Annotated in this window: 59 protein-coding genes and 1 riboswitch (1 of these 60 running past the window's edge); of the genes, 21 read left to right on the top strand and 38 right to left on the bottom strand. The window is 38.0% G+C overall.

Annotation, left to right across the window (positions count from 1 at the left end; genetic code table 11):
• Positions 1 to 686: 686 nt before the first annotated feature.
• The 3 genes from AC07YC_RS09015 to AC07YC_RS09025 all read right to left on the bottom strand — a co-directional run bounded on the left by AC07YC_RS09015 (position 687) and on the right by AC07YC_RS09025 (position 6,353).
• A complete protein-coding gene (locus AC07YC_RS09015; protein WP_494919104.1) occupies positions 687 to 4,613 on the bottom strand; it encodes a DNRLRE domain-containing protein in 3,927 nt (1,308 codons plus the stop codon).
• Between the two features lie 89 nt (positions 4,614 to 4,702).
• The gene (locus AC07YC_RS09020; RefSeq protein WP_494919105.1) at positions 4,703 to 5,527 is read right to left on the bottom strand and encodes a hypothetical protein; all 825 of its coding nucleotides are present in this window, start codon (positions 5,525 to 5,527) and stop codon (positions 4,703 to 4,705) included.
• Positions 5,528 to 6,041: 514 nt separating this feature from the next.
• Positions 6,042 to 6,353 (bottom strand): protein NO VEIN domain-containing protein, encoded by a 312-nt coding sequence (locus AC07YC_RS09025; RefSeq protein WP_494919281.1) that lies wholly within the window; start codon positions 6,351 to 6,353, stop codon positions 6,042 to 6,044.
• Between the two features lie 213 nt (positions 6,354 to 6,566).
• Between AC07YC_RS09025 and AC07YC_RS09030 the strand changes: the two genes are divergently transcribed.
• The 3 genes from AC07YC_RS09030 (at position 6,567) to AC07YC_RS09040 (ending at position 8,197) form a co-directional block, all read left to right on the top strand.
• Positions 6,567 to 6,791 carry a hypothetical protein gene (locus AC07YC_RS09030; protein ID WP_494919107.1) on the top strand — a complete coding sequence of 75 codons (225 nt, stop codon included), beginning with the start codon at positions 6,567 to 6,569 and terminating at the stop codon, positions 6,789 to 6,791.
• A 97-nt stretch (positions 6,792 to 6,888) separates the two neighbouring features.
• Positions 6,889 to 7,038 carry a YjcZ family sporulation protein gene (locus AC07YC_RS09035; RefSeq protein WP_494919283.1) on the top strand — a complete coding sequence of 50 codons (150 nt, stop codon included), beginning with the start codon at positions 6,889 to 6,891 and terminating at the stop codon, positions 7,036 to 7,038.
• Positions 7,039 to 7,720: 682 nt separating this feature from the next.
• Entirely contained in the window at positions 7,721 to 8,197 is a 477-nt protein-coding gene (locus tag AC07YC_RS09040) for a GNAT family N-acetyltransferase (RefSeq protein WP_336635012.1), read from the top strand.
• 103 nt (positions 8,198 to 8,300) lie between these two features.
• On the opposite strand, the gene AC07YC_RS09045 is transcribed toward AC07YC_RS09040, so the two are convergent.
• Positions 8,301 to 8,642 (bottom strand): YolD-like family protein, encoded by a 342-nt coding sequence (locus AC07YC_RS09045; protein ID WP_494919108.1) that lies wholly within the window; start codon positions 8,640 to 8,642, stop codon positions 8,301 to 8,303.
• Between the two features lie 291 nt (positions 8,643 to 8,933).
• On the opposite strand from AC07YC_RS09045, the gene AC07YC_RS09050 reads away from it, so the two are divergent.
• Together AC07YC_RS09050 and AC07YC_RS09055 are read left to right on the top strand one after the other, a co-directional pair.
• Positions 8,934 to 9,608 carry a cupin domain-containing protein gene (locus tag AC07YC_RS09050; protein WP_494919285.1) on the top strand — a complete coding sequence of 225 codons (675 nt, stop codon included), beginning with the start codon at positions 8,934 to 8,936 and terminating at the stop codon, positions 9,606 to 9,608.
• Positions 9,609 to 9,715: 107 nt separating this feature from the next.
• Positions 9,716 to 10,192: a DUF3231 family protein gene (locus tag AC07YC_RS09055; RefSeq protein WP_494919109.1), complete on the top strand. Its 477-nt coding sequence runs from the start codon at positions 9,716 to 9,718 to the stop codon at positions 10,190 to 10,192.
• 155 nt (positions 10,193 to 10,347) lie between these two features.
• On the opposite strand, the gene AC07YC_RS09060 is transcribed toward AC07YC_RS09055, so the two are convergent.
• The 6 genes from AC07YC_RS09060 to AC07YC_RS09085 all read right to left on the bottom strand — a co-directional run bounded on the left by AC07YC_RS09060 (position 10,348) and on the right by AC07YC_RS09085 (position 17,588).
• Positions 10,348 to 12,954: a cation-translocating P-type ATPase gene (locus AC07YC_RS09060; protein ID WP_494919110.1), complete on the bottom strand. Its 2,607-nt coding sequence runs from the start codon at positions 12,952 to 12,954 to the stop codon at positions 10,348 to 10,350.
• Between the two features lie 249 nt (positions 12,955 to 13,203).
• Positions 13,204 to 13,491, bottom strand: a complete 288-nt coding sequence (locus AC07YC_RS09065; RefSeq protein ID WP_008178492.1) for a hypothetical protein — start codon at positions 13,489 to 13,491, stop codon at positions 13,204 to 13,206.
• A gap of 86 nt (positions 13,492 to 13,577) precedes the next feature.
• A complete protein-coding gene (locus tag AC07YC_RS09070; RefSeq protein ID WP_494919111.1) occupies positions 13,578 to 14,771 on the bottom strand; it encodes an MFS transporter in 1,194 nt (397 codons plus the stop codon).
• Positions 14,772 to 14,977: 206 nt separating this feature from the next.
• Positions 14,978 to 15,077: riboswitch (purine riboswitch) on the bottom strand.
• A gap of 404 nt (positions 15,078 to 15,481) precedes the next feature.
• A complete protein-coding gene (gene lepB, locus AC07YC_RS09075) occupies positions 15,482 to 16,042 on the bottom strand; it encodes a signal peptidase I (protein WP_036126595.1) in 561 nt (186 codons plus the stop codon).
• 151 nt (positions 16,043 to 16,193) lie between these two features.
• On the bottom strand, positions 16,194 to 16,304 hold the full coding sequence (locus AC07YC_RS09080) for a hypothetical protein (RefSeq protein WP_008178501.1): 111 nt from the start codon (positions 16,302 to 16,304) through the stop codon (positions 16,194 to 16,196).
• 345 nt (positions 16,305 to 16,649) lie between these two features.
• Positions 16,650 to 17,588 carry an LCP family glycopolymer transferase gene (locus tag AC07YC_RS09085; protein ID WP_336635018.1) on the bottom strand — a complete coding sequence of 313 codons (939 nt, stop codon included), beginning with the start codon at positions 17,586 to 17,588 and terminating at the stop codon, positions 16,650 to 16,652.
• A gap of 303 nt (positions 17,589 to 17,891) precedes the next feature.
• Here AC07YC_RS09085 and AC07YC_RS09090 point away from each other — a divergent pair, with 303 nt between their 5' ends.
• A complete protein-coding gene (locus tag AC07YC_RS09090; protein ID WP_494919112.1) occupies positions 17,892 to 18,980 on the top strand; it encodes a M24 family metallopeptidase in 1,089 nt (362 codons plus the stop codon).
• 14 nt (positions 18,981 to 18,994) lie between these two features.
• Positions 18,995 to 20,209 carry an aminotransferase class V-fold PLP-dependent enzyme gene (locus tag AC07YC_RS09095; RefSeq protein WP_494919113.1) on the top strand — a complete coding sequence of 405 codons (1,215 nt, stop codon included), beginning with the start codon at positions 18,995 to 18,997 and terminating at the stop codon, positions 20,207 to 20,209.
• 23 nt (positions 20,210 to 20,232) lie between these two features.
• Here the strand turns inward: AC07YC_RS09095 and AC07YC_RS09100 are convergent, their stop codons facing one another.
• The 3 genes from AC07YC_RS09100 to AC07YC_RS09110 form a co-directional block, all read right to left on the bottom strand.
• Positions 20,233 to 21,006, bottom strand: coding sequence for an IclR family transcriptional regulator (locus AC07YC_RS09100; RefSeq protein ID WP_494919114.1), 774 nt, complete (start codon positions 21,004 to 21,006; stop codon positions 20,233 to 20,235).
• A 323-nt stretch (positions 21,007 to 21,329) separates the two neighbouring features.
• Positions 21,330 to 21,764 (bottom strand): MarR family winged helix-turn-helix transcriptional regulator, encoded by a 435-nt coding sequence (locus tag AC07YC_RS09105; protein ID WP_025117349.1) that lies wholly within the window; start codon positions 21,762 to 21,764, stop codon positions 21,330 to 21,332.
• A 25-nt stretch (positions 21,765 to 21,789) separates the two neighbouring features.
• Positions 21,790 to 22,545: an SDR family NAD(P)-dependent oxidoreductase gene (locus AC07YC_RS09110; protein ID WP_494919115.1), complete on the bottom strand. Its 756-nt coding sequence runs from the start codon at positions 22,543 to 22,545 to the stop codon at positions 21,790 to 21,792.
• A 216-nt stretch (positions 22,546 to 22,761) separates the two neighbouring features.
• On the opposite strand from AC07YC_RS09110, the gene AC07YC_RS09115 reads away from it, so the two are divergent.
• Positions 22,762 to 23,130 carry a hypothetical protein gene (locus AC07YC_RS09115; protein WP_036148798.1) on the top strand — a complete coding sequence of 123 codons (369 nt, stop codon included), beginning with the start codon at positions 22,762 to 22,764 and terminating at the stop codon, positions 23,128 to 23,130.
• Between the two features lie 201 nt (positions 23,131 to 23,331).
• Here AC07YC_RS09115 and AC07YC_RS09120 read toward each other — a convergent pair whose 3' ends face one another.
• The 3 genes from AC07YC_RS09120 to AC07YC_RS09130 are packed head-to-tail and all read right to left on the bottom strand — an operon-like array spanning position 23,332 to position 26,928.
• Positions 23,332 to 25,065 (bottom strand): ABC transporter ATP-binding protein, encoded by a 1,734-nt coding sequence (locus AC07YC_RS09120; protein WP_494919116.1) that lies wholly within the window; start codon positions 25,063 to 25,065, stop codon positions 23,332 to 23,334.
• Positions 25,062 to 26,804 (bottom strand): ABC transporter ATP-binding protein, encoded by a 1,743-nt coding sequence (locus AC07YC_RS09125; protein ID WP_494919117.1) that lies wholly within the window; start codon positions 26,802 to 26,804, stop codon positions 25,062 to 25,064. Before AC07YC_RS09125 ends, AC07YC_RS09120 begins: the two co-directional genes overlap by 4 nt.
• Positions 26,797 to 26,928 carry a hypothetical protein gene (locus AC07YC_RS09130; RefSeq protein WP_494919118.1) on the bottom strand — a complete coding sequence of 44 codons (132 nt, stop codon included), beginning with the start codon at positions 26,926 to 26,928 and terminating at the stop codon, positions 26,797 to 26,799. The genes AC07YC_RS09125 and AC07YC_RS09130 overlap by 8 nt, the downstream gene beginning before the upstream one ends.
• Positions 26,929 to 27,801: 873 nt before the next feature.
• On the opposite strand from AC07YC_RS09130, the gene crcB reads away from it, so the two are divergent.
• From crcB to AC07YC_RS09145, 3 genes are read left to right on the top strand one after another with little or no spacing between them, the layout of a single operon-like run.
• On the top strand, positions 27,802 to 28,164 hold the full coding sequence (crcB, locus tag AC07YC_RS09135; protein ID WP_336635026.1) for a fluoride efflux transporter CrcB: 363 nt from the start codon (positions 27,802 to 27,804) through the stop codon (positions 28,162 to 28,164).
• Positions 28,161 to 28,490 carry a fluoride efflux transporter FluC gene (locus AC07YC_RS09140; protein ID WP_261612542.1) on the top strand — a complete coding sequence of 110 codons (330 nt, stop codon included), beginning with the start codon at positions 28,161 to 28,163 and terminating at the stop codon, positions 28,488 to 28,490. Before crcB ends, AC07YC_RS09140 begins: the two co-directional genes overlap by 4 nt.
• 14 nt (positions 28,491 to 28,504) lie before the next feature.
• Positions 28,505 to 28,852: a hypothetical protein gene (locus AC07YC_RS09145; protein ID WP_494919119.1), complete on the top strand. Its 348-nt coding sequence runs from the start codon at positions 28,505 to 28,507 to the stop codon at positions 28,850 to 28,852.
• A 28-nt stretch (positions 28,853 to 28,880) separates the two neighbouring features.
• On the opposite strand, the gene AC07YC_RS09150 is transcribed toward AC07YC_RS09145, so the two are convergent.
• The 3 genes from AC07YC_RS09150 to AC07YC_RS09160 all read right to left on the bottom strand — a co-directional run bounded on the left by AC07YC_RS09150 (position 28,881) and on the right by AC07YC_RS09160 (position 31,439).
• Complete coding sequence (locus AC07YC_RS09150) at positions 28,881 to 29,582, bottom strand: SIR2 family NAD-dependent protein deacylase (protein WP_494919120.1); 702 nt, start codon at positions 29,580 to 29,582, stop codon at positions 28,881 to 28,883.
• Between the two features lie 101 nt (positions 29,583 to 29,683).
• Positions 29,684 to 30,277 carry a trimeric intracellular cation channel family protein gene (locus AC07YC_RS09155; RefSeq protein ID WP_494919121.1) on the bottom strand — a complete coding sequence of 198 codons (594 nt, stop codon included), beginning with the start codon at positions 30,275 to 30,277 and terminating at the stop codon, positions 29,684 to 29,686.
• 241 nt (positions 30,278 to 30,518) lie between these two features.
• Positions 30,519 to 31,439: a substrate-binding domain-containing protein gene (locus AC07YC_RS09160; RefSeq protein WP_494919122.1), complete on the bottom strand. Its 921-nt coding sequence runs from the start codon at positions 31,437 to 31,439 to the stop codon at positions 30,519 to 30,521.
• A gap of 158 nt (positions 31,440 to 31,597) precedes the next feature.
• On the opposite strand from AC07YC_RS09160, the gene modA reads away from it, so the two are divergent.
• Both modA and modB read left to right on the top strand, forming a co-directional pair.
• The gene (gene modA / locus AC07YC_RS09165; protein ID WP_494919123.1) at positions 31,598 to 32,383 is read left to right on the top strand and encodes a molybdate ABC transporter substrate-binding protein; all 786 of its coding nucleotides are present in this window, start codon (positions 31,598 to 31,600) and stop codon (positions 32,381 to 32,383) included.
• 3 nt (positions 32,384 to 32,386) lie between these two features.
• Entirely contained in the window at positions 32,387 to 33,043 is a 657-nt protein-coding gene (modB, locus tag AC07YC_RS09170) for a molybdate ABC transporter permease subunit (protein WP_494919124.1), read from the top strand.
• Between the two features lie 37 nt (positions 33,044 to 33,080).
• Here the strand turns inward: modB and moaD are convergent, their stop codons facing one another.
• The 5 genes from moaD to AC07YC_RS09195 are packed head-to-tail and all read right to left on the bottom strand — an operon-like array spanning position 33,081 to position 36,590.
• Positions 33,081 to 33,314: a molybdopterin converting factor subunit 1 gene (moaD, locus tag AC07YC_RS09175; protein WP_336635033.1), complete on the bottom strand. Its 234-nt coding sequence runs from the start codon at positions 33,312 to 33,314 to the stop codon at positions 33,081 to 33,083.
• A complete protein-coding gene (locus AC07YC_RS09180) occupies positions 33,307 to 33,786 on the bottom strand; it encodes a molybdenum cofactor biosynthesis protein MoaE (RefSeq protein ID WP_494919125.1) in 480 nt (159 codons plus the stop codon). The genes moaD and AC07YC_RS09180 overlap by 8 nt, the downstream gene beginning before the upstream one ends.
• A complete protein-coding gene (mobB, locus tag AC07YC_RS09185; protein ID WP_494919126.1) occupies positions 33,783 to 34,307 on the bottom strand; it encodes a molybdopterin-guanine dinucleotide biosynthesis protein B in 525 nt (174 codons plus the stop codon). The genes AC07YC_RS09180 and mobB overlap by 4 nt, the downstream gene beginning before the upstream one ends.
• Complete coding sequence (locus AC07YC_RS09190) at positions 34,271 to 35,560, bottom strand: molybdopterin molybdotransferase MoeA (protein WP_336635036.1); 1,290 nt, start codon at positions 35,558 to 35,560, stop codon at positions 34,271 to 34,273. The genes mobB and AC07YC_RS09190 overlap by 37 nt, the downstream gene beginning before the upstream one ends.
• Positions 35,561 to 35,573: 13 nt before the next feature.
• Positions 35,574 to 36,590: a thiazole biosynthesis adenylyltransferase ThiF gene (locus AC07YC_RS09195; RefSeq protein WP_494919127.1), complete on the bottom strand. Its 1,017-nt coding sequence runs from the start codon at positions 36,588 to 36,590 to the stop codon at positions 35,574 to 35,576.
• A 177-nt stretch (positions 36,591 to 36,767) separates the two neighbouring features.
• Between AC07YC_RS09195 and AC07YC_RS09200 the strand changes: the two genes are divergently transcribed.
• The 3 genes from AC07YC_RS09200 to moaC are packed head-to-tail and all read left to right on the top strand — an operon-like array spanning position 36,768 to position 38,324.
• Positions 36,768 to 37,262, top strand: a complete 495-nt coding sequence (locus AC07YC_RS09200; protein ID WP_336635038.1) for a MogA/MoaB family molybdenum cofactor biosynthesis protein — start codon at positions 36,768 to 36,770, stop codon at positions 37,260 to 37,262.
• Positions 37,259 to 37,849 (top strand): molybdenum cofactor guanylyltransferase, encoded by a 591-nt coding sequence (locus tag AC07YC_RS09205; protein ID WP_494919128.1) that lies wholly within the window; start codon positions 37,259 to 37,261, stop codon positions 37,847 to 37,849. Before AC07YC_RS09200 ends, AC07YC_RS09205 begins: the two co-directional genes overlap by 4 nt.
• On the top strand, positions 37,842 to 38,324 hold the full coding sequence (moaC, locus tag AC07YC_RS09210) for a cyclic pyranopterin monophosphate synthase MoaC (protein ID WP_494919129.1): 483 nt from the start codon (positions 37,842 to 37,844) through the stop codon (positions 38,322 to 38,324). The genes AC07YC_RS09205 and moaC overlap by 8 nt, the downstream gene beginning before the upstream one ends.
• A gap of 45 nt (positions 38,325 to 38,369) precedes the next feature.
• On the opposite strand, the gene moaA is transcribed toward moaC, so the two are convergent.
• The 3 genes from moaA to AC07YC_RS09225 are packed head-to-tail and all read right to left on the bottom strand — an operon-like array spanning position 38,370 to position 40,566.
• Complete coding sequence (gene moaA / locus AC07YC_RS09215; RefSeq protein WP_494919130.1) at positions 38,370 to 39,386, bottom strand: GTP 3',8-cyclase MoaA; 1,017 nt, start codon at positions 39,384 to 39,386, stop codon at positions 38,370 to 38,372.
• On the bottom strand, positions 39,387 to 40,205 hold the full coding sequence (gene fdhD, locus AC07YC_RS09220; RefSeq protein ID WP_494919131.1) for a formate dehydrogenase accessory sulfurtransferase FdhD: 819 nt from the start codon (positions 40,203 to 40,205) through the stop codon (positions 39,387 to 39,389).
• Between the two features lie 13 nt (positions 40,206 to 40,218).
• On the bottom strand, positions 40,219 to 40,566 hold the full coding sequence (locus tag AC07YC_RS09225) for a Na-translocating system protein MpsC family protein (protein WP_031416179.1): 348 nt from the start codon (positions 40,564 to 40,566) through the stop codon (positions 40,219 to 40,221).
• A 580-nt stretch (positions 40,567 to 41,146) separates the two neighbouring features.
• On the opposite strand from AC07YC_RS09225, the gene fdhF reads away from it, so the two are divergent.
• Genes fdhF through AC07YC_RS09240 form a run of 3 tightly spaced genes read left to right on the top strand, consistent with a single transcriptional unit; the run spans position 41,147 to position 45,625 of the window.
• On the top strand, positions 41,147 to 44,083 hold the full coding sequence (gene fdhF / locus AC07YC_RS09230) for a formate dehydrogenase subunit alpha (RefSeq protein WP_494919132.1): 2,937 nt from the start codon (positions 41,147 to 41,149) through the stop codon (positions 44,081 to 44,083).
• A gap of 4 nt (positions 44,084 to 44,087) precedes the next feature.
• Positions 44,088 to 44,567: a helical membrane plugin domain-containing protein gene (locus AC07YC_RS09235; protein ID WP_494919133.1), complete on the top strand. Its 480-nt coding sequence runs from the start codon at positions 44,088 to 44,090 to the stop codon at positions 44,565 to 44,567.
• An 11-nt stretch (positions 44,568 to 44,578) separates the two neighbouring features.
• The gene (locus AC07YC_RS09240) at positions 44,579 to 45,625 is read left to right on the top strand and encodes an Mrp/NBP35 family ATP-binding protein (protein WP_494919134.1); all 1,047 of its coding nucleotides are present in this window, start codon (positions 44,579 to 44,581) and stop codon (positions 45,623 to 45,625) included.
• An 89-nt stretch (positions 45,626 to 45,714) separates the two neighbouring features.
• Here the strand turns inward: AC07YC_RS09240 and AC07YC_RS09245 are convergent, their stop codons facing one another.
• The 3 genes from AC07YC_RS09245 to AC07YC_RS09255 form a co-directional block, all read right to left on the bottom strand.
• Positions 45,715 to 46,002 (bottom strand): hypothetical protein, encoded by a 288-nt coding sequence (locus AC07YC_RS09245; protein WP_494919135.1) that lies wholly within the window; start codon positions 46,000 to 46,002, stop codon positions 45,715 to 45,717.
• 450 nt (positions 46,003 to 46,452) lie between these two features.
• Positions 46,453 to 47,283 (bottom strand): CbrC family protein, encoded by an 831-nt coding sequence (locus AC07YC_RS09250; protein ID WP_494919136.1) that lies wholly within the window; start codon positions 47,281 to 47,283, stop codon positions 46,453 to 46,455.
• A 35-nt stretch (positions 47,284 to 47,318) separates the two neighbouring features.
• On the bottom strand, positions 47,319 to 47,621 hold the full coding sequence (locus tag AC07YC_RS09255; protein WP_008178588.1) for an antibiotic biosynthesis monooxygenase family protein: 303 nt from the start codon (positions 47,619 to 47,621) through the stop codon (positions 47,319 to 47,321).
• 86 nt (positions 47,622 to 47,707) lie between these two features.
• On the opposite strand from AC07YC_RS09255, the gene AC07YC_RS09260 reads away from it, so the two are divergent.
• Positions 47,708 to 48,394: an ArsR/SmtB family transcription factor gene (locus AC07YC_RS09260; RefSeq protein WP_494919137.1), complete on the top strand. Its 687-nt coding sequence runs from the start codon at positions 47,708 to 47,710 to the stop codon at positions 48,392 to 48,394.
• A 26-nt stretch (positions 48,395 to 48,420) separates the two neighbouring features.
• On the opposite strand, the gene AC07YC_RS09265 is transcribed toward AC07YC_RS09260, so the two are convergent.
• From AC07YC_RS09265 to AC07YC_RS09280, 4 genes are all read right to left on the bottom strand, one after another.
• Positions 48,421 to 49,296, bottom strand: a complete 876-nt coding sequence (locus AC07YC_RS09265) for a DMT family transporter (protein ID WP_494919138.1) — start codon at positions 49,294 to 49,296, stop codon at positions 48,421 to 48,423.
• 146 nt (positions 49,297 to 49,442) lie between these two features.
• Positions 49,443 to 50,381, bottom strand: a complete 939-nt coding sequence (locus tag AC07YC_RS09270; RefSeq protein WP_494919139.1) for an alpha/beta fold hydrolase — start codon at positions 50,379 to 50,381, stop codon at positions 49,443 to 49,445.
• Positions 50,382 to 50,580: 199 nt separating this feature from the next.
• Entirely contained in the window at positions 50,581 to 51,939 is a 1,359-nt protein-coding gene (locus AC07YC_RS09275) for a HAMP domain-containing sensor histidine kinase (RefSeq protein WP_494919140.1), read from the bottom strand.
• Positions 51,936 to 52,610, bottom strand: coding sequence for a response regulator transcription factor (locus AC07YC_RS09280; protein ID WP_249659577.1), 675 nt, complete (start codon positions 52,608 to 52,610; stop codon positions 51,936 to 51,938). The genes AC07YC_RS09275 and AC07YC_RS09280 overlap by 4 nt, the downstream gene beginning before the upstream one ends.
• 207 nt (positions 52,611 to 52,817) lie before the next feature.
• On the opposite strand from AC07YC_RS09280, the gene AC07YC_RS09285 reads away from it, so the two are divergent.
• Positions 52,818 to 53,696, top strand: coding sequence for a gluzincin family metallopeptidase (locus AC07YC_RS09285; protein WP_494919141.1), 879 nt, complete (start codon positions 52,818 to 52,820; stop codon positions 53,694 to 53,696).
• A gap of 105 nt (positions 53,697 to 53,801) precedes the next feature.
• On the opposite strand, the gene AC07YC_RS09290 is transcribed toward AC07YC_RS09285, so the two are convergent.
• The 4 genes from AC07YC_RS09290 to AC07YC_RS09305 all read right to left on the bottom strand — a co-directional run.
• Positions 53,802 to 54,590 (bottom strand): lipid II flippase Amj family protein, encoded by a 789-nt coding sequence (locus AC07YC_RS09290; RefSeq protein ID WP_494919287.1) that lies wholly within the window; start codon positions 54,588 to 54,590, stop codon positions 53,802 to 53,804.
• Between the two features lie 184 nt (positions 54,591 to 54,774).
• On the bottom strand, positions 54,775 to 56,043 hold the full coding sequence (locus AC07YC_RS09295) for an MFS transporter (RefSeq protein ID WP_494919142.1): 1,269 nt from the start codon (positions 56,041 to 56,043) through the stop codon (positions 54,775 to 54,777).
• A gap of 69 nt (positions 56,044 to 56,112) precedes the next feature.
• A complete protein-coding gene (locus AC07YC_RS09300) occupies positions 56,113 to 56,763 on the bottom strand; it encodes an ArsR/SmtB family transcription factor (RefSeq protein ID WP_494919143.1) in 651 nt (216 codons plus the stop codon).
• A gap of 154 nt (positions 56,764 to 56,917) precedes the next feature.
• Positions 56,918 to 57,671: the 3' portion of an MFS transporter gene (locus AC07YC_RS09305; protein WP_494919144.1), read on the bottom strand. 434 nt of this gene lie beyond the right edge of the window; the window shows 754 of its 1,188 coding nt (coding positions 435-1,188); the start codon falls outside the window, past its right edge; it ends in the stop codon at positions 56,918 to 56,920.

Below are 57,671 nucleotides of genomic sequence, written 5' to 3' on the forward strand. Positions count from 1 at the left end.
ACACTAGGCTATTTAACTCCAGTGGAATTCAAGCAACAGACCTTATAATTTTTGTCCAGTTTAGTGTTGACATACCAACATTTCTTCACAATCTCAAAGTGATACTATTTAAATTTCCAATAAAAACATTTCATCTCTAAAAATCTATAGTGGTGAGATGTTTTTAATCAAACTTTCTTACAAATTATCAATTTTTATTATCAATCTACAACAATAGGAATAATTCAAGCTGTTTGGTACCAATTAAATTAAAATAGCTTCTTATATAAAATAGTTTTTTGGACCAACCCCCTGTTCTTCATAATTCAAAAAAGCAGAGCATAAAAACCCAATTGGATATTTTATGCTCTACTTTTTATAAGGCCCCCTCTTGATAAAACAATTTTAGAGAGAGTTGAGGCCAACTGGATAGATAACGTTACATGGACTATTAATACTGCCAGTCCATTTTTTCGATTAATCTGCTTGCAATATAAAGTGCTATTGCTGTAATTATAAAAGGAATAAATAGATGAAATACCCAATTATCTCCTAAAAAACCGAGCATAAATTGGAATAAATCAAATAGTAATGCAACACTTCCGTAGATAAGTACTACAATGAACGGATATAGACTTTTTTTTATTATTGCAATTATGGTCCCTACTATCAATAATCCTGTACTAAAAAATATCACAAAGCTCGCCTCATTTCTTTGGTTTATAGTTTACTGCGTATACTACAGTCCAGTAAGTGAATACAACCACCTCTTGAATGAAAACTCCTCCTAAGCCCCCAATCATCATAGAAGCCGCTCTTTTGCCTAGTGCAGTTACTAAGCTTTTCTTTGCGTACCTTATTAACGACTTACTAAATGTATTCGCAAAACTTCGCACTTGAGCCTTATAAGCTGTAAAAGAGCTAATTTTTTTATTCGCAATTTTTTTAAATGCTAATGAACCTGCGATAAAGGATAATGCTGAACTTGCTATTTTTTCACCGAGGTTTACAGGGACTCCCCAATTTTCTAACAGTTTTTTTAGTGCTTTTTTTGCTCCATATTTCAATTTAGCTCCAAGATTACTTGCAAATTCCCCATCCGGATCCACATTCATCACTGGATTATTATTCGCATAATTATAACCATTCAACGATAAAGGATTCATTGTATCGCCACGTACTGGATCTAACGATAAGAACACACCTGTATCTGGATTATAGTAACGAGACATTAAATAGTATTGTTTAGTATTTTCATCATATCGATAACCTGCATAACGATAAGGATTAATAGTTGCCATATTACCTTTTTGGCTCATAATATTTCCCCACGCATCATATGCGTATTCCGCCACAATGTCACCGTTACTATCTGTTAATGCTAATACATCTCCTCGATAATTTGTTAAGTAGTAGTATGTTGAGCCCAAATATGTCATTGTTAATGGAGAACCTTTATCATCATAGGTAAAGTTTTTTGTAATAACTCCACTTGCATCCTCTTCAAACAAGACTTGGTTTGTCAGACCATTATAACGATAATACGTTTCACCATTACTACCTTTACTATATACACGACGTCCATTTTCATCATAACGATAAGATGCAACTGTTGCACCTGTTAGAGACTTAATTTCTGTTAATTGATCAAAGGCGTTCCAAACATACTGGAAAACACCATCATTTGTCACATTTCCATTAGGACTCACAGTATAAGTCTGCTCACCAGCAGCCTTCATTTGATTCGCATTATTATAACTATAGTTAACTGTATATGCACTACCGTTTTGGAAAGTCGTTTTAGAAGTACGGTTTCCAGCTGAATCGTATGTGTAAGAGATGGATAAACCATTATTGTATTGTTCTTTAATTAGCTGATTTAAAGGATCGTACATGTAAGTGACTGTACCATCATCGTTGGTTACTTTGGTAATTTGCCGATTTTTATTATACTCATACGCATTTTGAAGCCAAGTTGTTGTACTATTTGTTTTCAAAATTTCTGTTTGTAATTGATCAGCATTATACTTATTTAAAATAGCTGCACCATTTCTGTAAGTCGTGCTCTCCAATAAGTTGTTTTTGTTCCAATTGAAGCTTGTTGATGATTGTCCATCAAGTGTAACTTCGGTTGTTTGGCCATTTTCATCCGATGCATACTCAATTGTATTTGTACCATATTGAATGCTTGCTAAATCCTTCTCATTTTTATAAGTAAACATAATCGAACGATTTACAGGTGCGTTAATGTTTACTCTTTGTAATAGTTCATTTTCTGATTGTGTATACGTAACTTTTTGATTGTTTAGAGTATGATTTATTACAGTAGTGGATAAACCATCTACTTGGGTTGAAAACTGATTAACCCCATCTACTTTCACAATCTGTGTATTGGTATCAGTTGAGGTAGTATAGTCGATTTTTGCACCTGTTGCTTTGATAACCTCTTTTAATGCTCCATCAGCATTATAATTATAGGTCGTTACTTTCCCCTCGGCATTTGTTTCTTTTTCGATGAAATTTTGTGCATTATAGCTAAGAGACATTTGTTGTTTACCATCAGCATTTGTCACAGTTGTTAAATTACTGTTGGCATCATAGCTATACGACGTTGTTTTATTTGATGTATCTAGTACTTCTACTAATTCATTTTTTAAATTATAACTATATCTCGTGATTTCCCCATTACCATCTTGATATGAAAGGATATTACCGTGAAAATCTGTTGTAGTTATAGTAGTTATATCTAATTGATTATCACGATAAGTAGTTGTTTTTTGATTATTAACATAGTTAGTATTATACGTTTCTATTTTCCCATCAGGATACTTTACTTGTGTCATATCCCCATGGTCATTATACGTATAGGTTGTTGTGTCCCCTTTAGGTGTTGTGGAGGTCTTCAGATTACCGTTCTCATAAGTGTTTGTTGTTGTTTGCTGATTAGCATCTGATTGCGTTAAAAGATTACTATATTGATCATACGTATAAGATTCTGTCACACCTTTTGAATCAGTAGTGCTTATTATATTCCCTTTTGTATCATACTTGAAATTTTTCGTGTAAGTAGAACCATCTAAATAGACAATTTTTTGTGAAAAAACATTATAGCTATTCTCATCTAGTGTATAGGTTGTTGTATCACCTGAAGGATCAAATATTTTCGTTACGCTAAAGTTGTTATTTAAACCATAGCGTGTAACTGTACCTTCAGGGCTAGTAACAGTTACTATATTGTTTGTTCGATCTAAAGAGTAATTGGTGATTGAATCTACTTGACCGTCTAATGAAGGTTCTGTTACAGACGCTAAATCCAATTCACTATTATATCCATAAAGCATAATCTTCTGATTACTATCAATAATTTTTGTTAACTGTCCATTAGTTGTGTAGTAGAAGGAAGTAGGCGTTGATGTTTTGTCATCGTTCTTATCTTTCTTAACCATTACTCGTGTTAAGTAACCATCTGTATAAGTATACTTAATATCCTGATCATTATATTTTGCATTCGTAATAAGCCCATTCGTATACGAAAACAGCAATTTTGTGCCTAGATTAGTACTGATAGAAGTAAGCTGATTTGATGTATCATAATTATAAGTGATTGTATTGCTATTTAAATCTTTTTGCTCTGTAATATAGGCTACTTCAATATCTGTATCACTAGTGCTTTCTCTAACTTTAAATGTTGTTGTGATACCAGTTTTGCTAGTCAGTTTAAAAGTGTACTTATCCACCATAACTAAACTATCATAATTACCTACTGGTGCAATATACTTATCTCCATCCCATGAGTAAACATGGACCGTACCATCTGCATCTTTATATTCGACATTAAAATATTTATCATTATAAAATAATTTCTCTGAACCTGTAAAACTCCAACCATAGCCAAATGGAGATTTTTCAAAATCCTTACTATTATATGTTCGAGTAAAATCTAAACCAAATCCTCCATAGTTGAATAAACTAAAATCTGTGTATTGAACAACATTATTATTTGTGCCTAAATTTACATAGTTCGTTCCATTTGAAATATCATGTGTGGAATAATCCCAATAATCTTCTAAACCTAAACGGTTAGGTGTTTTATAAGTAACGACAAGTTTTGGTTTATATGCGAGTGGGTTGGTTGTGCTTTCACTACTGATGAACTTTTTGTAAATCATGGTACTTTCTGAAGTGCTTTTTAATAATAAACCAAGATTCGATTCGGGATTATATAGCCATCCACTCACCATATTCGTTGGAATAGACCATCGTTTAATACCTTCTTCTACATTACTCGGTACTGAAGAGACTCCTGTAACAGTTGAAAGAGGTGTGGTATTATAATCTCCCCCTACTGTTGTCCAACCCCCTGCTGTTGAATAGTTATTCCATGTTGCTGTATTTTCATCCCATGAACGTTTCATAGCATGCATACTTAAATTAATAGGAGTTGGATCATTAGTTGAAGATAGATAAAGACTTACATCCGCAGACATAATAATGCTTTTTTCTGGAATAGGTGTTACATCAAACTTCAATAAACTTCTAACAATATTCCCGTCTGTGGCTGTACCTGTACCTAACTCTGTATCATTTCCTCCAGTTTGGGTTGGGAATTTTTTACGTATTGTTGTATCAACCATTTTAGAGTTTCCTTGGATACGTACAATTGTTGGATCAATGACAATAGGGTATTGTCTTTTAGTATCCTGTAGCCAAGCTGTATCTGGAGTTAAATCAATCCATAAAGTATGTTTTCTTTTCGTGTTTTTAACGTGATATTATAGGATTTTGCTTCCTCTGGTATAGAATTTGTACTGTCAATAGATTGAAAGCCTACAGGTTTATAAGCATCATACATAAACGGTGCTTCTATAACATAAACCAACTCACCCGTTTTGGCGTCCTTTAAATGGATTTGATTATTAATTTGTTCATATGTCAAATTTTCAAGGGATAGTTGATATGAGAAGGTTTGTGGTAACCCTTTTTCGGGCTTTTTGTTAATTATAATATCTTCTTTTACAAAGTTTTCTCCAACAGAATATGTAGTCGAAATATTATCAAACACATTTTGGTACTCAATTTGATTATCTGTAGCAACCCCGATAACCTCTTTAGCAGGAATTATTTCATCTTTTTGTTCAATTTCTTTTAATCCAATATTAAGGTTGTATTGGTTATCCGCTACTTGTACGTTGTTCGTTTCCTCTTCAAGTTTTTCATCAAATGTCACAGCAAAGGTATTGGCTTTATTTTCAAATTGTCCTTTGCCATTATTTTTCTTTTTTTGTAGGTCGTTATCAATATCTTTCCAGTTACCTTTACTATCTTTAAAATGAATAGGTGCTTCATATATTTCAGTTGTATAAGTACCATCAGAATTGTTAAACGTTTTAGAAGTTTGCGTACGTTCTCCTACTACTTCGGTTTTCTCGTTTCCTTTCGTATTTTTTTTGGGATTTTCTTTGGCAGCAACACTTGCAAAATTCCCAAAAGGAATAAAGGCAATGAACATTGCCAAAACAATCAATTGAATGAAAATTTTCTTTAGCAATTAGTTTCCTCCTAATAATTGTGATTTTTGAAACATTATCTATTATAGATAGACAATCACTATTAAGATGGTGCTAAACTAACCGTTTTAGGTAGTACATTATGGGAATTAATATATATAAAGGACTATATGTATATGCATAAAAATGATTAAACCATAAATCCTATACCGTCAAAAGATTTACATTAAATATCATGCGTAGTTCGCATCTAACTAAAAATCCCTTCATTCACACGAAATAGACTGCAAATAGATTGCACTATCGTGTAGATGAAGGGTTGTTCCAATATAAGACTAAATTTTAGATAAACTAGGTTTTTTTCTTCTGGTAATCATAAACGTATAAAAACTTCACAAGTAATTAAATTTTCGACCTTGGTATGTATAACAACATTTTAAATGAAACAATGTATATTGAAAAAATTTTTAAACTAAATAAAGTAAACTACCATTAGTTTATAGACTAATGGTAGCTTACTTTATAACTTTGCACTATAAACAGTAGGTTTTAAATTTAAGGGGCTTTTAGGTCACCTTCTATTCTAAAGAATTTGCCACAATTAAATTCATGGTTATATTCATAGACTCTATATAATTCGTAGTTACTTGCATAAATTGAGGAAAATGCCCGTTCATTAGCTGATATCATAAACGACGTATTGATTCCACCTTTTGTTGTTTTAACCTCTCTATGTATAGAAGTACCATCCTTTTTAATAGCTTCTATATCGTACCCAGCTCCATCACCTTCTATAAAAGAAGTATGATTTGTATCGTAACCCAATACATTTTGGAGATGGTTAATTACTAATAATTCACCTTTCAGCCCAAGCTCAGAATTTTTTTACTATTCTCAGTATAATCTATTTTAGTAGCAAAAAAGTTTCTGGATTCGCTTATTTTGTTTGGCATTGAACTAGGTGGGTTGGTTTCTGTTAAAAGATCCTGATCCAGACCTATATTCTCATGATACTTTAGGCATTTCCCCATGCACCTTCGACCATTACATTCATATAATTAGATGGAAGGGAGTGACATAGTGCCTTGGCAACATAAAATTTACTATTTAATTGGGCAACCGGTCGGTGTTTCATTGATGAATGGGCAAGGAACATCTGGTGTTCTTTGTGGCGTTTCAGGTGGGAAGCTTCTTGTCCTCGAATATTTGTATCAAAGTCAATTTGCTTTAAAGCAGTATGATTTTCATATGATTCAAGATGTCAATGGTTTTCCGCCCTGTCAAACGCGGCAGCCGTTATATTAAAAACATCCGTGTAGGATGTTTTTTTGATGGCACCATTTAATATTAGTTACTTGGATGATGATCGCTCCTCCATTTGAATTTTATACATACAATTGATATGGAGACCTTTGTGGGATACTGTGGAAATGGAGGCAATTTCAATAATTATAGTGGCGGAAATGATGGCAGTGGTAACAGCTCCACTTTCGTGCTTATCGTTGTCCTATTCATTCTTCTCATTATTGTTGGCGCAGGCTTCATTTGCTAATGGTCATATGAAGGCTTTAGCTTCTGTTTATTTCGAATGATGATGAAGCTTAAAGCCTTTTTTATTCCCCCTTCCCAATTTCTAACCTGTTATGAGATAATAAAAATATATTTCTTACGCCATTGAAGATAGATAACTATCTCCAAATGATAACTTAACATAATAATAGTATTGTAAAGTTCTTTCTACTTTACATGACACTCCTTTATTGGTTCTAGGGGTCACTTTCATCCAAGTGGCCTCTTTTTGCATCCTTTTACTCTATTATAGATTTTCTAGAACTATCGTTTTAGTAGAGAGGAGGAAAACAAATGGGCATTAATTTAAATTTTTGGTCCTTTATTTTATCTTTAGGTTGCATCCTATTATTTTTTCTGTCTGGTTCCCTCAAAGACTTTTTTGTCACCTATGTCCACCTTCACCCTTTGACACTAACATTGCTATTGTCAATCGTTTGCTTCTACCTAAGTGTGGTAGGAATGAAAGATGTCAGAAATTTAGCGACCTTGCTTAGAGGCATTGTGACAATGGCTTTAACTCTAATTCTAATTGTGAGTATCTCTTTTATTTTATTTTTTGGTAATTTATAAAGTAAATGAACGCCAGCCTGCATGATTATTAAACAAGCCTTCTTGACGAACGTTTGTTCTATGTATACAATAATAAAAAAGGAGGCTTGTTTATGCAAGACACAATTAACATTGAATTAGTACATTTTTCAGAAGACTATGCAGACCAGTTAAATGAGTTTGAATTGCCCGTAGAACAGCACCAATTTACTGCCTTACCAAAAGAGATGACAATCGAAAAAGTGGGACAGTACCCTATTGTGATTTTAAATAATAAAATACCTGTTGGTTTTTTCGTACTTCATACAACTGAAAGAGTACAGGAGTATTCTAGCAATCCACAGGCGATGTTACTTACCGCTTTATCTATGGATCATAAACAGCAAGGTAAGGGTTATGCAAAAAAAGCAATGCTTTTACTGGCTGACTTTGTCAATCATGAGTTTAAAGAATTTAACGAAGTAGTGTTAGTGGTAAATCACAAAAACATCGCTGCGCAGAATTTGTATCTCAATGTAGGTTTTGAAGATACTGGTGAAAGACGAATGGGACCAATTGGTGAGCAAATAGTGATGCAATTGCACCTTTAAGGAGACAGTCACTCATTTTCGATGTTCAAATGAGTGACTTTGTCATCCGCTGTCATTCGTACCCTTCATTATTAGGCACTACATTCATCCTCTCGATTTTGCATTAAATACCGCTAGTGCCATCCACCTCAATATAGCCAGCATAAATATATTTCAATGCGATATGTTTCGTTGTTGTAATCGTTTCAAGCAGAAGTTCCATCTCATTCATCTCTTTAATAATGCCACCATATTGCACAAAATTAGCCTCTTCCCAAATAGTTAACATAATATGGTTACGTTCTGTTAATGCGCGTGTGATGATTTGCTGTAATTCCTCCAGTTCCCATTCTGCACGTTCCCGTGGTGGTTCTGTCAGTACCTCTTGCTTCCACTTTTTCAAAAGCAGTAAATGCTCTGGAAGCATCATCGATGTCCATTTCATAGCTCCTCGATCTCTCATCATCTTATCTCACCCTTTCAGCTCAGTTATGGGGGACGTTTGCGAGAAAATTTCAACATTAAAAGTCATGACTGCTTTGCTAAGACTTCCACGCCCTCAAAACAAAACGTATGTTCCGTTTCATTATACGCACATACGTCCTTAAATAGCGGTGGTAATTTAATACAATTCCTCTAGTCCAAGCTTGCTAACAGTTCTAAACAAACGCTAGGCATTTGTATAAGTCTATAAACATTTCAATCATAATCTGTGATGATGATGAATATCACAATTTTAGTGAGAAAGGATGTAAGTATTAACACAAATGTCGATTATACATCGCCTTCTGCAGAGTTCACCTTTGATGTCAACAAAAGTACGCTTTTTAAAAAAGATGCACGAAATTACATTAATATCCTTGGCGTAGAACAATTAAATACATTAGAAAATACATCTTTACTGGATATTTTTTTAAGTAAAGACAATGTCATTGAGCCACACTATCACCAAAATGCAGCTGAGCTTGTCTATTGTATTTCTGGTGCAGCAACGGTTTCCCTATTAAATCCCTTTACAAAAAAACTTCAAAACTACCCGATTAAGCCTGGGCAAGTAGCTAATATCCCACAGGGCTGGTGGCATTATGAGGTTGCCACAGAGGATAACACCCATTTACTTGCTATCTTTGACGCTCCAACACCAGAGGTTATTTTAGGCTCCGATATATTGAAATTTACACCTACCAATATTATGGCGCATACCTATTGTTTAGATGAGGAACAATGGAAGAAAACCATTGCACCAATTGTTCCATCTACTTATATTGGGCCACCAAAAGGCTGTAATCGAGTGGAATCGGCAACTGATAATTCTTCATGCAAGCACAAGAAGCCATCCATGAAACCATGTCCATACCCAAACCCCTACTCTTATCCATATCCATACCATTACCCTTCCCCACATATGTATCCGTATGGCACCTATTATTAAAATGCCCCTTGTATTAAACTTTTATTGTAAAAGATGAATAGAATGTCATAAACTGTTCCATCCTAATCTTAGATAAATACTAGGAGTTAGGAAGTGTCACAATAACGATGATAAATGACAAACTAGCATCATTACAATTTAAGGAGATGTTTAGGCTTTGGTCACAGCTCGGTGTCAATCAAAGCTATATTGCTTCAAGCCATGCCTTTTTTAACCATACCCGAGATAAAAAATTAAAGATTATGATCTTGGAATTCATTCAATGTTTAAAAGAGGAAAATAAACAGCTGACATTATTATTAAAGGAAAATGGCGTTCTTGCCCCCACTACAACTATGGCATACAGTAAAATGAAAATGACGGATATACGTGGAAAATCCATCATTAATGATAGTGAAATTAGTGCCATTTTATCTATGAATATTGCTTCCTCTTTACTTGCTGTAAGCCAAGCATTGGAATTGTCAGTAAAGAAAAAGCATCTTGCCAAATATGGTGAACTCCATATGCGCTATGCTATACTTGGGTCTAAATTGATTGAACTGAGTAAAATTAAAGGCTGGCTTCTAGCACCAGCCCAATAAAAATGGTTGGCTGAACAATCTAATCATTCATCACGCTGCACATTATTAAATCTACTTTTAATAGTGTGTTTTTTTGTACATGTTAAGTTTACTATTAAACAATAGCAAAACCACCTACTCGTTAAGTGTAGGTGGTTTTAACATTCCATCCTCTTCTAGCGACTTCTTACAAACAGGAGCTTATACCATTGATTTACGAGGAACGGTAACACGGATAGACTATAAATAAAGCCTAATTGGGCGATTGTTAATGGAGCCACTTCAAAGACCGTTGTTAGCATTGGCATAAACAATACAATGTGCAAGCTTAGGACACCGATTAAAAATGCAATCCATGCATATTTATTCGAAAAGACACCAATCGTAAAGATCGATTGTTTGGCTCTGGAGTTAAAGCCATGCACTAATCTTGATAAACAAAGTGTTGTAAACGCCATTGTACTTGCCGTTAATGTATCGCCAGTAGACAATCCAATTTGAAAAGCAATGATGGTGGAGATGGCAATTAAAATTCCTTCTAGCACCACCTGTGTCGTAAATGATTTATTTAATAGAGGGGTATGAACATTTCTAGGCTTGTCCTTCATCGTTTTCTTATTATTCGGCTCTAAACCGATTGCGATTGCTGGAAGACTATCTGTTAATAGGTTGATGAATAATAGATGGACGGGTGCAAAAGGAACTGGTAAGCCGAGTACTGTAGCATATAGCACTACAAATATAGCTCCCGCATTTCCTGATAATAAGAACAAAATGGCATTTTTAATATTTGTATAGATGCTACGACCATTGGCGATTGCCTTGACAATCGTAGAAAAATTATCATCTGTTAAAATCATGGACGAGGCATCTTTTGCGACCTCCGTCCCAGTCACTCCCATTGCCACCCCGATATCTGCTTGTTTTAGCGCTGGCCCATCATTGACGCCATCCCCCGTCATCGCGACAACATGACCCTTATCCTGCCACGCTTTGACGATACGAATCTTTTGAGCAGGTGTAACGCGCGCATACACAGAATAATCATCTACTTTTTCCTGTAGCTCTTGATCTGTGAATTTTTCGAGAGCATGTCCTTCAATGGCTTCTTCTGGATTGTTTAAAATCCCAATTTGTTGGGCAATCGCTGTAGCCGTAATTTTATGGTCACCTGTAATCATAACTGGCTTAATGCCTGCCTTAATACAATTTTCTACAGCTTCTTTGGACTCTTTTCTTGGTGGGTCCATCATAGCCACTAAGCCGACAAATATTAAATCTTTTTCTACTCTTGTATCAATTGTTTGCTGCGGTAAAACATCTTTGTAGGCAATGGCTATCACCCGTAAACCATTCCTCGAAAAATCATGATTGACCGCTTCGATTTTTTGGCGATGCTGAGCTGTCATCTCAAAAATGCCTGTTGCCGTTTTTATTCTAGTCACTTTAGGCAAGAGTACATCTAATGCTCCTTTAGTAATCATAACAGGCTGTTTATCTATTTTATTTACAGTACTCATAAGCTTTCGAGCTGAATCAAATGGAATTTCAGCTAGTCTTGGATATTGCTCGCGAACCAGCAATTCATCTAAGCCGTAATGCTTTCCTAATTTCACAAGCGCTATTTCTGTCGGATCACCTATTTCCTTGTGAGCACGCTCGACAGCATCACTACATAACAGTGCCTTTACCATCAGTTCTTTTTCCACTGAATTTGTTGGGTTTAGCCAATCATGAGGAATTTTTTTCTGATCGACAAAAACCTCCTGTACAACCATTTTATTTTCTGTTAAAGTACCCGTTTTATCAGAACAAATAACAGATACACTTCCTAAGCTTTCAACCGCATAAAGCTTCCGGATAATGGCATTTTCCTTCGCCATCTTCTGTGTACCGAATGCTAAAACGATTGTAACAATGGAACTCAAAGCCTCAGGAATAGCTGCGACAGCTAGAGATACCGCAAACATAAAGGATTCTACTAATGCTCGTCCACGAATAAGATCAATTGTAAAAATGGCTAAGCAAATGATGGTAATACCTAATGCTAATTTTTCACCAAATTGATCCAGGCTAATTTGTAAAGGTGTTTTCTTTTCCTTAGCCGTATCGAGTAAATTAGCAATTTTCCCGATTTCAGTCTGCATCCCGATAGCTGTAACCATTACAATACCTCGTCCATTGGTCACGAAGCTACCTGAATACACCATATTTTTCTTATCGGCAATCGTAACATTGTTTTTTCGAATAGGGTCAGTACTTTTGGCAACGGCAATTGATTCTCCGGTAAGAGAGCTTTCATTGATGTGCAAATTATGACTTTCCAATAGTCTGCCATCTGCATTAATGTAATCGCCAGCCTCTAACATAAGAAGATCCCCCACCACAATTTCCTCAGAAGGAATTTCCATCAGCAGATTATTACGCATTACTTTGGCAATCGGCGAGGTTAGCGCCTTCAGATTGTCTAAAGATTGTTCAGCTTTCACATGCTGTACCGTGCCTAAAATAGCATTTAAAAAAACAACAATCATGATGACAATTGTACTTTCTACCTCTCCAAGTAGAAAGGAAATGAAGGCAGCGACCAATAAAATAATGACTAATAAATCTTTGAATTGACCCATAAAAACAGCCAATGTACTAGTCTTTTTACCTTCTTCTAATACGTTATAGCCATAGACTTGTTGCCTCTTTTGAACATCCCCATCGGTCAAGCCTTCTGTGGTGACGTTCAATATCTTCATGACTTCAGTAGACGATTGTTGATGATATTCAGTCATAGGGTTCTCCTTCCATTCACAAGATTTAAAGGTCACATACTATTTTCTGGAAAATAATAGGCACCATAAAATCTCAAACTTCATCAGTCTGTGTGAAATTCATTAACTACAACAATCTATTCCATAGATATCTAGAGTATGATTATAAACTAGTGAGAAATTAATTTTTAAAGAGAAAACTCAAATAGATTCGCTTAGACAAAAAAAAGCATTGGGAATGGCTTACTTTCCCAATGCTTATAAAAGCAGTTATGATTGTATGGGTCTCTCTTTATGGGCCACTAATAAGTAATCCAGGGCACTCATGCGCGTAAGCTTGTGCGTGAACTTAATGGCATCTGCATGAGAGGCAAATGTAAAGTGTTCGAGTTCGTCTGTTGGTATAAAATGATCGACTGTTTTCCGAGTCAATTTTCGTACAGATAATGTGTGTGAATCCTCTTCATATAATATGATAGCACCTACATTTCTATAAAAAGTTTGATCAATCGTCGCGATGACTTTGACATTTTGAAAATCGGTTAAATCTACTTGCATCTATTACCAACCTCCTCTATCCTTACATTCGCTATCAGGCTGCTACTATCCTGCTATAGCAGGATCATTTTGGATAATTACACCATTTATGATGAATGATGCTGCACTGATGAATAATCCGCCGAATGCTCATGTGAGACAGGCGCTCTTTTAATAGAGAAGATAGCACATCCTAAAGCACAGAGAACTAATAGAGTTCCGAAACTTGCTAAATGCATGACAGATCCAGTAAAGGCAAAGACGGCACCACCCAGCGCTGAGCCGATGGAAATCCCGATTTGAAGCGCAGCGGTATTTAAGCTTTGCTGTATATCGGATGATTGAGGGTCTGCTTGAATTAAATAATTTTGTAATGGCGGTGTTAAAGCCCAGCTCAATGCTCCCCATAAAACAGTAAACAGTAAAAAGACCGGTAAGGCAATGACTGTATAAGGGATACTAAACAACACAAGCGCAAATGTAGAGACGATTAAAATAAGGGCTTTACTTGTCCCGATTTTATCGCTCACCCAACCACCTACAGCATTCCCACTGACAGAGGCAATACCAAAGATTAAGTAACAAATACTAATCCATGAAGCATTCATATCAAAGGCTTCTACTAAAAAGGGTGTTAAATATGCGTAGAGCATATAATGACCTGCTAGCATAAACAAAGTCGTTAATTGCGCTGTAAGGATTTTTAAATTCGCCAATGATTTCATTTGCTTCTTCAGTGGTACGACTTCTCCGATTGGCATTTTGTCTAATAACACAGCTATTAAAACCATTGAGATTGTTGAAAGAATACTAATGCCTAAAAATACGGCTCTCCAACCGAAAGCTTCCGTAATAAAAATCCCCATTGGCACACCGATAACAAGTGCAGAACTTACGCCCATAAAAACAAGCCCCAATGCTTTCGCACGGTGTCTAGGCTCTACAATTCTCGTTGTAATCGTTAATGATAGAACGATGACTAATGCTGTACTCATCGCTGTAAAAATTCGGGCAATTAGGACAACGGTGAACGTTGTACTAAAGAAGGTCATTAAATTACCTAATGTAAAAATAAATAAGGATATAAGGAATAAGCGTTTTCGTTCTACCTTCGCTGTCAAAGATAGTAGAACAGGCGCTGAAATCGCATAAACAAGTGCAAAAATAGTGATTAATTGCCCTGCTGTTGCTAAAGAAACATTCAAATCCTTTGCAATATTTGGTAGGATTCCACCTACGATTAATTCAACTAAACCTACTGCAAAGGTAGTCACCGCAAGAATATAAACTCTCCAATTCATTGAAATCTCCCTTTCGTTACATTTTCACTTTTATAGGAGATTTTTCATCAGCCATGATGTGCCTATCCAGATTTTGCAGAAGAACTTGCCACATAAGCTCTACTGCACAATCTGTAACATATGTTTGGGGGCTGCATGAGCTTGATTCAGCAGACATTTCTATATCAACATCATGGACTGCAGCAAAATAAAAAAATCCTGACTACAAAAATGAAACAAAGTTTTGTAGTCAGGATTTTATGGTTCCTGGTAGAGACCCTCAATCCATATTATTGAGGTTATACAGTTCAAATATTTACTTTAGCTATAGTAGCACATGAAAAATTTATTGACAATACCTTTTTTTCATAGAGTTCATTTCATAAAAATTTCGTTTACTCGAGAGAAAATTTCGATTTTCTGCTTATAATTTGATGAATTTGACCATACATAATAACATACAATAACTATTTTACGAGGTGATTGTTTGCGAATAGTAGGATTTGTATGCTATTTTTTATTACTATTTTATGGTGTTGAATTAGTAGCCGAAGAGCTCACAATCGAGGAACCAGCTCTCAGTTCTCACATAAGAAGTAATCAAACCCCTATTAAGGAAACCGTTGAAAATTCAATGATTTGTGTTTATTATCCCTCATATAAAATATGTAAAGATGTACCGTCCAATAAAGAGAAAGAGGCCACTATTAAAGTAGCCTCTTAATCATTTCTTATTTTGAGCCAACATGAAAATGCTTAAATGGATAGACGATTAATTTCGACTCGCCATAAACAGCATCCTCTGAAATTAAACCATAATGGCGACTATCACTACTTTTTAGGCGATTGTCCCCAAGCACAAAATACATGCCCTTTGGCACCTCTTTTTCATTCACTAATTGCTCTAATGTAAAGTTTTCAGTAATGCGTAATTGGTTAGGATCATCTGTTTCACGATTGACGTAATCTTCTTTGTAGGCTTTGCCATTCACATACAATACATCATCTTTCATTTCCACCTTATCACCTGGTACACCGATGACACGTTTAATATATAGTTCATCTTCTACAGGTGATTGGAAAACAATTTGATCGAAACGTTCGATTTTACTTGTTTTACTTACAATAATCACATCTTTATCATGGTAAGTCGGGTACATCGATGCCCCCTGTACTTTAATGGGCGCAAATAAAAATTGCTTACAGCCAAACACGACAATTGCTGTAATGACAATAATTTTGATGTAGGATAATAGTTCTTTTTTAAAGCTTGTTGTTTTTTCCTCTTGCATGTTCATTCCCCGATACTGTTTTTTTAATAGTATAACATTTTCTATACTTCATTGACGAATGAATCACATAAATTGTTTCATTCGCCATAAAAAATAGACAAGGCTACTATGTAGCATTGTCTAGAAATATCTGATTTAGTTTATTTGCCAATTAAGAATGGTTAGATTGTGGAGCAACCTGTTGCTGCTCGTTCAATAAATCTACTGCTAATACGATACCCACTGGTAATGCAATTGCTAATAAAATTGTGCCTATAATCATCACAATCACTCCTTTGAACCATTTCTAATGTCAGTATACAACGAATTTTCAGATATTTCAAGAAATATAGATAAATGATTCATAGCAAAAAAAATCATTCAACTAGGCATGCACCCTACATGAATGATTTTTTATGCACTACATAAATAATTTTAAACATAATACTTGTAGGCCTCTAATAGTTGAACGGACTGGATTTCTTCGCGTTTTGCGTTTAGGTACATAGCTTTGCATGCAATGATTAAGAGCTGTATACCTAAGGACCTGGGTCCTCCCATTCATTCATCTCCCTCCCTTCGTGGCCAGAAATTTTACATATATATTATACTTATTGTAAGCAAAAGCTTACTTGCCTTGTAAATGGGTTTTTAGATCGGCTTGTATTTTTTGAAGCTCTTCCTCGTTCGGAATGTAGTACCAAATGCGGTTAATCCTTTCGCCATCACCTTGTTCAAATGATAATTGCTCAATACCCTTATCCATTTTCTTATAAATACCTTGAAGCTGAATAAGCTCTTTTACAGAAAAATTCATGCGAACGTTATCGCCTAAAACCGTCAGCATATCCGTTGCCTTTAATAATGTAGACGGAGTTGAGGCCTTTTTCATAACCGCTTCAATAATTTGTCGTTGTCGAATTTGACGTCCAAAATCTCCTCGTGGATCTTCATAACGAATACGGGAAAAAATAAGTGCTTCATTACCATCTAATGTGATTTCTCCTTTTGGGTAATGATATTCGTCATAGGTTAAATCCATATCATTGTTAATGGTCACGCCACCAAGCGTATCTATAATTTGTAAAAAGCCCTCCATATTAATAAACACATAGTAATCAATCGGTATATTTAGAAAATTTTCTACCGTATCTACAGCCATTGGAACGCCACCAAAAGCATAGGCATGATTAATTTTATCAACGGTATCATGACCGACAATTTCTGTACGCGTATCACGGGGAATACTAAGCATTTTCATTGTTTGCTTTTCCGGATTCACAGTAATCACAATCATCGTATCAGAACGTCCACTATCATCTTTTCGTTCATCTACGCCGAGCATCAGAACCGAGAAAGGCTCTTTTTTAATCACTGTTTTTTCTTCTAGCTGTGCTGCATCTGTTGTTTGTAAAAGTGGTGTATTTATTTTGTTCATTGTTTTTTGGATGGTAAAGTAGGCAGTTCCTATAAAAATTAAAAAAATAGTTAGTAGGCTACCAACGATCCACAGCCATAATTTTTTCTTGCTCTTTTTCTCTTTAGAGCGTTTCATGTTTTTTTCCATACGTTAGTCCTCTCTTGCTTAACAATTTTGCCCCTCTTTTTGACGTATTAGGTTGGAAAAAAGTTTATCTAGTCTACTTATATGCATATTAGACGAAAAAAAGACGTACACTAGTATTTACTTTATTTACCCCAAACTATTCCCACATTTGTTATGTCATTCCCTTTTCTATTGTATGTTTCTCCGCTTTAATAAATTGAAAATTCATTATTGTTGCTTTATACTATTTTTAAGATACAGCGTCTCTATATTAGAAACGTTTTCCCAACTTATTATTGCTTAAACTTTAGGAGGAATTGCCGAATGTTTCAAACAAGAAGAGAGAAGTTAGTTTCCCGTATGCAGCAGCAGCACGTGGATATAGCTATTTTGGTACCAGGGCCAAATATGCATTATTTTACTGGTCTTCATCTAAAGCAAAGTGAACGGCTAACATTTGCTGTTATAACGGCTACTAATGATTTATATTTTCTTTTGCCACAAGTAGAACTAAATAAAGTTGATCTTAGCAATAGTGGCGTTATTTTATCCTATTCCGATGAGGAAGGGCCTACACAGATGATTCAGCGACTAAAAAAGGAAATGGGAACATTGCAGACCATTGGTGTAGAATTTGACACTATGCGTGTCCATGAACAGAAATCGATTGAAATGCTTACATATGAAAACTTAACTGATATTGGCGAGTCCATTCGCGAATTACGCATGAAAAAAGATCAGCAAGAACTAGCCTATATGCGGCAGGCTGTACAAATTGTCGAGGAAAGTCTTGCAGCTACTTTACCAACGATTCAAGTGGGTGTAACAGAAATGGAAGTAGCAGCTCAATTGGAATATGAAATGAGACGTCGTGGCTCAGAAGGAACACCTTTTGGCACTATTGTTGCTTCAGGCTATCGTGGTGCACTTCCACATGGCAGAGCAAGCACTAAAAAAATAGAAGCAGGCGAATTCATTGTCATTGATTTTGGCGCTATTTATCAGGGCTATGTGGCTGATATGACTAGAACAGTAGCTTTAGGAGATGTATCTCCAACGTTACAAAACATTTATAGCCTTGTTAAACAAGCCAATGAAGCAGCGATAGACGCTATTAAGCCCGGGATGACTGCCCAAAGCCTAGATAGCATTGCAAGAGAAATTATTCAAGATGGTGGTTATGGTGACTATTTCACGCATCGACTTGGTCATGGCATTGGTTTGAGCGCTCACGAAGAACCTTACTTAATGCAACGTAACTCACTTGTGTTAGAAGAAGGCATGGCATTTACTGTGGAGCCCGGGATTTATATACAGGATGTTGCCGGGGTTCGAATCGAGGATAATCTCATAGTTACGAACAATGGTTACGAGAATTTAATGACCTTTTCAAAAGAATTAATCATTTTATAAGGCTGGTGAATGCAATGATGGATATGATGACCATTCAAAAGGATATGCCCCTGTTAGAGCAATATATATATTTGAATACAGCTGCCGCTTCGGCCATGCCTCAGCCTGTAGTGAATGTGATGACAAGCTATCTTCAAAAACAGGCGAGTATCGGCCCTTATTTACCTTCTTTTCGTAAAGAAACGTATGAACAGGTAGAGCAAATTCGGGAAAAAACGGCTTTATTTATTGGTGCCAAAAAAGAAGAAATTGCCTTTGTGCCAAATGGGTCAATGGCTATAAATTATATTTCAGGTGGCTTAGATTGGAAATCAGGTGATGAGGTGATCGTCCTTGATACAGAAATGTTAAGTAATTATGTACCTTGGCTTGCCCTTCAGCAACGAGGAGTTCACTTAAAAGTTTTGACAACGAATGCGGACTATTTGGTGGACTTACAAGAGCTTGAACAGCTCATAACACCTCGCACAAGATTAATAGCCTTTGCCCATATGTCAAACGCGGCAGGTGCCCTTCAGCCAGCAAGGGAAATCTGTCAGCTTGCTCAACAATACAACGTGCTTACGTTCATGAATGCCAATCAAACAGTCGGTTTACTTCCTATCCATGTGGCAGAGCTAGGCTGTGATTTTTTAGTCGCTAGTGGACGAAAGTGGCTACGAGGTCCAGAAGGCTCTGGTCTTTTATATGTACGACAAGCCTTGATTCCAACTATTACCCCTATCATGATCGGCTGGGGTAGCACGAACTGGGATTATGAAAACAACGATTACTCATTCGTAGAAACAGCTAAACGTTTTGAGCCAGGCTGCCCTGTCATTCCAAGTATATTAGGGTTAGGGGCGGCCATCGATTACGCAAATGCGATTGGTATGCAGCCAATATATGAGCGTGTGCAACAGCTGACGAAGTATTTAATCGAGCAGCTTAAAACGATTCCAGGGATTGTTCTCTATGGCCCACAAAATAGCGAATATCGATTATCGGTTACACCGTTTAATATTGAGGGACGTGCTCCAGATGATGTTACTAATTTTTTAGCGGATCGAGGCATTATAATAGAAGCTGGGACGTTTATGGCTAATACTATCATGGAGCGCAATCATATTCGTAAAATGGCTCGCTTTTCACCTCATTATTTTAATACTTTTGAAGAAATCGATAGCGCGGTATCCAGCATTAAGGAATTCATTGAGCTATCCAAAACAAAGGCCCCAGATAGTTATTAACTATCTCGGGCTTTTTTCCATCCTTATTCTTGGTACAATTTAAAGCTATATTGATCGAAATATCGTTGAATATTCATCGCACCATACTGAAGAACATTAATCATTTCAGGTAGCTTCTCCTCTGTTGGTTTACGATAAATCGGACCAGCAATGGTTAGAGAAGCAATCACTTCTTTTTTGCTATTAAAAAGAGGGACCCCTACCCCAAATACCGAGTGAGAATATTCCCCCGTAGTAAAGCACCAGCCTTGCTGTTGAATTTTCTCCAAATCGGCTAACATTTGTTCAGGGTCTGTAATCGTTTCTGGGGTTACTTTTTTCATGCCATGGTCCATAATCTCTTTTTTCTTCTCCTCTGGAAGAAAAGCCATGATTGTTTTACATGATGCCCCGATATGTAATGGGGTGCGTGTGCCAATCGACACAGAAAATTTAATCGTTTGAGAACTCTCTGCCATCTCTACTGTCACGCCATCTGTACCATCTAGCCATGTTAGAAATACGGATTCCTTAATGGCTTCAGCCAGATTTTTCATAATGGGTAATACAAAATCAGAAAGGTTTAATTTATCCTTTACCATCTGACCGTACTCTAGAAAACGAAGCCCAAGTTCATACTTCTTTGTCTCAGGGTGTTGAATGAGAAAGCCCTGATTTTCAAATGTAGCTAAAATCCTATAAATAATAGAATGGCTAATGTTCATTTCTTTCGCTAATTCTCGCACACCCCATGTTGGATTTTCTTTATTAAAATATTTTAGAACCTCTAATGAGTTATCTAATGTTTTTAATGTCATCTTACACCTCATATGTCTCTATAATAGAACCGTAATTGTATTATAAAATGAAGGCAGACTATTTTCAATAAATTCAACTATTTTACAAATTGGGGCACTTATTTTTTCTGCAAAGATTCAGCAACATTTAGTAGATGATCAGATGTACCTCGCTTGCTTACGGTCAATCCTGTTTATGGAATTTGACTAGTCTTAAGGCTATGCTTTCATTCCTTCTAGTTAGCTAATCAATAAATACCCCATAAAAATCAACCCACCTCTAAAAAATGGCTCGAGGTGAGTTGATTTGGAAAGGTCATTTTCTTACATCAAAAAAATGTTAGTTATTCATTTTTATTTTGAATGCCCTGTACTAGCTTCTCTTGAATCTGTAAATATTGGGCAATTTCTGTATCATCTAATACTTCAAAAAGTTGTACAAAGACTTCTTTCCCTATAGATTGAGCCTTTGATAGGGCTACTTTTCCCTCATCAGTAATGTCCAGGCGAATGGTACGGCGATCAGATGGATCATACAGTCTTTCAGCTAATCCAAGCTTGACTAATTTTTCAGCAATGCTTGTCATTGCTCCCTTTGTATAGCCAATGGTTTCAGCTAATTCTGCCTGTTTTTGGGGGCCTTTAACATGTAGCTCATTTAATACTAAAATTGGTGAAATTCCTAATGGATAAGGAAACGCTTTTGTAAAACGTATAATATTGGCGTTATTCACCTGTTCAATCATATGAATCAGTTTAAAAATACTTGTCTGTTTCAAAAAAATCCTCCTCAAACGCCTAGCATTAATGAAGCATTAATGAACCACCATCTACCATAATCGTTTGACCTGTAATGTATTGCGAATCGTCGGAAGCTAAGAAGACAGCTACTCGTCCGATATCCTGCTCAATATTACCAAAACGACCTAGTGGAATTTTACTTCTCACTGCTTCATAATACTCTGGCTGTGCTTGTGCCCATGCTTGTACACCTGGTGAATCTGCAAGTGGGCTAATGATATTGACGTTAATACCAAATCTGCCCCATTCATTCGCAGCAACACGAGAAATGCCTCGAATCGCTTCCTTGGCTGCAGCATAGGTAGCCTGTGTCTCGTGGCCTTGGATACCTGCGCCAGATGCAAAGTTAATAATATGGCCTTGTGTTTCTTTTAAATGTGGTAATGCAGCCTGCATTAAATAAAATGTCGGATAGAAACCTGTTCCAAATGATAGGTCAAGATCCGCTTGTGTTGTTTCTTCTATTGTAACTTGTTTCGCAGCATGAGCGTTATTAACTAGCACATCTAGTTTACCGTATTTTTCTACAACTGTATCGATAATTTTTGGTAATTGATCTCGTTCCATTAAATTCGCTTGCAAGAACATCGACTTTGGAGAAATTTGTTGTAAATCTTTCTCCATGGCTTCGCCTGCTTCTGTATTTAAGTCAACAATCGTGACAATGGCTCCTTCCTTTACCATTGCTTTAGCCATACCACTACCAATACCACCTGCACCACCAGTAATAATGACTACTTTGTTATCTAATTTACCCATTCATACACATCTCCTTCTAATCTAATTAAAAATAGTTTAACACTAAACTATTTATTTTTAAACTATTTTGCAACCATCACTGCGTTCATACTATTTCTGTTAGAAAAAAACAACAAAAGACATATATTTTCAAATGCATACAAGCATCATTTTTATTTGACACGAATATACTGTAGCAGCTAGCTAAATTCACTTTCAGGAAAGGAGTTGTTGAAAATGGGTGCTAAATGGATAAAGCTCTCAGTCTTCTATTTATTGATTGTTTTTGCTTTTGGACTGTTTATGCATTATACTGTTCAACTTCAATGGAAAGCGACACATGCTCATATTGGTGTGGTAGGTTGGCTGACTACTGGATTCATTGGTTTAATTTATTCGACTTATAAAGATGCTGCGGAAACAGGTCTCGCTAAAGCACAGTTCTGGCTGTACAATATTGGTCTACCATTCCTATTAGTTGGAATGATGATGGTCTATCTAGATGTGCCGCGGTGGTTATTTGAGCTATTCGTTTCAGGTGGCGGCATTGCTGTAGCCCTTTCCGTACTGTTATTCTTTATCAATGTCTTTAAATATGTGAAATAAATAAAATGCCCTAATGTAATAGAAGTAGGATTAGACTATAGAGCAACTCTAATACTTTTGAGTTGCCTATAGTCTTTTTTCATTTCCATGACAATCCATCAAGAGCAGTAAAATTCATGAAGAAAATGACAAGAGCCATCGAGATTGGTATTCTCAATGGCTCTTGTCTACGGTTTGACGCGTGTTATTTTATTAGTTAAATTACTGTAAGGAATTGGCTTGCATTTGATACATTTTTTCATAAATTCCACCAAGCTCAAGCAATTCATCATGTGTGCCATTCTCGACAATTTCCCCTCGATCTAACACTAGGATTCGATCTGCGTTTTTAATCGTAGAAAGTCGGTGGGCAATAATAAACGTTGTTCGTCCTTTTTTCAGGACATCCATGGCATGCTGAATAATTTCCTCTGTTTCTGTATCAATATTGGATGTTGCTTCATCCAGTATTAAAATGGCTGGATCGAAGGCAAGAGCTCTTGCAAAGGAAATAAGCTGACGTTGTCCTGAAGATAATGTACTTCCCTTCTCGATTACAGGCTCATCATAGCCATTCGGTAAATTCGCTAAAACACGTTCTCCTCCAACAGCATTTAAGGAATCCTTAATCTTTCCTGGAGAAATGTTTGGGTTATTTAAGCTCACATTGGAGGCAATGGTTCCCGTGAATAAATACGGGTCTTGAAGTACAATTCCCATATGCTCCCTCATTGTTTGACGAGGGACAGATGTAATATCAACACCATCAATGGTTATTTTCCCTTTTGATGGATCATAAAAGCGGAATAGTAAGTTCATAATCGAACTTTTCCCGGAGCCTGTATGACCCACTAAGGCGATGGTTTCACCTTGATGGGCCTCGAATGAAAGGTTCTTAAGTACGTATTCATTATCCTTATAGGCAAATGAAACATCCTCGAACAGCACGTTGCCCTTATATCTTGGTAAACTTTTTTCTGATACTGGCTCTCCATCTGTATCTAGCACCTCAAACACACGCTTCCCAGCAATAAGAGAACGTTCAAGCTGAGAAAATTGGTTCACGATATTCGTAATAGGATTAAATAGCTTTGTTAAATAATCGACAAACGCATATAATGTACCCGCTGAAATCACTTCAGTGGCTGTATAGGATTGTGTACCAAAATAGACAATAAAAACTGTAAACATAATCATCCTTAAAGTATTCACTAGGTTAAAGGATGTGGCTGAATCAAGAACTAAAAGCTTGCGCTCGTAAGCGTAATGCTCATTATTCATATCATCAAATTCCTTCGTCATTTGTTGCTCACGTCGGAATGCTTGAATAATGGTCATCCCTTGAATAGATTCATTAATCATGGCATTAATATCGGCAATTTTCGTACGGATCACATCATTATATTTGGAAGCAAATTTTCGATACAAAATCATCCATAAATACACAATAGGAATCATCGTTAAAGCAAGCATTGCCATTTTCCAATTTAAAATAAAGAGTGCTATATAAACGCCAAAGATGGATATGAAGCTCGTCACAAAATTGGAGAGTACCTGTACATATAAATTCCGAACTGCCTCTGTATCATTTGTAACACGCGCAACAATTTTGCCCGCTGGTAAATTATCAAAGTACTGGATCGGTAATGTTTGAATATGTTCGAACACATCTTTACGTAATTTTTGAATAACCCGATTCGCACCAATTTGTAAATAAATATACATAAAATAGCGTAATATCGCTGTAGCAATTGCTAATAGTAAATAAACCATTAATAACCACGTAATCGGTTTGATTTCAATATGACCAATCGTCATGTAATTATCAATAATATGTCTAGCAATAAATGGTCCAACAAGCTCCGTAAAAACGGCGATTGTTAAGAAGAATAAACCTAGAAAAATAGGCTTTTTAAAATACAATGCATAGCGCATTAAACGTTGACTCGTACTCATGAGGCACCTCCTTCTAGCTGCTGACGGTCAAATTGCTCCTTGTACCATCCTTGTCGTGAAAGAAGTTCCTCATGTGTTCCTTGCTCAACAACTTGCCCATCATCCAACACGATAATAATATCAGCATGTTGAATACCTGATAATCGGTGCGTCGTAATAATCGTTGTTTTCCCATCACGCTCTCGCTGAATATTTTCAATAATTCTAGCTTCTGTCTTTGCATCAACAGCTGACAGTGAATCATCTAGCATTAAAATTTCAGGATCTTTGATTAATGCGCGAGCAATGGATACACGTTGCTTTTGACCGCCCGAAAGAGATACACCCTTTTCACCTACAAGCGTTTCAAGACCCATTGATAGATTTTCTAAATCCTTTTCAAAATACGCCGCACGTATCGCCTGCTGCAATTCTGCCTGGGTCGCATCTTCTTTCCCGAATAATATATTTTCACGAATAGTCCGTGAGAATAACACATGGTCTTGTGGTACATAGCCAATCCAATCTAGAACTTGCTCCTTCGTTTGAGCAGTAATATCAATACCATCAATAGAAAGCTGTCCCTGACCAATTGGATATTCACGTAATAATTGACGGAGGAAGGTTGTTTTCCCCGCGCCTGTCTTTCCAACAATTCCAAGTGTTTGACCTTTTTTCAATGACAATGAAACCTGTTGTAGATTTTTCACTTGGCTCATTGGATATTGGAATGTTAAATCATCAAAGCCAATCGCTTTAGGTGTCGCAATCATTTGTGGATTCGGAATATTTTGAACATCCGCCTCATAGTTTAACGTTCCCTGCACACGATCGAGTGATGCATTCCCTTGTTGCATGACATTGATTAGCTCTCCAATGGCAAATATTGGCCAAACCGCTAATCCTAAATAAACATTAAAGGAAACAAGTTGCCCTACTGTCATGGCCTCCGTTGCCACTAAATGAGCACCATACCCGAGCGCAACAACATAGCTGATTCCTGTGCCCACTTTAGTTATCGGGCCAAATAAAGCGTTAATTTTAGCCGTATGAATATTTTTCTCATAAACGATTTCACTCATATCCGCAAAATTAGCCTCATCCTTTTTTTCCTGCACATAGGCACGCACTACTCGCACACCTGCAACTGATTCAAGGACACTGTCGTTTAATTCTCCAAAAGAATCCTGAGCCTTCATATAACGTTCATGAACAATTTTTCCTAAATATTGAATGAGGATGGCCATAATAGGAACGGGTAGCATGGCAAAGAGTGTTAGCTTCCAAGAAATCATATAGCCCATTGCAAAAATGATAAAACCCATATAAATCGTTGAGTCAATCAACGTCATAATCCCAAATCCCGCAGTCGTAGAAACGGCATTTAAGTCATTTGTTGCCCGAGCCATTAAATCTCCGGTGCGATTTTTTTCATAAAATGTTGGAGTCATTCGTAAAAAATGCTGCATCAAATTACGACGTAAAATTTTCTCAAGGTTAATAGCCCCTTCAAATAGTCGGAATTGCCACACAAAATTTAGCAGATAGCCCCCAATAATAATCCCGACAAAAATAAACACATACTTTGTTAAAATAGCTGGCGTCATTTCCCCTGCAGTCAATATATCAATAATCGAGCCCAGTAAATACGGAGGGACAACCTCTAACCCACTGGCAATCATCAATAACACAATCGCGACTGTATATTGTTTCCAATATTGTTTGAAGAACCAGCCTAATTTACTTAAAACATCAAACATACATAATAACCTTCTTTCTTCCGTGCTGTTGTAGCATGGCTACCCACTTTCTAGAAATTCCTTTTTGAAAATCATTCGTCGTACAGTGTTCCGCATAAACATACACTCCTTTTTTGGTTTTCACTATAACCTTTTTAGGCACCAAAAAAGACACATACCCCTCCAAAGAGCATGTGTCTCTTATAAAAGGCAGGATCAAATCCATACCTTTATGTGCAATCTTAAATAAGCGTTAGGCATGGACAATGTATGTAGCTGTGATTGAATATGATACTGATGAAATGAACATTGTCATGCCCTCCTTTGGTTTATTTGTTATAGTGTTCTTGAAGATTATCACACTATAGAAATAATTGTCAACTATTCCCCAGTTATTTTTTATCATTTTCAGGGAAATAGTTAGCGCTTTAAAGCACTAAAATACAATTTTATACCAAAGACCCAAAAGGAAAGCATGTTCTCATTTGTTATTTTTAACATTACATTATTTTTTGATCGCTTACATTAACCTAAAGACTGAAATGAACTGACAGTGAGAAGAATTTTGCTACATGCTCAGCGATCTTTTGAGAAAGTAGCATGCCTCTTTTTCTTTCTAGATGTCTATATATCATCATCATTATTTAGTTATTTATTATTTAGTTATTTATTAATTAGTAGTGGCGGGTTTTCCGTTACTGGTTTAGCCGTTTACGGATAACCCGTAAGCGGTGATTTTTGCATGTATTGCCTGTACCTCTTTTTTAGTAGCAACTAGACTCCAAATTTTCCTAAACCTACCGCAAATCTATGTTTATATACTATATTTATATATTATATTGTTACAGCATAATCACTCACCCCTTCTATAGCACGATCTATCAACTATATAAATAGTTAAACACCATCTGGGGACATATTCGGTCATTTATTGAATTTCCCACTATCGAATATTTCTAAAATTTTCTTCTCGTGATACACTTTTTAATAATAGTCATTTAAGTAAGGGGTCTTTACGTTGAAATCATTTTTCACTGTTGGGATTGGCGGCATTGTTGGAGCCATTTGCCGATATGGCCTGAGTCTTGCCGTTCCAAACTCGGAAGGTTTTCCATCCACAACATTATGTATAAATTTACTTGGCTGCTTTTGCCTAGCATGGCTTTTCACTACTTTTACAAAGCGCACACCCGTTGTACTTGGGATTGGCACTGGTTTTTGCGGAGCCTTTACTACCTATTCAACATTTTCCTTAGAGACATTATTACTCGTTCAACAAAATGAGTGGCTCCTAGCAGTTCTCTATGTTGTTATAAGTGTTGTAGGCGGTTTAGTATGTACCTGGTTGGGTATTCGTCTTGCAAGGGGGCGACTGGCATGATTCTTGTCGGGGTTGGTGGATTTTTTGGCGCCATTTTAAGGTTTTATTTAGGCAAACTATTGGCCCATCCGTATCCATGGGCAACTTTTATTATCAATTGTACAGGCTCCTTTGCACTCGGTCTTGTTTTTGCCCTCCATCTCAGTGATTGGTTATGGCAGCTGATTGGCATTGGCTTTTTAGGAGCTTATACAACATTTTCGACGTTTGGATTTGAATCATTACAGTTAATTGAACAGCAAAAATGGGGACAAGTAATAAGCTATATCGCTAGTACCCTACTGTTTGGCATACTATTTGCCACCATTGGTTATTTTGCCGTGTAAAAGAGGTGATAGGAATGACACAGCCATCCAATGAGCTACTACAAGAATTAGAACTTGAGATTGAACATGCACTCTATAGCCTTATTGACTTAGAATTAGCAGAAAATTATGCGGCGATGAACACGCAATTTGCTCAACTACTTGCAAAGGTTCAGGCAGCACAGCTCATCGACTATAAGCTTGATGTTCTCGTAGAGCCCCAAGCCTTTGCTACAGAAACTTGTATTCTACTACAAAGCTTAATTGAAGCGAAGGCTAGGCCCAATAAGCGGCATAAATTGTTAACACATCGGATGATATTAAAAATATGGCTACGGAAAAACCAACGCTTCATGAAAGAATTTTTACCACAAATGTTTTAGGCGCCCCTTTGCTTACAAGGGCGCCTTTTTAGATGGGTATTTGTAGTAACACTTCTTTTATTTTGCCCTCAATGATCATATCAAATGGCACTGTATGCTGAGAGGTATCCAAATTGATATAGACAGTCTTTCCTTTTGTCATCATTGGAAGTTGGTTCACCGGATATACTTCGAGGCTCGTTCCAATCACTAGGACAAGCTCGGCTCTTTTTATTGCCTCCATGACTATATGCCAGCTTTTTTGTGGTAAGCTTTCCCCAAAAAGCACAACATTTGGACGCAATGTACCACCGCATTGTGAGCAACTAGCTTTACGCTTAAAGTCGTCTATGAAAGCAGCCTGCTGGCAACGATGACAACGGATGGACCGTATCGAGCCATGCAATTCCTCTACATTTTGACTTCCCGCTAATTGGTGAAAGCCATCAACGTTTTGAGTCGCCACTAAGGATACGATACCCCTTTGTTCCCAAATAGCTAAAATAGAATGACCTTCATGAGGTGCTGCCTTGACTAATGTTTCTAGACGTAGTTTATAAAATTCATGAAATAAAGCATAGTTCTCTGTCAATGCTTCTGTAGTCGCTACATTTCGGGGATCCATATGATTCCACCACCCTGACACTGAGCGAAAATCGGGAATCCCACTTTCTGTTGACATGCCAGCTCCCGTTAAAATCACTGTATTCTTTGAGGATTGTAACCATTCACCCAACTTCTCAATGGACATGTTGTCTTGCCTCCATTCTTCGTTCAGCCTAGAAAAAAAACTTCTACAACTATCTATTTCGACAATGCTCCTATTTTCCCTGTAAATGACTAGTACATAAACTAGGAAGTTTGTTTAGTAAGAAACTTCAATTTATTATTCACAGATAACATTCGAATGACCACAATGAAAATAACGATAACTGATAATTCAAGCGGACTGCTCCACCCTGCCCAAATACAAAGCCCACAAACAAATGTTAAGACGGCATGAATCTCTTCTCTTAATGCAAGCGGCGTTCTACCAGCCAATAAATCCCGTATCATGCCACCGCCAACACCCGTAAACATAGAAGCTATAATAATGATTCCTAGATCGTGATTTAGGCTTTTGGCTAATAATCCACCCTGTATTGCGAAAGAAGCAAGACCAATTGAATCAAAGAAATAGCCCCAGCGGTTCCAGTGATGAATCCAATTTCTTTTCACAAATAAAATAGTTGTCAGCGTCACTAAAACGACTAGTAAGGATTGCCGCTCCCATATATCGGACACAGGTATATCAAGTACAACGTTGCGAACAATGGACCCACCATAAGAGGTTGTTAGGCCGAGCACAAATATACCAATGAAAGAGTATTTGGCCTGTAAGGCGACAAATGCGCCGCTAATTGCATAGGCAATAATGCCAATAATGTGTAATACTGTCCACGTCATCTGATCCAACTCCTTTTGTTTACAGCAAAAAGCCCACCATAAAATAGTTGCGCATCTTTGACGCAAACTATTTTATGGTGGGCTAATATCCTAGCAGTTTTACCTACTAAATTATCCATCTCACCAAATCTTTATTTGAAATTTCATAGACGTTCTGCAATAGACAGAAAACACAACGACCATAAAATTTCCAAGTAAAATTGTAATCCATTTATGCTAGAAATACAAACGATAATTTGAGTTACAGTGTTTCATAGATGACCTGACCCATTTGAGAAACATCATAATCTCCTAATGCAGCCACTTCAGATTGGAAATCTGCTGAAGTCAAAATCTCCTTCACTATATCAATTAATTGTTGATTGTCAGGCGTTTTTAACAGCACAATATCATAGCGTTCTCTAATAACAGGAATAAAATCAACGTTTACTAGTCTAGCAATTTTCTCAACCCCTATGCCAACATCTGCATACCCATTTGCTACAGCCGATGCGACATCGAGATGGCTCATTTCTTCTTTGTCATATCCATCAATCGTTGAAGGAGCTATGTGATGAATACGTAATTGCTCATCTAATAAAGTACGTGCACCCGATCCTTTCTCACGATTGATGAGCGTAAATGACTTGGTCTTAAAGTCTTTAAAGGCTTCTAGTTCTAGAGGATTTCCTTGCTGAACATAGAAACCTGCTCTACGGGACACTACATTAATGAGCAAAAAAGGATGGCTCACAAAAATCTTTTTTACATAGGGTGTATTGTAGTCTCCTGTGTCCCCATCAAACATATGTAAACTAGCTATATCGCATTCTCCGGTATACATCGCCATGATACCATTAAAACTACCTTCATGAGATCTCAATACTTTACTAGACTGTCTTTTTTCCATGTATTTTGCGAGTACATCTAACACTACATCTTGTCCACTAATAATTATTTTTGGGAGCTTTTTTGTTTGGCTGGCTACTACTGGCGTCGATGCAGCATTACCTGTCTTACGTTTTTGGATATAGCCCTGTAAATCAGCACGGTCCACCCTCATTTGGCGTCCCACTCGGAAAACGGGCAAATCTCCTTTTTTCACTAAATCATAGACCGTTAATTTCGAAACCTTTAATAATTGTGCAACCTCTTCAATTGTATAGGATTGTTCTTGTGACATATCATTCTCCTCCTATAAGCCTCTTCCTACATGGTAACTTATTTATGTACGTGTGAACATCTTGAAATTTTCTACCAATTACAGGTTTCTTTTTCACTTATAACTTATTATAATTAGTTATGTCTTGTTATAACGAGTTATAAAAGGAGAAAAATAAAGTGAAAAAATTTTATAGTTTCTTTGCATCCCTACTCATTCTAATTGGTCTATTAGCTGCTTGTGGAAACGAAGAAAATGACCCGCAAGTAAAAGAGCCGATTGAACTAACTATTTCTGCGGCTGCTAGTTTACAAGATGCCCTAGAAGAACTAAAAACAACTTATGAAAAAGAACACGATACAATTAAAATCCTCTATAACTTTGGAGGCTCAGGCGCATTACAGCAACAAATTTTACAGGGTGCTCCTGCAGATCTTTTTTTTTCGGCAGCCGAAGATAAATTCGATGCGCTTGTTGAAAAAGAGATGATTGATCCTAATCAGGGGGTGGATCTTTTAGCAAATGAATTAGTATTAATCGTGCCTAAAAAAAATGACAAACAAATCCAATCCTTTGAAGATTTAAAACAAGCAGGGAAAATTGCACTCGGTACACCTGAAACAGTGCCTGCGGGGCAATACGGTGTGGAAACGTTAAAAAATATGCAACTGTGGGCGTCGCTTGAATCCAAGGTAGTATATACAAAAGACGTACGCCAAGTCCTTACTTATAGCGAAACAGAAAATGTAGATGCAGGAATCGTTTATAAAACAGATGCACTTGTATCGGATAAGGTCGAAGTCGTTGCAACTGCAGATGATCAAACACACACACCAATTATCTATCCTGTTGGTGTCATTAAAAATAGCAAGCATGTACAAGAGGCTGAAGATTTTTATCATTTCTTACAAAGTGATGAGGCAATGGAAATCTTTAAAAAGTATGGGTTTAAAGGAGCGCAATAAAGGATGGGTACCGATTTTTGGTCTCCCCTTAGGCTTTCGATAGAAATCGCCTTTGTTGCGGGTATCATGGCTATATTGGCAGGGATTTTACTGGGCAAATGGATGGCAACCCATCATTTTAAGGGGAAGCTATTACTGGAAACGGTTTTGCTGATGCCCTTAGTATTACCTCCAACTGTAGTAGGTTTCCTGCTCATCGTTCTATTTGGCAAGAATAGCTTATTAGGAAATCTAATTATTTGGCTTTTTGATCAGCCTGTCATGTTTACATGGTGGGCAGCCGTTATTGCCTCTACCATCGTTGCCTTTCCATTAATGTATCAATCGGCCAAAACGGGCTTTTCCTCGATTGATTGCGATATTGAGCATGCAGCACGTGTGGATGGGGCTAACGAATGGCAAGTCTTTATGTTCGTTTCCATTCCACTTGCATTAAAGGCTCTTGTTTCAGGAGGTATTTTGAGCTTCACTCGTGCATTAGGTGAGTTTGGGGCTACATTAATGTTTGCGGGTAATATTCCAGGGAAAACCCAAACAACGCCATTAGCTATTTATATGGCCATTGATTCGGGGAACATGACCCTTGCCTGGACATGGGTTTTGTGCATGATCGCTATTTCTTTCCTAATGCTTCTTAGCATTCATATCCTAAAAGTATAAAAGAGGGAGCTGGTTTAAACCAGCCACCTCTTTTTCGTCATCCCCCACTAATAGGTGGAATAAAAGCGATTGTGTCACCCGATTTAACAATGGTTGAATCCGTTGCAAATTCCTCATTAATGGCTGTCATCATTTGCTGTAATGTTAATTGAGGATAGTGCTGTTCCATCCATTCTTTTACTTGAGCAACCGTCACGTCTGACAAATCTACTGATAGTGTTGACACACCAACCGCTTCTTGTAAATGAGCAAATAATAAAATATTAATCACAATTTTCCTCCTCATCAATCACCGGTTTTCCTTCAGGATACGGGACATTTTCTAATTGATCCCCGATCCATTGCGTACCATCTTCCCAATGTTCTTTTTTCCAAATGGGCACAATTTGTTTAATGCGGTCAATTGCATATTCATTTGCCAAATAGGCTACTTTTCGATGTGGGGATGATACCGCAATGACTACGGCAATATCCGTAATATCTAATCGCCCTACACGATGTGTAATCGCTATTTCTGCTTCTGGCCATTGCTGCTTTAGTTCCTGTGCAATTTGCTCAAACATTTTAATTGCCATAGCCGGGTATGCTTGATATTCCAAGTACAATGTTTTCTTACCTTGTGTGATTTCACGTACAGTTCCAATGAACAGCGTAAGCGCTCCAGCGTTTCGACTAAGTACTTTGTACCGTACTTCCTCCACATCAATCGGCTTATCAATAATTTCAAACATGGCTGTCGTCATAGTTTTCTCCTCATTTCATTCAACAAAAACTCCATATATTCTGTTTCTTCATTAATCGAAAAGCTTGGAATCCCTAGGTTTTGATCAATTGGATAGCTCGGCCAATAAATGACACAAAGGATATTAGACATTTGTTGTAGTAGCAGATGGTCCTGTGCTGTTCGTAGTAATACGACTTTTGGGTAAGGTTCTCTTTTATAGCCTTCAATCAAAATAATATCCATTGAAAAGTTAGCATAAATCGCAAGTATATCAGCAAGCTGCCAACTATGCTGGTGAATACTTAACCGTAAAGTTCCTTCCCCTTCTACTGCTGAAACACGAGCACCTGCCTGTTCGTGTCGACTACTATCCTTAGAAGAATTTTCTACCGGCGCTCCACCATGCCCATGATGTTTAATGGTCCCTACTCGTAGCCCTTCTGTCGTGGCTTGTTTGATTAATTGCTCCATCAATGTCGTTTTTCCGCTATTTTGATAGCCAACTATCTGTATGATTTTTCGATGTTGTTCCAAGGCCACTCACTTCCTCGCAAATCTTCTAGCAATAAAACTGCTACCTGCATGTCTTTTTCATAGCCGCGGGAGCCACCAGGTAAGACAATAAATGCATTAGCTGACGCTAAAGACGAAACGGCACTCGATTTATCAAAACCAGATGGTACAGCCACTAGCTGACCATTTTCATAGTAGGCACGAGCTCTTACAAAGCGAGTAAATGGATTGGCCTTTGTAAAATCTGCCCCTAATATAGCTTGCTCTCTACGGACATGTGGCTGTTGATTGCCAAATGCTGTGCGAATAATAGGGCGTACAAATAGCTCAAAGCCCACATAGCATGCTGAAGGATTACCCGAAAGTCCAAATAATAATTGATTATTTCTAGCAGCAACTGTTGTTACACTACCGGGACGCATCGCCACCTTATTAAATAATACCTTAGCGTCAATAGCTTTATAGATAGCTGGTAAATAATCATAATCACCAACGGAAACGCCTCCCGTTGTCAGTAAAATATCGACTTCCTGTAATGCTTTATCAACACTATGAATACATAAATCAAGATCATCGCTAAATTTGCCAAAGTATCGAACTTCTGCACCTGTTCGTTCGATTTGTGCCATGATCATATAAGCATTGCTATTTCGAATTTTTCCTGGCTGTAAAGATTCCTCTGGCTCTAGTAACTCACTGCCTGTGGCAATAACACCTACTACTAATTTACGGAAGACAGGTACTTGCGCATAGCCGAAGGTAGCTAGTAAGGCCATGACACCGGGGTTAATATAGTGTCCTCTTTCAATTAGAACCGTATGCTGCTGTATATCCTCACCTTGATAAGAAATATTAGTGCCCGCTGTAAATGCCCGTTTAATCGACATAAATGTTTGCTGATGTTCCACGAATGTCTGGGTTAATTCTAGCATTACAACTGCATCGCACCCTTTTGGTATTGGTGCCCCCGTCATAATGCGTACTGCTTGGCCATATTTAACTTCATCCTCGTAAACAAAGCCAGCACCAATTTCTCCAACGACTCGAAATATGGCTGGCTGTGCTGACGATGCTTCCTGACTATCGATAGAACGAATGGCATAGCCATCATAAGGGGATCGATCAAAGGCTGGTACATCATGATCGGCGACAATATCCTCCGCAATAAAGCGTCCATATGCCTGTGATAATGGCACAAACTCCTTTTTGGCTTGAAAAGCATATTCCATTACACGATGTACAGCTTCTGACACTGGAATTGGTTGTCTCTTTTCTAACATTTGGCACACTCCTTTATCCTAATAAACGATAGTAAATGGTTTTTGCTTGTTGTATCTCCTGAATTCCATGAATCACTACACGCCCATCCTGAAAAATGACAATGCGATAATCTTCTGTTTGGCAAGATAGCAAATAAGGATTAATTTGAATATCCCCATAGGAACGAAGCTGATCTGCCAACTGCTCTAAATTGTAGTGAATCGGATTTGGCGGTCGGATTTGTACTGCATCGCGCCCACAAAGCACCTCAAGTTTTGTTTGATTTTCATAAGCTAGTGAGGGGTACGTAGGGTGCTGACCACAGGTTGGACAATCATCCTGACGTACTTTATCCACGTTGATTTCATAATGTTGATTTTGCCAAACATCAAACGTCAAATAGCTTTTTCGTAACGCCTTTTCATCACCCACTAGCAGTTTAAACACCTCTGCTACTTGATATGCCGCTACTATTTGGACAGTGGGGCTAATAATTCCTACTGTATCACAGGTCATCCCTGTTTGAGGCATTACCTTTAACAAACATCGTAAACATGGTGTTTTCCCTGGCACAATCGTATAGGTAGCCCCATAGCTACTTACACAGGAACCGTACACCCATGGAATACGATGCTGCTGTGCAAGATCATTCATCAAAAAGCGGACATCGAAATTATCAGTGGCATCTACCATGACATCTATATCGTCTAGCAACGGTAGCAAAGATTCTGTACAGGCATCCATAATAGCAACATGAATGGCCACCTCTGCATTAATTTGTTGCAGTCGATTTTTGGCTGCGATCACTTTCGGCAATTTCTCTTGTGCGTCTTGCTCTGTATACAATTGCTGTCTTTGCAAATTACTCCATTCCACATAATCTCGATCGATTAGCGTTAATTTTCCAATACCTGCACGCACAAGTGCTTCTGCGCTAGCACTGCCTAAGGCGCCAACCCCTATGATGAGGACATGTTTTTGTTTTATTGCCTGCTGCCCTGTTTGTCCAATAGGGCTAAATAATTGTTGTCTTGAATATCTATTATTCATGAGTATTTTGCCTTTCCTTCTATGAATTTTCGTTTGACCTTTTCGTCGATAGCATTATAATAAAGTGAAACTTACTCAGAAAATTTTTCTCTATTTCGTGCTTATTCTTCACTTCACGAATGGAGCCTTTTTTGTGAAAAACGCCAATAATGAGCAAGAAAAGGAGGTCATTCTACCTTGCATCCTACACATCATCAACTACCCATCCATGCGGCCATTTTAACTGTGAGTGATACACGGACAAAGGGAGATGATTTAGCGGGTCAGCGCATTTATTCTTTACTTCAAGAGGCTGCTTTTGAAGTAGTCGACTACCAAATAACAAAGGATGAACCGCTTGAAATCTCAGAACTTATTCATCAATGGTGCAATCATGCCAACATCAATGCCATTATCGTCACTGGCGGAACTGGGTTTACACCAAGAGACCAAACCTACGACACCATTTTGCCTCTTTTTGAAAAAGAAATGGTGGGGTTCGGAGAAATATTTCGAACGTTAAGCTATGAGGAAATTGGTCCAAAAGCTATGTTTAGTCGGGCCACAGCTGGTTGCCGCCATCAAACGGCTATTTATGTTTTACCAGGTTCTACTAACGCTGTCACATTGGCCATGACCAAGCTCATTTTACCAACCGTACAACATTTTGTTGGAGAATTGAATCGCCTATGAACGTTGCGGGTGTTATCTTAGCTGGTGGTCAATCTTCTCGATATGGTCAACCGAAAATGTTTGAGACGTTTGCTGGGCTGCCATTATATAAGCACAGCCTCAACGCCCTCCAAGAAAATGAGCTAGATCCTTTGGTGATTGCTACAAACGCTAGCCTGCAACCAAGGTTTGGCCCCGAGAATGTGCAATGGATTATAGAACAGCAGCCCCATCAAGGGCCACTTTTTGCCCTGTATCATATACTGGTAGCTTTTCCTGAGGTAGAATGGTTTTTTGTTGTCGCTAGTGATATGCCCTATATGAACGCAACGTTTATTGAAGAGATGCTAGGCAATATAAATGATTCTTATGATGCGATTGTTCCAAAACAAAACTCACGCTACCAGCCATTAGCAGCCTTATATCGACGCACTGCCCTACCCTTGGCAAAACAATTGATGGAACAAAACAAACGGAGTATGAAAGCGCTTTTAGATCAGCTTCGTGTTTGTTATGTTCCTTTTAATGAAGACTGTCCAACATTTATTAATATCAATGCTCAACATGATTGGCTACAAACAGATACAAAGGAGTCTAAAAATGAATAATTTTACCCACTGGAACGAAGCAGGTCGTCCCAAAATGGTCGACATATCTGAAAAAGAAATAACAACGCGTACAGCCATAGCGCGCAGTACCATTACATTATCCAATGAGGTCTATCAGGCCATCCAACAAGGTGGTATCAAAAAAGGTGACCCTACACAAGTCGCTCAAATTGCAGGAATTATCGGCGCTAAAAAAACGGCTGATATCATCCCTATGTGCCACCCTATTATGCTACAGGGCACGGATCTGCAATTTGACTATCAGAAAACGGATCTTGGTTATGAGCTACACATACAAGCTACTGTCAAATGCAATGGAAAAACTGGTGTCGAAATGGAGGCCCTTACAGCCGTGTCCATCGCTGCCCTCACTTTTTACGACATGTGTAAGGCGGTAGATAAAACGATGGTCATTAAAGAAACCTATCTTGTAGAAAAAACAGGCGGAAAAAGCGGTACCTTTACGCATAAATAAACAGAAAAAATTCGGCATCTTGCCGATTTTTTCTGTTTTTCATGTTTACCCCCCGATATGAGACATTTCAACTTTAGCCTTTTTCCTGTTTGCCATCGTCTGTTCGTTGCGCTCGTCTGAATAGCGATCATTTCTTTCTGTCCAGACATTTTTTATACAATTAATAATGGTTGTATCATCTTGTCCTGACCTTAATAGCTCTCTTAAATCCGTACCTTCTGTAGCAAATAAACAAGTATATAATTTGCCCTCTGCTGAGAGGCGGGCACGTGAGCAAGAAGTGCAAAAAGAATCTGTAACTGATGATATAATACCAATCTCCCCTTGATTATCCTTGTATTGGTAACGTGTCGCCACTTCCCCTTGATAATTAGGTGCAATTGGTTGCAGCGGTGAATGCTGATGAATCTGCTCAACGATGTCTTTTTTGGCCAACACGTCATCCATGCGCCAACCATTCGAATTCCCAACATCCATATACTCAATAAAGCGTAAAATATGTTGTTTTTCTTTAAAGAATCGTGCCATTTCTAAAACATCCTGGTCATTTTTCCCTTTTTGAACAACCATATTAATTTTTACTTGTAAACCTGCTGCTGCTGCCTTTTCAATACCCTCTAACACCGTTGACACCTTCCCTCGATGTCCATTCATCTCAAAAAAACGCTCATCGTTTAGTGAGTCTAAACTAATTGAAACTCGGGATAAGCCTGCTTGTGCCAATGGCTGTGCATATTTTTTTAATAAAGTGCCATTTGTTGTTAAGGCGATATCCTCTACACCTTCTAGGCGATGAATTCGGTCAATTAATTCCGTTAAATCACGACGTAATAAAGGCTCTCCGCCTGTAATACGAACTTTTTTAACACCTAATGAGACGAAGATTTTGACTAATCTTTCAATCTCATCGAAGTTTAATATTTTATCAGACGGTAAAAATGCATAATCTGGACCAAATACTTCTGCTGGCATACAATAACGACAGCGAAAATTACAGCGATCTGTCACGGATATTCTTAAATCTCTTAACGGTCTGTGTAGTTGGTCTTGTAGATCCGTCATTTAATCTCCTTCTTTCCGTACATTCTGTGCTGGTATGATGATGCGTTCTGGATGTGTATAAATATTCAATGTTTGTTGTCGAATAAAGCCTACCGTCGTAATGCCAAGCTGCTCGGCCAATTGCAAGGCTAATTCGGTTGGTGCCGATTTAGACAATACTATTTCACAGCCTATTTTAGATACCTTTAGTAATATTTCTGATGATATCCGTCCACTAAAAACAATAATTTTATCGTGCATACTTATTTTGTGACGTAAACAATAGCCGTAAATTTTATCTAAAGCATTATGGCGACCAATATCCATGCGACTTAAAACAATGCCATTGACATCACATAGCGCTGCATTATGCACACCACCTGTTTTTTTAAATATATCAGCCGTCTCCTGCATGGCATGCATTAAACGAAAGCAATCTTCAGTCGTAATTTGGACATGAATATCTTCCATTTTTTTTGCTACTAAAGCATCGTTTGTGAAAACAAAGCCTTGTCGACTCATCCCACAACAAGACGTTATATAGCGCTTGTTTTGCGTTAGCTGATAGTAAGGATTGACATGCTTGGTTTTAACGTGCACAAAGCCTTCCTGTTCTTGATGCCAAATATCCTCAATATCCCCGTAACTACGGATCACTCGTTCAGATGCTAAATAACCGACGACCATATCCTCGACATACTCTGGCGTACAAACCATCGTGACAAATTCTTGTTGATTAATTTTCACGGTCACAGCATATTCTGAGACAATTAAATCATCTATTTCCTTCACTTGCTGCCCCTCAACCCGCACAATCTTCCTCGTAACGGCCCTCTCCATAAGGCATCCTCCTTTATTCACTTATAGGCTTTTCAAAAACAAAGACGGAAATCGCAAAATCCTCTTCAATTTTAATATCTGAAAATAAATGGAGTAATTTACTGCCCATTAATTCTTCCATGCCCTCCGGTGGCGATTGTGCGTATAAATCTTGAATCATGCTCGTCCTTGCGGCATGAACCATTTTCAATCCTTCGGGTGAACCCGCAATGAATTTTTCAGTTGGGGTGATATTCCCGTATAAAGTTGAGACAGCCATATTTTCAACAAAAACCGTATGAATACGTTCGGGTCCTTTACCAAAAACTTCTTTTCGTAATTTACGAATCATATCGTTAAATTCATGAACTTTTTTAGACATCGTAATGATTCTCCCATCATTATTATACTTTTTTTGGCAATCGCTATGAGGGTCACCCTTACAGTTTGTTAATCATATAGTAACTTTTTAAAAAATAAAAGGGAAAATGTTTTTGATAATCATTCTCATGTAAAAATATTTATGATTTATATTGTTCCTATTGCGGCAAAGGGCTATAATAATAGCACAAATGGAATTTATGTATTTTGATCCCTATGTCGCCTCTACTGAGAAAACGCATAGTGTTTATAAATATTTGAATTCTATTATGACCAAAAAATAAATGCTGATTGAGTTTTTAGCAAGGCCTGCTAAGAATTTTATCCACCATGAATGTATTAGCATGTCTTGGACGTGCCATTTCATGGTGGATTTTTTTATTTTTTAATCCGAGACATGGATAACTTGTTATGTTCTAACAATTACCCTATTTTGAGGTAGCTTCAAGGCCATTTGGGAATTACAATGATAACAAGACAATCTTTTCATCATTAATAAAAACTCGCAATGTAATTCCCTTTTGTCTTAAGCCGTAACAAGTTGTCCGAGTAGTCTCATAGTGTAAAAGGAGGAAGTTACCTTGACTCAAATTCATATTAATGGCGTAACGTACGATGTAAAAGAAGGAGCTACAATCCTGGATACCATTAATCAACATGACATCCCACATCCACAAATTTGTCATGTACCTACCGTTGACCCAATCGAGACTTGTGATACATGTATCGTTGAGGTGAACGGCCAATTAGTTCGGTCATGCTCGACGAAGGCAGTTGATGGCATGAATATATTATTAACTTCTGACAAAGCAAAGGCGGCACAAACGGAAGCGATGGATCGTCTTCTTGAAAATCATTTATTGTATTGTACAGTTTGTGATAATAACAACGGGAATTGTACTTTACACAACACAGCTGAGTTAATGGAAATCGAGCATCAAAAATATCCATACAAACCAAAAGTGGAGCCACATGAAGTGGACATGTCACACCCATTTTACCGATATGATCCAAACCAATGTATCGCCTGTGGACAATGTGTAGAGGTTTGTCAAAGTTTACAGGTGAATGAAACGCTTTCTTTGGATTGGGAGGCAGAAAGACCTCGCGTTATTTGGGATACGGGCGTTGCGATTAATGATTCTTCCTGTGTCAGCTGCGGTCAATGTGTAACCGTTTGCCCATGTAATGCGTTAATGGAAAAATCCATGCTTGGAGAGGCTGGATTTATGACTGGTCTTAAACAGGATATGTTAGATCCAATGATCAGTTTGATAAAAGAAGTTGAGCCCGGCTATAGTGGTATCTTTGCTGTTTCTGAGGTGGAAGCAGCGATGCGTAGTAAACGGACGAAAAAGACAAAAACAGTTTGTACCTTCTGCGGTGTAGGCTGCTCGTTCGAAGTGTGGACAAAAGATCGTAAAATTTTAAAAGTACAGCCGTCCGATGGTCCTGTAAATGCCATTTCTACTTGTGTCAAAGGGAAATTCGGTTGGGACTTTATCAACTCAGAAGAACGTATAACAAAGCCATTAATCCGTAAAGATGATGCCTTTGTGGAATCTTCTTGGGAGGAAGCACTTGATTTAATTGCCACTAAACTGGGGGGCATTCAACAACAATATGGCCCTGGCTCTGTTGGCTTTATTTCATCATCTAAAATTACAAACGAAGAAAATTACTTAATTCAAAAAATGGCACGTCAATTGTTTAAGACAAATGATGTTGATAATTGCTCCCGCTATTGCCAATCACCGGCGACGGACGGTTTATTGCGCACTGTAGGTATGGGTGGCGATGCAGGAACAATTAAAGATATCGCCAAGGCAGGTCTTGTCATTATTATTGGAGCTAATCCGGCTGAGGGTCATCCCGTTTTGGCTACTCGTGTCAAACGTGCCCATAAATTACATGGTCAGAAACTGATTGTTGCTGATATACGTAAACATGAGATGGCTGAGCGTTCAGACATATTTATGCGTCCGAAGCAAGGTACTGACCAAGTATGGTTAATGGCTGTAACCAAATATATGATGGATCAAGGATGGCATGATGAAGCCTTCATTCAGGAAAATGTCCTACACTTGGATGATTTCAAACAAGTTCTTGAAAAATATACACTTGACTATGCACAAGAAATGACTGGTATTTCTAAAGAAACCATCATTCAGGTGGCAGAAATGATTCGTGATGCAGACGGCACTTGCGTTCTTTGGGGTATGGGCGTCACACAAAATACAGGTGGTTCTTATACATCGGCTGCCATTTCTAATTTACTTTTAGCAACTGGTAACTACCGTCGTCCAGGTGCAGGTGCCTACCCTCTTCGCGGTCATAATAATGTTCAAGGTGCATGTGATATGGGTACACTACCAAATCTATTGCCGGGCTATCAAAAAGTAACAGATGATGAAGCCCGTGCTAAATTTGAAAAAGCATATGGTGTCAACATTCAACCACAGCCAGGTCGTAATAATATGCAAATGTTGGATGCGATTATGGAAGGTAAAATGAAAGCGATGTATTTAGTAGGTGAAGACATGGCGCTTGTTGACTGCAATGCGAACCATGTGGATGAGGTGCTATCTCAATTAGACTTCTTTGTGGTCCAAGATTGTTTCCTATCACGCACAGCACAGTATGCGGATGTGATTTTACCAGCAGCTCCTTCCCTTGAAAAAGAAGGTACATTCACTAATACAGAGCGTCGCGTTCAACGTCTCTATCAGGTTTTACCGACACTTGGTGAGTCGAAGGCAGATTGGGAAATTCTACAGGCAGTTGCTCGTCGTCTTGGTGCTGACTGGCATTACAATCACCCAAGCGACATTTTCGACGAAATGGCTAGCCTTTCCCCCCTTTTCTCACAAGCCAACTATAATGTATTAGAGGGCTGGGGTAGCTTCTGCTGGGGTAGTCATGATGGGAAAGATACTCCTTTACTATATGAGGATGGATTTAACTTCCCTGATAAAAAGGCACGCTTTGCATTAAATGACTGGATGGAACCAGTTGAATTTGAGGCACAGTATGATTGTCATATTAATAACGGTCGTATGCTTGAACACTTCCATGAAGGCAACTTAACGAATAAATCAAAGGGTATTCAATCAAAAGTTCCTGAGATTTTTGTAGAAGTATCACCCGAACTAGCGAAAGAACGAGGCATTGAGGATGGAGCCCTACTCCGTTTAGTATCGCCATATGGTGCATTAAAGCTAAATGCTCTTGTTACAGATCGCGTACAAGGTAACGAATTATTCTTACCAATGAACTCTGTTAGCAAGGATTCTGCAATTAATTTCCTAACGGGTCCAGCCGCAGATGTGAATACGTCAACACCTGCCTATAAACAAACGAAGGTTCGAGTAGAAGTGCTAAAAGCAAAAGGAAAATCACCACTTCCTCGAACAAACCCACGCTATAAAAAGCGTCATCCTCAAAATGGCGTCGAGGTACAACGGAAATGGAATCGTCCTGGCTACGTTCACTTAACAACTACTAACGAAAGAGAGTGAGAGCATGGCTGTACCGATTACAAGCATAAAGAAGCAACAATTTACGGAAGAACAACTAAAAGAGCAAAAATTAGATAATCTAAAACAACTACTTTCTGATCATGAAGAAGCAGTTCAGCAAGTATTTACCATTATGGCAGAATTAAATGATATTGGTGCATTAGAAGCTGCTACTAAGTTACTTGAAGCGAAAGAGGATGTTGCTCATATAGCACTTGGACAATTAACACGAAAGCCTGTGACGAATATCATTAATAATTTGATGGGTGTTGCAGGAGCCTTGACAGAGCTAAATCCTGAAACAACAACAAAACTTATTGAAGGCTTAAATGTTGGGATAGACGAAGCAAACAAAGCTCTAGAAACTGATGAAAAAGTGAGTGCTTTTAAGCTAGTTAAAATGTTAAATGATCCAGATGTTAATCGTGCAGTCAATTTCGGTGTCCATTTCTTAAAAGGACTTGGTAAAGGCTTAAAAGATTAGGTGGTGCCTACATGTTAACGAAAGAAAATATACTAAACGCCTTGAAACAGGTAGAAGATCCAGAGCTTCACCAAAGTATTATAGACTTAAATATGGTGCGTAATATTCAAATCAGTGGTACACAAGTATCGCTTGATATCATTTTGACGATTGCTGGCTGCCCTTTAAAAGCAAAAATTCAGCAGGATGTGGAGGAGGCATTAAAAGCGATTGGTGTCTCCCCTGTTATCATTAGCTTTGGGGCAATGACTGAACAGGAACGTCGCACCTTAACCACCTCTCTTCAAGCGAAAAATGTGACAGATAAAGGGATGCCAAAAATGCTATTACCCCATTCAGGTGTTCGATTTATTGCAGTAACTAGTGGTAAAGGTGGTGTTGGAAAATCTACCGTAACGATCAACCTAGCCGTTGCTCTCGCCCGTCTAGGGAAACGTGTCGGTATTTTAGATGCAGATATTTACGGCTTCAGTATACCAACGATGATGAATGTTGACCAAAAACCGACCATGCTGGACCAAACTGCGATTCCCGTGATGGTTCATGGCGTCAAAATCATGTCGATGGGCTTTTTTACAAATGACAACCAGCCTGTCATGTGGCGTGGACCTATGCTCAACAAATGGATTCGAAATTTCCTGGTCAACACCCATTGGGGAGAATTAGATTACCTTCTCATCGATTTGCCACCAGGTACAGGCGATGTGGCAATTGATATGGCGGCGATGATTCCTCAAGCACAGGAAGTGATTGTCACAACACCACATCTTGCTGCATCTCACGTTGCTTCCCGAGCAGGTTTAATGGCTCAACATACCAAGCACACCATACTTGGTGTCGTTGAAAATATGGCCTATTATGAAGGGACAGATGGTCAAAAAAACTATCTTTTTGGACAAGGTGGAGCTGAGCAATTAGCCGAATTACTGCAAACTAATGTTTTAGCACATATTCCTTTTGCCCAGCCTGAAGAAAATACGGGCTCCTCCGTATACGGTGCAGATACAATTATTGGTGAAGTGTTTACTCACCTAGCAGAAGACATACTTTATCAATAAAAAGAATCCCTTGATTTGCTTATACACAAATCAAGGGTTTTATTTTTCCCTGTTATTTTTTTCAAGCATTCATCGAATTTCACGGAACACTAATAGCCAGCCTTTTTTAATACTTGCATGAAATAAAAACGGTACGTATTTTGGACAAAGGTATCTAATGGGAGCCCTACATTCACCTGATATTTTGTAAAAATAAAATAAAATCGTTTATCCCATTTTAAACGTAATAACTGTCCCGCCTCTTCACCATGCTTCTCTGTAAATTCCTCAATCAAAGGTTCAATCATCGCAAAGCAATAGTCTTTTAAATGCGCGAGAGCTTCGATATCTTTATCCCTTTGAAAGCGTATAATCCAATTTATTATTTGCTCATTCATTAGCTTACTCCATCCTTATTTTACAGAGTTTCTTCCTATTAAATTATACTCTTTTTTATGAGAAGCGAATAATGCTTTCCAGAGCTAAATTATATTTCATCCCTCTGTCATTTCCATCTCATCAATTGGTCAATTCCAACGTAGGTGATATGGAACAATCCTATTCCTTGAATGTTTATCTAGAACTAAAAGCTGATCCCCTGTTTGGATGATATAGCCCTTCTCCACTGTTCGTACTTGAGGCTGCTGTTGATAGGAATGAATGGCACCTCCCATAGCAATTGATGCTTCTTCATATCGTACAGTACGAGCATAGGATCTGCACTCTCACGCTGAGTTCTTCGATATGAAAGGAGGGCAGTGCCGTTGGCTAAACTACATCTATCACTTTTGGCTCTAAATTGAACCGTTGAAAAAATGGTTCCACATTACTACCTCCACAAACAACCATTAGCTAAAATCTGAATAAAGCACATAACGGTCACATTCCACGCATTGAAATAAATACCCCTGATGATGCCCATTATTCATTAAGGAGGCAGAAAGCTCTTCTAGCGAAAAGCCCGTATAATTGTCAAACTGATCGTCTATGCCTAGTTCCACCATATCACTCCAACCAACATAGCCGATAAATGCACAGTAATCTGAACAATGGGCAACCCAATTATTTCCCTGCCAGCTCACATAACCTGGTGTTCGATATAGCACTTCCTCTGCGAATGTCGGATTTGTAATTTGTTCATCATGAATTAAATCTTGCTGGTATGAACCATCATATTTTCGGGCAGCTTCTCCACTATGAATACAAGAAGGACAAAGATAATCAACATCCTCTATCGCGTAAATACCACCTGTATAATAGACATCTACTTCCTGCTGACAACAATCGCATACAACGATGTCATCTGTTTCAAAAATTTTTGCTTCTACTGGCTTTGGTAAGTATTTAAACGTCGGGATGATCGTTTGTATGGGCTGTTGATCTCGTATTTTTTGTGGCATCAACGGAACCACCGAATTTGGTTGATTTATGTAGGTTTGTAGCGTTCCAAATTTTTTTCGATCTTTTTTATCTTTATTATTCATAATAGCTGTAAATAGTCGATACGCCTCTGGATACATCCTTAGTAGACAATAGACCTCGACTAATATTCTCAATGTTTCTTGCGTTTGTGGTTCTTTCTTTAATTGCTCTTTAAAAATATGCATCTGGTTAACTGTTTTTGGCTGAGAAGGATTGAAATTATTTCTAAGCTCTTGCCATTCTTCAGCAATTATCATCAAAATCTGCCTCCTTCGTTTACCTAATTTTCATCTTAAAAAGAATACTCTTTCATGACTTGGCAAATTTCAACTTGATAATGTGTGTACCATTTCTCTTTTCCTAATTGCTGAGCCGTTAAATGCTTGGCATTGGCTTTCCAAGCTTGAATAGCCTCTAGTGATTCCCAATAGGATACGGTAATGCCCTTCCCTTCCTCCTCCCTTACGCTTTCAACACGTAGGAAGCCAGGCTGTTGCTTGGCTAAGGCATCTATTATTTCGGCCATCTTACCATAGCCCTCCCCATCATGTTCGGTTCTTTGTGATGTAAAGATCACTGCATAATATGTTTCCATTTCTTTCTCCCCCTCTATAACTTTTATTGTAAACGATAATGACTTTGACTAAAATCAAAATATAGTAAACGAAAGGATTGTGACATATGGGAATTAATCCAAATATGGCTGAAGTCGCAGCGCTCCTCGGTGAAACTTCAAGAGCTACAATGCTCGCTAGTATGATGGACGGTCGTTTCCATACGGCTAGTGAATTAGCCTATATGGCCGCTATTAAGCCTCAAACGGCTAGCTTCCATCTAGCTAAATTAGTAGAAGGAAAACTAATAAAGGTAGAAAAACAGGGTAGACACCGCTATTTTCAATTAGCAGACGAGGAAGTTGCTCAATTTCTTGAATCCTTCCTAGCCATTTCACCGCCTCCTGAAATACGCTCTTTAAAACAATCTAGCCAAATAAAATTATTGCAGGAGGCTCGAACTTGCTATGACCATCTGGCTGGTAAATTAGGTGTTCATTTGACAGAATCGATGATGCGAGCGGGCTATTTAAAATTAGATGAAAAGCAGTTTGTTTTAACAGATGAAGGCACCTTATTTTTCACATCTTTTGGTATCGATTTACCTGCATTAAAAAAGAAAAGAAGATCCTTCTCACACGCCTGTTTAGATTGGAGTGAAAGGCGTTATCATCTTGCTGGTGCTCTTGGTAGTGAGCTATTCAATCATTTATTCCAGCTTGGCTGGCTTACTCGTGTCCCTTCTATTCGCGCCATTCAGGTGACGGAGAAAGGTAAAATTGGATTGAAAGACGTATTTCACATAGAGATGTAAACAAGTAGGGGACTTGAGGCAACACGTTATGACCTCAAGTCTTTTTTTCGACTAAATGTACGATTGACTAGGTAAATTCCGACTAGTATGAATAATCCCCCTCCCATGAAAGATGGTTGTAAGGGTTCATCTAACAATAGCCAGCCTGTTAACACGCCAAAAAAAGGCGCTAAAAACAAATAGGCACTTGTTTTCCCAGGGTCACTATTTTGCAGTAAATAATACCAGCCTGCAAATTGGATGATGGAGGAAAAGAGGCTAAGCCATAATAAAATCAGCAATGATGATTGATTGATAATAAAAAACGATTGCTCTAATAATGTACTCGCTAGCAAAAGAAGCAAGCCCCCAAACAACATTTGATAGGCTGATAAAACCCAAGTATCAAATAACGCACCCCATTCTTTCGCTAATAATGTGGCAAGCGCCCAAAAAACAGCCGATAAAAATCCAAATAGAAGCCCTATTTTCCATTCAACCTGAGCACCCATCGTGATAATCACACCGATTAAACCAAGAAAAACTCCTATCCATTGATGAAAACCGTAACGCGCTTTAGTAAAAATGGTGGCAAATATGACAACAAGTAGTGGGTTTGTAAATGTTAAAATAGAGGACTCACTTGCTGTAATGGACCGGAGGCTTAGAAATATACACCCCATCACGCCCGCCGTTTGAAATCCGCCGATGATTAATAACTTCCCCCACTCTTTCCTTGTAGTTGGATGCGGTCTTTTTAAGAGCCTAACGATGATAGCCATGATAATTCCTGCCAGTATAAAACGCAGGGCAGCCAATAATAAAGGGGATGAATAAGGGTACCCTAATTTTACGACGGCGAAAGATGAACCCATTAAAAAGGTTGTTACTACTAATAACGCTATAAATTGATAGTTTTTCATACAACATACTCCTTAGCTGTTTTTTAATTACTCTATTAGAATTATAAACAGGCAATGATTCAACATTTATCGAAGTATGGATTACATCTAGTATTGAAACATAAAAGTCTTACCTCTATCTGCATAGAGGTAAGACGCTTTAACGATTAATGATCCATAAATTTTTTCAGGTTTTCAGCGATTTCTCGTGATTTTGTATGGTGTAAATAATGATCTCCATCCATTGTGATGACTTTGCCGTGTACTGAATTTTCGACCTGCTCCTCATGAAGTGGTATCCAGTTTTTCTCAATCCCCCCGCTATTTGCTTGAACAAATAACAATAAAGGCAAATCTTTAGGGAAAGTAAGTTTTTCTGCTGCTTTAAAATTTTGAGCAATATCACTCAGTTCATTGGAAGTGCTCGTATTATAAAAGTTTTTAAGCGTAATCATCCTAATTTGCTCCTTTATTTCATCGTCATAAGGTAATCCAGCATATGGATCAGAACCCGATAGTTTTAGAGCTACTCGAGCAATGCCTGATTTTTTTAGAAATTGTAACGACTTAATGGGGAACTCCGTATCCATACCGTCCTGAGTAGGAACACTGCTATCAATTCCGATAAATGCAGTTACCTCATCTGGATATTTATTGACATAATCGAGTCCATAGATCCCTGCTATCGAATGGCCCATTAACATATACTTGTCAATTTTTAATGTCTGTAGCGCTTCATGAATCTCACTAACTATATTCTCTGTGCTGCGCTCTTTCTCAGTATCATCGCTAAGCCCATAGCCAAAAGGCTCTACAGAAACAACCTTATAGTGTGGAGTTAGTTCCTCAATCAGTGGCTGAAAATCAAGCGTTGGAGCTGCTGTTCCGAAGCCTGGTAGTAAAACAATGGTTTCTGCACCCTCCCCTTGAACGGTAATATTCATATTTTCTCCATTAACAGCAACGAGCTGACCATAGGGTTCTATTTTACCTTCTTCTATTTTGTTGAAAATCATGTTACCTGTAAAAATAATAGCGAGTAGTAGCACTCCTATTGCACCTATAATCGCTATCGTTTTCAATAAGATTCTAGTAAATTTTTTCATATTTGACGCACGAGGGGGTTCACCTTTACTCGTGCCTCCCTCCTTTACACTGTTGTTACAGCTACCTTCTGAGCCGTTAACAACAGTGTAAAGGACGAAGATGTCTTCCTAATGACGGTAATATGAACGCAATATGAACAATAAAAAAATGTTACGCTTCCTATGTCAATACCAACATAGAAATCATAACATTTATCTTTTAATGAGCTGTGATTGGCAAAGTAACAATAAATGTCGTTCCTTGTCCAAGCTCACTCTCCACCTGAACGTCCCCTTTATGCAAGGAAACGATTTGTTTCACAATAGCAAGTCCCATCCCACTGCCCTCATATTTTGGACTGTGGGAACGATCCGCCTTAAAAAATCGCTCGAATACCCGCTTCTGATCCTCGTGGGAAATGCCAATGCCCGTATCTGTTATGCGAACTAACACATGTTGAGCGTCTTGTGACATGCTAATCATTATCGTGTCGCCATCCTTTGAAAATTTAATACTATTCGTAAGAAGATTTGTCCATACCTGATTTAATTGATCATAATCCGCCATGACATTCATCGACTGTAACTGGAGGTTAAAATGGATGTTTTTAGCCATCCATTGTGGCTGGATTGCGACGATTACACGTCTAATTTGTTCATCTAGGCTCAACGACACAATCTGCATCGGTGGTGCCTTGGACTCAAGTAAACTTAGTTTTAGTAGGCTATCACTCATTTTAGACATTCGTTGAGCTTCAGCCATAATAATATCCAGATAACGATTTTTTTCCTCATCCGTTAAATCTACTTGCTTTAGTGCCAGAGCATAGCCAGATATCGAGGTAAGGGGTGACTGAACCTCATGGGATACGTTCGAGACAAACTCTTTCCTCATTTGCTCTAATTGCTGCAAATCATAAGCCATTTCTTCAAAGCTTCTGGCCAAAACACCTAATTCTCCTGATTGTTTAATGTTGAGCTCGACATTAAAATCTCCACCTGCTATATGTCTCGTGGCTTTTGTTAATTTTTTAATCGGTCTCACTAAAAACATAGCCGCTATTAGAAATACTACACTGCCTATAACTAGCGCATAGGTGGAAAAATTTAAAATTACCGTGAGGGCAAAAGAGGCAGAGGAGACAGCTTTTGGTTCGATAAACATCGCTTTAGTTCCTTTGTCAGTTGTTAAAGGCATACCGACAAGTCCTGAAGAAACGTTCGGATTCACTTGCACAACTTTACCATCCAGCACGTCTCGAACCTGCTTCTTAGTCACGTCAACTAATTTATCGCTTGGAGCATCTCCATAAGCCTTCATCTCCCCTGCTTCATCATAAACATAGACATCATACGATTTCAGTTGATTCATTTGGCTAAGTAAATTTTCTGCCTCCTGAAAAGGCATTGTGTCAAAAATTAAGACAATGTCCTGTCCAAAATTCAGCAAGGGGATTTGTAAGTACTCATTCAATTTATCTTTAAATATCCATGTGGCTACGAAGAAGGAAACGACTGTCCCCCCAATGACCGCAACAAGAAATGTCAACACAACACGTGTATATAAAGATTTAATCATTCATCAACCTCTAGCCGATAACCAAGACCTCGTATCGTCTCAATATGGAAATCAGCGATCATCGCGAAGCGTTCACGCAAGCGCTTTATATGTACATCAATTGTTCGATTATCGCCAGCATAATCGATTCCCCAGATTTGATCGATCAGCTGTTCACGTGTATAAACCTGTCCAGGCGTTTCAGCTAGCTTGTATAATAATTCGAACTCTTTAAGTGGCAACGTAATCGTATCCGTTCCAGTCATAATTTTATAGGTCTGACGGTCAAGTGTAATAGCACCGAGCTTAATGGTCTGCGAGTAGCCAATCCTGTAACGCTTTAATAAAGCCTTTACACGTACCGTCAATTCTAAAGGATCGAATGGCTTGGTCAAATAATCATCTGTACCGAGCTCAAAGCCTTTGACTTTTTCCCATGTTTCACCTCTTGCCGTCAGCATAAGTAATGGAATTTCAGCATTTGCTCTCCGTAGCTCCTTACATAAAGTCCAACCATCCATCGTTGGCATCATAATATCAAGCACTACGAGATCAACAGGTGTTGAGTGATAGATGGATAATGCTTCCTTCCCATCTTCGGCTTCCACTGTTGTGAATCCTTCCTTGCGCAGAAACAGGCATACAAGCTCGCGAATATTCGCATCGTCGTCAGCAACAAGTATAGTCGTCATACATCCGTTCCCTCTTTTCCAATGTAAAAGTCAACCCTATTATACTATAAATGAACGTCACTTCTCGCCTACATGCCTCTCCTTTCTAAGAGAAACATTTCCATTAGGAAAAAGAATCCCCCTCATGTCTTTTATTTTTACATAAAATGAAACTTTTGGTTTTTTGGCTCGTATTAATTAGAAAATACTGATTTTTATGGAGGTCATATGTTTAAAATTAGAGGCCTTTCCCTTATCTTTCTATGCTTATTAGCAGCCTGCTCTCAGGAGAATGTAGTTCCTAAAGAGCAGCTACAAGAAGAAATAATGGATGAAAATATCGTGGTAACAGCAGATGGTAAAGTTACCTTTAAAATTATGAATAACATCGATGCTCCCAAAGAAACTGTGGATACGATAAAAGATGAAATCCAAAAGGCTTATGATGATATTATGCAATCCATCCATACATCCTATGTTCCATCTGAGCAAATAACAGTATTTCTAAATGGGGAAAATACTGAATCCTGGGGTTTAGCATCGAGAATAGAATTAGCTATCAGTCAAGAAGGTTATTATCCACTTGTTCATGAAATGACACATTCCTTACTTGGTTATGGGGGCAATTTTAATACTGATCATGGTTATTTTACACAAGAGGGTTATGCGGTCTATATGGACGAACAATTTAGTAAAAGTGAAGTTGATATGGAAAAGTATATGAAGTATTTTATGGATTCAGATAAATTAATTCCCATTAGTAAATTGATTGATCCAAATCAAGATGATGCCTATTTTCGCCCAAATCTTACAAATCTAAATGAGTTGAATACCCTTAGATGGATGAGCTATACTCACGCAGCTTCATTTGTTAACTATTTAATTGAAACCTATGGACTCGAAAAATTTGAAAACATCTACGATAAGAAGGACTTGGCAAATAAAATAGAAGAAGTGTACGGAAAAGGAGTTCATGAAATTGAAATGGATTGGTTAGCCTTTATTCGTAATCAAAAGGGGTTTACCTATGAAGAAAAGTTTAATTTGCCTGATTTCTATGATAAAAATACAATTATTCTCCACCTTGATCCTACATATTTTGAATAATAGAAAAGAGCTCATCATTTAGCACAAAAGATCTACGTTCGCAACATACCGAACGTAGATCTTTCCTTTTTGCCTAAAAGTAGCATTCCATGCCATCTACTTTAATTAGGCAATTAGCTTGGCAAACCATGCCACATAATGCGCTCCAGGAATGAATAATAACTGTGCCACAATCGTCCCTAAAAATCTTGAAAACATCATCATGACTGAGGCTTTTTTTAAATCTAAATAGCTTCCTCTTTTATTAATAACATCATCGGCCAGGATGGAGATCTTTGGGTCAATGAATAGAATTAACAGTATGGTCGCTATGCCATTAATTAAACCAGATGCCATAACGGCAGTTGTTTTTAATTCTGGTACTAATAAAGTTGCATACAAAGCAGATAAAACGCCAATGGTATAGATTGCCGTAATGACGATATTCGTAATAAATAACTGTAGAGGGATATCTCGTAATCCAATATCTTTTAAATAGGTAAAGCGAGGCTTATGAATATGCTTCAAGCCACGTCTTATATATTCATACGTAAAACCTTTTTTCATTAATGCTGGGATGGAACCCCTTTCATCAGCCAAATGGACGATAGCTCTTGAAAATATGGCTACGAAAGTTGGGATGAGTAAGATACCTATGAGTGTTCCAAGAGATGCCGCTCCAATAATTATTCGAAACTGCTGTTCTACATGTGTCAAGGCATCGTCCACAGGTGCAGTATCGACCAAGCTACCCGTAAATGGCTGTTGCATCATATTAGCAAGCCGTGAAACCATGACCATGACATTAAAAAGAGCTAAAGCAGATGCTAGTAACCTGACACGTGCCCCAGATAAACGTACCGCATAGGCAAGCGTTTCAATGGCATGAATGATTAAAATAAACAAGGCAATCATTATTAATTTATTTGTTATTAACTCCACACTGTGTACCCTTGCTTTCTAACGATTTTACATACTGACGCAAAACAATCAAAATAGTTCCGATAGAAAAATCTTACCCCACAAATGAAAGGGTAAGATTTTTTTCCACTAGGAGAAAGGAGTACTCGTTTAGTTCCATTCTTCTTCTCTCATTATATTAAACTGCTCTTCTAGACCAAATCACTACGGGAATGAGCAGTAACGACAATAGCCCTCCTGCTAAGGACAATGCCGCATAACTAGCATTCGCTACGACCATTCCTGAAAGAGCACCACCAGATGCCCCTGCCAATGCCACAAATACATCCATTTTCCCTTGTGTTTTAGCTCTTGTAGACGGCTCGGTCGCATCAACGATTTGTGCGGTACCACTAATCAAACCGAAGTTCCAGCCTAACCCTAGTAAAGAAAGTGCTACTATTAATAATATCATCGAATCGCTTGGAGCGAATGCCGCTAATAAACCCGCTAGTAGCAACGTAACACCGGCGGCGATACTCATAGCTGTTCGTCCAACTTTATCAACAAGAATACCTGTTACAAGCGATGGCAGATACATAGCCCCTACATGAAATCCAATAACAATGCCTACTTCCGATAAACCATGTCCATGATGCTTCATATGTATGGGTGTCATTGTCATGATCGCTACCATGACAATTTGTGTTAAAACCATTACGGTTGCCCCTACTGCTAAGCCACGCTTATTCCCCATTGGATGTGTGGACTGTACTTGTTGTTCTTGAGCAAATTTTTGCTTATGCGCCTCTATTCCTTTAGCAATTTCTAAGGGATCAGGACGCAGCATCACAAATAGAACAAGCCCTGCTACTATAAAAGCGGCAGCAGATAATAGAAAAGGACCAGCAAGCGCGGGGATACCAATCGATAGCGCCACTTTTCCCATCAATTCTACTAAATTGGGACCTAAAACTGCCCCGAAAGTTGTCATCAGCATAGTCGTACTAATAGCTGTAGCACGTTGTTTGTCATTCGCTAAGTCGGTGCCCGCGTATCGTGCCTGTAAATTGGTTGCAGTTCCAGCTCCATAGATTAATAGAGAGATAAACAGCATACTAACACTATTAAATATTGCAGCCATGACGACTCCAATAGCTCCTAGCCCTCCAACAATAAAGCCAGTGGATAATCCTGTTCGACGGCCATAACGTTGTGATAATTTACCAACAATGAAAGCTGCCACAGCTGACCCTAACGTAAATAATGCAGATGGTACACCTGCATAAGCATCAGTTCCAAGCATTTGTTGGGCTAATAAAGCGCCTACTGTAATACCAGCCGCTAGCCCTGCCCCCCCAAATATTTGCGAAAGGCTCACTACTAGTAGTACACGCCTATATAAGCTTTTTAGTTTTTCTGGTGACTCTATATATGATTCTATCGTAACTTCTACTTTTCCAGACATTCTTTACCCCCTCTTTCTAGTTTGCATAAGATTTTATTGGCCCCTATATTTCATTCAGCTAGTTCTACGTTATTCTCCAGCCAACCTCTGCCAATCTAAAACACCCTCTTCTAGCCGGAAAGCCTTAATCCCTTTTGCGGTTAACATTTTTACAGCTTCGGCTGCCATTAAGCAATAAGGACCTCTGCAGTAAGCTACAATGTCAACATGAGTTGGTAATGTAGCTAATTGTTCCTCTAACTCTTCAATAGGCATAGAAACAGCTCCTGGAATATGTGCTTGTTCAAATTCTTCTTTTGGTCGAACATCGAGTAATAGCACTTCTCCCTTATCCATCCGTGTTACGAGATCCGCAAGCGTTACTCCCTCGATGCCAAGATGCTCATTAAAAAATTCTTCTTTTATTTGTTGAACCTGAATCAATTGCTTTTCAGACAGTGCATGTAATGTCGTTAAAAATTTAGCAATCACTTCATCTGCTAATTCGTAAATGACAAAATTACCTTCCTTTGAAAACTTTACTAATCTGGCATTAAATAATGTCTTTAAATGCTGAGACACATTAGCAACGGACATATCTGTACTTTTGGCTAATGCATCAACAGACTTTGGACCTTGAGAGAGAATATCAAGTATTTCTAATCGTTTAGGACTTGATAAACTTTTGCCAATTCTAGCGAACTCTTGATATAACAAGTCCTTTAAATGTCGCTCATACAATTTCGAGTACCACCTTTCAACTATTCAATTAATTTATTGAATAGTTGAATCTTAATTCTTTATTTTACCATTGTCAATTACTTAATGTTACGAGGAAAACGATGGTTTAAGCACAAAAAAGAACATGTTTTAAAAACATGTTCTTTCAATAGGACTAAAGGGCATGCATCACGACTTTCTTTTTCTTAGAATACAATAAAAATGTTGTCGTTAAGCTTAAACTAATAATGCCAAACACAAGCCCCATCCCACTTAAGCCGATTAAATCTAGCATCATACCTGTAGACAATAGGACGACCTGAAAGACGACCGAATCGATCATATTTCGGAACGAGAAAAAACGCCCATGGAATTGTTTTGGGACCTGTTTTTGAAAGATAACCATAGTCGTTGGGAAGAAACAACCTACTGTAAAGCCAAATACCCCAAAAGCGACTAAAGCAAAAAGTTTGATATCTGCTAGTAACAGTAGGAGCTCCATAGACCCAATAATAAATGCCAATGTAAAGAGGAGTGTGCCCATTTGCACTCGATCAGCAATTATTTTTAATCCTGCCGCTCCTAGCATAAAGCCGATACCTTCCACTGTATACAACAAACCTGAAATTGTTGTAGATTGATGCATTTCCGAGATTTTCATTATGACTAAATTAAAAGAGCCTAAAAATAACGTTGGTATTAACATCAGAACCAATGTCATCAGCACCATTGGATGCTCTTTCACCATTGGTAATACCTCTTTAAAATTCCCTTTTTCTTTATTCGTTACTGTTGCATTCGTCTCTTCCTCTAATTGCAATAAACTAGTAATGACAAACATAACGATATAAACAATAAATGAAATGATATATAACCACTTTAAATCAAAAAAACTTAGCATAAATCCTGCTGCGGCTGTGCCGATGATT

This window comes from Lysinibacillus sp. GW247-5R2A, assembly GCF_059424475.1.

What these genes read in the sequence shown, in the direction of transcription:
- AC07YC_RS09195 (WP_494919127.1), bottom strand. Translation starts at nt 36,590, where the DNA reads ATGAATAATAGATATTCAAGACAACAATTATTTAGCCCTATTGGACAA.
- AC07YC_RS09120 (WP_494919116.1), bottom strand. Translation starts at nt 25,065, where the DNA reads ATGAGTACGAGTCAACGTTTAATGCGCTATGCATTGTATTTTAAAAAG.
- AC07YC_RS09155 (WP_494919121.1), bottom strand. Translation starts at nt 30,277, where the DNA reads ATGACGTGGACAGTATTACACATTATTGGCATTATTGCCTATGCAATT.
- AC07YC_RS09235 (WP_494919133.1), top strand. Translation starts at nt 44,088, where the DNA reads ATGGCTGTACCGATTACAAGCATAAAGAAGCAACAATTTACGGAAGAA.
- AC07YC_RS09145 (WP_494919119.1), top strand. Translation starts at nt 28,505, where the DNA reads ATGACACAGCCATCCAATGAGCTACTACAAGAATTAGAACTTGAGATT.
- AC07YC_RS09205 (WP_494919128.1), top strand. Translation starts at nt 37,259, where the DNA reads ATGAACGTTGCGGGTGTTATCTTAGCTGGTGGTCAATCTTCTCGATAT.
- AC07YC_RS09035 (WP_494919283.1), top strand. Translation starts at nt 6,889, where the DNA reads ATGGAGACCTTTGTGGGATACTGTGGAAATGGAGGCAATTTCAATAAT.
- AC07YC_RS09270 (WP_494919139.1), bottom strand. Translation starts at nt 50,381, where the DNA reads ATGAAAAAATTTACTAGAATCTTATTGAAAACGATAGCGATTATAGGT.
- AC07YC_RS09285 (WP_494919141.1), top strand. Translation starts at nt 52,818, where the DNA reads ATGTTTAAAATTAGAGGCCTTTCCCTTATCTTTCTATGCTTATTAGCA.
- AC07YC_RS09140 (WP_261612542.1), top strand. Translation starts at nt 28,161, where the DNA reads ATGATTCTTGTCGGGGTTGGTGGATTTTTTGGCGCCATTTTAAGGTTT.
- AC07YC_RS09280 (WP_249659577.1), bottom strand. Translation starts at nt 52,610, where the DNA reads ATGACGACTATACTTGTTGCTGACGACGATGCGAATATTCGCGAGCTT.
- AC07YC_RS09055 (WP_494919109.1), top strand. Translation starts at nt 9,716, where the DNA reads ATGATAAATGACAAACTAGCATCATTACAATTTAAGGAGATGTTTAGG.
- AC07YC_RS09225 (WP_031416179.1), bottom strand. Translation starts at nt 40,566, where the DNA reads ATGTCTAAAAAAGTTCATGAATTTAACGATATGATTCGTAAATTACGA.
- AC07YC_RS09070 (WP_494919111.1), bottom strand. Translation starts at nt 14,771, where the DNA reads ATGAATTGGAGAGTTTATATTCTTGCGGTGACTACCTTTGCAGTAGGT.
- AC07YC_RS09090 (WP_494919112.1), top strand. Translation starts at nt 17,892, where the DNA reads ATGTTTCAAACAAGAAGAGAGAAGTTAGTTTCCCGTATGCAGCAGCAG.
- AC07YC_RS09290 (WP_494919287.1), bottom strand. Translation starts at nt 54,590, where the DNA reads ATGATTGCCTTGTTTATTTTAATCATTCATGCCATTGAAACGCTTGCC.
- AC07YC_RS09250 (WP_494919136.1), bottom strand. Translation starts at nt 47,283, where the DNA reads ATGATAATTGCTGAAGAATGGCAAGAGCTTAGAAATAATTTCAATCCT.
- moaA (WP_494919130.1), bottom strand. Translation starts at nt 39,386, where the DNA reads ATGACGGATCTACAAGACCAACTACACAGACCGTTAAGAGATTTAAGA.
- AC07YC_RS09065 (WP_008178492.1), bottom strand. Translation starts at nt 13,491, where the DNA reads ATGCAAGTAGATTTAACCGATTTTCAAAATGTCAAAGTCATCGCGACG.
- modB (WP_494919124.1), top strand. Translation starts at nt 32,387, where the DNA reads ATGGGTACCGATTTTTGGTCTCCCCTTAGGCTTTCGATAGAAATCGCC.
- AC07YC_RS09060 (WP_494919110.1), bottom strand. Translation starts at nt 12,954, where the DNA reads ATGACTGAATATCATCAACAATCGTCTACTGAAGTCATGAAGATATTG.
- AC07YC_RS09085 (WP_336635018.1), bottom strand. Translation starts at nt 17,588, where the DNA reads ATGGAAAAAAACATGAAACGCTCTAAAGAGAAAAAGAGCAAGAAAAAA.
- AC07YC_RS09150 (WP_494919120.1), bottom strand. Translation starts at nt 29,582, where the DNA reads ATGTCCATTGAGAAGTTGGGTGAATGGTTACAATCCTCAAAGAATACA.
- AC07YC_RS09095 (WP_494919113.1), top strand. Translation starts at nt 18,995, where the DNA reads ATGATGGATATGATGACCATTCAAAAGGATATGCCCCTGTTAGAGCAA.
- AC07YC_RS09260 (WP_494919137.1), top strand. Translation starts at nt 47,708, where the DNA reads ATGGGAATTAATCCAAATATGGCTGAAGTCGCAGCGCTCCTCGGTGAA.
- AC07YC_RS09015 (WP_494919104.1), bottom strand. Translation starts at nt 4,613, where the DNA reads ATGGTTGATACAACAATACGTAAAAAATTCCCAACCCAAACTGGAGGA.
- lepB (WP_036126595.1), bottom strand. Translation starts at nt 16,042, where the DNA reads ATGCAAGAGGAAAAAACAACAAGCTTTAAAAAAGAACTATTATCCTAC.
- AC07YC_RS09040 (WP_336635012.1), top strand. Translation starts at nt 7,721, where the DNA reads ATGCAAGACACAATTAACATTGAATTAGTACATTTTTCAGAAGACTAT.
- moaC (WP_494919129.1), top strand. Translation starts at nt 37,842, where the DNA reads ATGAATAATTTTACCCACTGGAACGAAGCAGGTCGTCCCAAAATGGTC.
- AC07YC_RS09100 (WP_494919114.1), bottom strand. Translation starts at nt 21,006, where the DNA reads ATGACATTAAAAACATTAGATAACTCATTAGAGGTTCTAAAATATTTT.
- AC07YC_RS09295 (WP_494919142.1), bottom strand. Translation starts at nt 56,043, where the DNA reads ATGTCTGGAAAAGTAGAAGTTACGATAGAATCATATATAGAGTCACCA.
- AC07YC_RS09045 (WP_494919108.1), bottom strand. Translation starts at nt 8,642, where the DNA reads ATGATGAGAGATCGAGGAGCTATGAAATGGACATCGATGATGCTTCCA.
- AC07YC_RS09115 (WP_036148798.1), top strand. Translation starts at nt 22,762, where the DNA reads ATGGGTGCTAAATGGATAAAGCTCTCAGTCTTCTATTTATTGATTGTT.
- AC07YC_RS09160 (WP_494919122.1), bottom strand. Translation starts at nt 31,439, where the DNA reads ATGTCACAAGAACAATCCTATACAATTGAAGAGGTTGCACAATTATTA.
- AC07YC_RS09240 (WP_494919134.1), top strand. Translation starts at nt 44,579, where the DNA reads ATGTTAACGAAAGAAAATATACTAAACGCCTTGAAACAGGTAGAAGAT.
- AC07YC_RS09255 (WP_008178588.1), bottom strand. Translation starts at nt 47,621, where the DNA reads ATGGAAACATATTATGCAGTGATCTTTACATCACAAAGAACCGAACAT.
- AC07YC_RS09110 (WP_494919115.1), bottom strand. Translation starts at nt 22,545, where the DNA reads ATGGGTAAATTAGATAACAAAGTAGTCATTATTACTGGTGGTGCAGGT.
- fdhD (WP_494919131.1), bottom strand. Translation starts at nt 40,205, where the DNA reads ATGGAGAGGGCCGTTACGAGGAAGATTGTGCGGGTTGAGGGGCAGCAA.
- AC07YC_RS09125 (WP_494919117.1), bottom strand. Translation starts at nt 26,804, where the DNA reads ATGTTTGATGTTTTAAGTAAATTAGGCTGGTTCTTCAAACAATATTGG.
- AC07YC_RS09180 (WP_494919125.1), bottom strand. Translation starts at nt 33,786, where the DNA reads ATGACGACAGCCATGTTTGAAATTATTGATAAGCCGATTGATGTGGAG.
- AC07YC_RS09265 (WP_494919138.1), bottom strand. Translation starts at nt 49,296, where the DNA reads ATGAAAAACTATCAATTTATAGCGTTATTAGTAGTAACAACCTTTTTA.
- AC07YC_RS09080 (WP_008178501.1), bottom strand. Translation starts at nt 16,304, where the DNA reads ATGATTATAGGCACAATTTTATTAGCAATTGCATTACCAGTGGGTATC.
- AC07YC_RS09245 (WP_494919135.1), bottom strand. Translation starts at nt 46,002, where the DNA reads ATGAATGAGCAAATAATAAATTGGATTATACGCTTTCAAAGGGATAAA.
- AC07YC_RS09275 (WP_494919140.1), bottom strand. Translation starts at nt 51,939, where the DNA reads ATGATTAAATCTTTATATACACGTGTTGTGTTGACATTTCTTGTTGCG.
- AC07YC_RS09190 (WP_336635036.1), bottom strand. Translation starts at nt 35,560, where the DNA reads ATGTTAGAAAAGAGACAACCAATTCCAGTGTCAGAAGCTGTACATCGT.